This is a genomic window from Arthrobacter sp. 05N429, from assembly GCF_056397045.1.
This window is the reverse complement of record NZ_JBFTMQ010000007.1, coordinates 1-56,881: the sequence shown is the minus strand read 5'-3', so window position 1 is coordinate 56,881 and position 56,881 is coordinate 1. Positions and strand designations below refer to the sequence as shown.

Sequence of the window (56,881 nt, the reverse complement as noted above, 5' to 3'; positions counted from 1 at the left end):
ATTGTGCCGTACCCCTGGCCTGGCGCGGTGTTGCGGAATATGACTGAGGCCTTCGTCAGCACGGCGGCGCCGGATGCCACTCGTGCCGTCGACGCCGCCGCCTTGCTCTCCTGGAAGCGCCCGAACGCGGCCGCGGCGTAGGCTCCGGCGGCGGCGATGACCAGTGCCGTGATGACCAGCAAAATCCCCCAGCGCGCCCTGCTCCCGGCGGGGGTCAAGTTGCCGGCCTCTGCAGCATGCCGCCACGCAGGATGTACCAGGACGCCACGACGCCGGCGGCAAGGCAGGAGCCCACCACCACCATGGCAACGGCGGGACCCAGCGCGAACCACAGGACACCAAAGCCCACGGAGGCGGCCATCCGGCTGAGCGCCACCACCGTCTGGGCGGCGCCCAGCCCGGTGGCAAGTTTGTCCGGCGGCGTCAGTTGGCTCGCCAGCGCCGACAGCACGCCGTCCGTCGCGGCGTAGAAGGCCCCGAGCAGAACCAGGCAGGCAATGGTCGGCCCGACCCCCCCGACCGGCGCCGCGGCCAGCAGGTAGCAGGCAAGGAGCGCTACGTGCCCGAGAATAAAGACCCTCGCCTTGCCCCAGCGGTCCGCGAGGCGGCCCAGCGGAATGGCGAGAAGCAGGAACACCACGTTCGTCCCCACGTAGAGCAGGGGAAACCACTGCACGGCGAAGGAGTCCCGGTCCTGGAGCACCAGGTAGATGAAGCCGTCCCCCACCGTCAGCAGGCCCAGAATTCCGGCGGCAACCAAAAGCCGGCCAAGTCCCGGCTCACGCAGCAGGCGCCAGCGGAATCCCCACGCCGGCCGGGTTTTGCTGTCCGGCCCCACGCTGTCCGGCTCCCCCCTGCCCCGCCCCGCCCTGTCAGTCCGACGGGTTCTCAGGTTCGGCACCAGGAGGGTCAGCACTGCCACACCGATGACGGCGAAGGCCAGGGAAACAACAAACACGGTGCCGTAGCCGTTGGGGATCAGCATGAGGATAAGGAAGGCCAGCAGCGGCCCGCCCGCAGCCCCGATGTTGTCCAGCATCCGGTGCACTCCGAAGTGCCGCGCCAGATATTCAGGCTGGGCTGACACCGCGATCAACGCGTCGCGCGGGGCTGTGCGGATGCCCTTGCCAATGCGGTCTGCCGTCACGACGGCGGTCAGTGCCCAGAACCCGCCGGCGAACAAGAGGCCGATCCGGGCCAGCATGGAGAGGCCGTACCCTGCGACGGCCACGCCTTTGGGGCGCCCGATGCGGTCGGAAGCATAGCCCGCGGCCATCCGGACAATGGCGCTCGCGCCCTGGTTGATTCCGTCGAGAAATCCGAACGCAATGGTGGACAGGCCGAGGAACCCGGTGATGTACAGGGGCAGGATGGCGGACACGGATTCGGACGAGACGTCAGTGAGCATGCTCACCACGCCCAGCCAGATAATCACCGGCGAGAGACGGAAGGGCCTTTTCAGGGGTTCGACTGCGCCCGGCTCCAACGCCTGCAGGTCCTTGTTGCCGCCGTTGCGATCAGACATGGAGATATACATGGCGCTACCCCCCTGCCGCCGCGTGCAGGTTTCCCAGGAGCATGAACCGTGTGGCTCCCGTGCCCGTGGTTGAGGCCGTGAGGGTCACCGAATCGGCGCCCCGGCTGAACCGCATTGCCGTTTCTCCGGCCGAGGCGGGCACGGGTTCAGACCAGAACCCCAGGCCGCCCAGGACCTGCTGGAAGTGCCCTGCCACCGAGTCCTGGCTCAAGCCGGCGATCGCATCGGCGGACACCTGCAGGGTTCCCTCGGCTGGGGAGACCGACGTCGAGACGACTACTGTTCCGTCCGGAAACCGGAGCGCGTCCACGGGAAACCCGTCCACGATTTTGCCTTCGGCCGATGCCGCCGCCGGCAAGGGCGCGCTGATGAGGGGCGCGGGCGGCGCGGGCATGGGCAGGCCGGTAGGAGTCGCGCTCACGGGCGGAAGGACTTCACGGCCCACGGGTGCAGCGTCCGAACCATCAGTGGAACCGCCGGTCGTACTGGGTGCGCCGTCGCCGGCTCCCGCGGGAGCCGCTGCGTCAGTAGTGCCTGGATCCGGGCTGGAGCCGGCGGCCGGCGGACTGCTGCCTGCCGGTGCCGGAACGTGCGACGCCGAAGGCTCTCCGGGCGTCATCTGGTCCAGCACGACGGCGGTGCCTCCCAGGATCGCCGCCACGCCGACACCCGCGATGACAAGCCGCTTGGCTTTCACCGGCTGTTCCCGGCCCGGACGAGAGCATTAACTAAGACCATGGTTGTAATTCCCCTAGCACCCATCGCCACAGTCTTTCAGCGCGATGTTGGGAGCGTAAGAGTAGGACTACTTGTTTTCTGGGCGCCCGTTACCAGCGTCCGTTCCGTGGCCGGGGCTGGCAGACCGGGCAAGTGTAGGAAGAACGGTTCATGAACTGGTCACGCCGGAGGATACTGACAAGGCCTGCCTCGGCGCAGCGTCGGCATTCCTTGCCCTCCCGGCCGTAGGCGTTGAGGGAGCGGTCGAAGTATCCCGACGCCCCGTTGACGTTGACGTACAGCGAGTCGAAGCTGGTGCCTCCGGCCGCGAGGGCGTCGGTCATGACCTCGCGCGCGGCGTCGAGGACCCGCTCGGCTTCAGCCCGCCGGAGGGTGTCTGTGGGCCGGGCGAAGTGCAGCCGCGCCTTCCAGAGCGCCTCGTCCGCGTAGATGTTGCCGATTCCGGAAACGAGCCCCTGATCCAGGAGGGCGCGTTTAAGGCCTGTCTTGCGGGTCCGGAGACGGCGGTAGAACTCGTCGAAGGAGAAGCAGGGGTCCAGCGGGTCCCGCGCGATGTGCGAGGCTTCCTCGGCAATAAGCGGCAGCGGCGTTTCGGCGAGTCCACCGGGACCGCCGTCGGACGTGGGGATCAGCGAGGTGAGGAAGAGCCCGCCGAAGATCCGCTGGTCAACGAACCGGAGCTGCTCCGGCATGCCGTCAGCGGGGCTGAGGCGCAGGCGGACTTTCAGGTGCTTCTCGTCCGGCACACCCACGTCCTGCATCAGCAGTTGCCCGGACATGCCCAGGTGCGCCATAAGCGCCACCGAGGGCGTGGAGGATTCGGCTGCGCCGTTCCCGGAACCAGCCGCGGGAACGTCCGCGGGGGTGTCCGCCAGCGGCATCCAGAGGAACTTTCCGCGCCGGACCACGTCCAGGACACGGGTCCCCTCAAGGTTGCCGGCAAAGTCCTCAGGGCCGAGCGCGTGCCGGCGGACGGAGCGCGGATCCACCACCTCAACAGCGGTGATGGTCCGGCCCCGCACCCAGCTCACCAGGCCGCGGCGGACAACTTCGACCTCGGGCAGTTCAGGCACGGTGTGTGCCTAGGCGCCGGTCTGGGACTGCAGCTGCTGCGCGTCGGGCGCAGCCGCATCGGCCGGCACAGCCGCATCCGGAGCAGCAGTCGACGGCGCCGACAGCCTGCGCCAAGCGTCCGCGGCAGCTTCCTGCTCGGCTTCCTTCTTGGAGTTGCCCGAGCCGGTGCCGTAATCGTTGCCGCCGATGCGCAGGATCGCTTCGAAGGTCCGGGCGTGGTCCGGCCCGGAGCCCTCAACGGCGTAATTGATCGTCCCGAGCTGACGGCTCGCCGCCAGCTCCTGGATGCTCGTCTTCCAGTCGGTGCCGGCCCCAAGCGCGGCAGCATCCTTCAGCAGCGGCCCGATCAGGCGCATGACCAGCTGGCGTGCCGTCTCGATGTCGTTGGATACGTAGGTGGCACCGATCAGGGCCTCCATGGTGTCTGCGAGGATGGACGCCTTGTTCTTGCCTTCGGTGAGCTTTTCGCCCTGTCCGAGGTAGATGTACTCACCAAGACCGATGCTGCGGCCAATGCCCGCGAGGGCCCGCGTACTAACGACGGCGGAGCGGCGCTTGGCCAGCTCCCCCTCGGGCAGGGTGGGGTTGTCACGGTACAGCGCGTCAGTAACCGAGAACCCCAGAATGGAGTCGCCCAGGAACTCGAGCCGTTCGTTGGTGGGGATGCCGCCGTTTTCGTAGGCGTAGGAACGGTGTGTGAGCGCAAGACGAAGCGTCCCGGCGTCAATAGTGACACCGAGACGCTTCAGAAGCTCTTCAGTTGAAGACATCTTAGTCAGCCAGTTGGCGGATTAGACGTCTGCGACCTTGCGGCCCTTGTATTCAAGGAACAGCGCGGTGCCAGCCGAGTCGGTAACGACCTTTGCCTGGTGCGGCAGGCTGTACGTGACCTGGCCGTTCTCGACAGTCTTCACCAGGTGGGGGGCAGTTGCCTTCCACTGGGAGCGGCGGGCGCGGGTATTCGAGCGAGACATTTTCCGCTTCGGGACAGCCACGGCTAACTCATTTCTCTCTAGTCCAACACTTACAAATCAGTTTTGCCGGTCAGGCTTAGCCAAGTCAGCTAGGGCAGCCCAGCGAGGATCTACAACCTCGTGGTGATGCCCCGGCTCGTCTTCCAGGCGAACTCCACATTCGGAGCAAAGGCCCTGGCAGTCTTCCCGGCACACCGGCTGGAACGGCAGCATGGTTACAACTGCGTCCCGCAACACCGGCTCAAGATCGATTAGATCGTGCTCGACTCGACGTTGCTCTTCTTCGTCTTCTTCATCCGAGAACTCAGCGTCCTCGTAGAAGAAAAGTTCTTGCACATTGACCTCTTGGTCATACGCAAGGGGATCCAGGCATCGGCCGCACTCGCCGGTTACTTCGACGTGTGCGGTACCTGATACCAAAATTCCTTCGTGTACGGCCTCCAGTCGCAGATCCAGCTCGACATCCGAGCCTTCCTGCACGCCAATGAGCGCCACACCAAGATCACTCGGTGCGGGTACATGTTCCGTCAGCGTCCGCATGCTTCCCGGACTGCGTCCGAGGTCCTTGACGTCGAACGCCAAGGGCGAACTAGCATCTCGTTTAATGAGAACTCCTGTTGAACATATGACCGACGTACCATCTTAGCCTGATCTTCCGGACGGACTCAAACCGGGGCACGCCTGCGGTTCACACCGCAGTCCAGCCCCGAAACGGGCCGCGCAACCGGCAGCAGGCCGCCGAGTACCGATCAAGCTTACCCTCTGCGCGGCTAGTCCTGGACCGGCCCGCCGGAGTGCAGCCGTTTCAGCACGGACCGGGGCACAAACTCGGACACATTGCCGCCGAGTGTGAACACTTCCTTGATCAGGGTCGAGGACAAGTGCAGGTAGTGGCTTTCGGCGGGCAGGAAGACTGTCTCGACGCCGGTGAGCTGCCGGTTCATCGTCGCCATCGGCAGTTCATAGTCGAAGTCGGAGGAGGAACGGAGGCCCTTGACGATCGCGGATACGCCCCGCTGGCGGCAGTACTCGGCGAGGAGTCCCTCCCCCACCGGTTCCACCACAATGCCGCGCAGGGAGGCCAGGGTTTCCTTGGCCATGTCGATCCGCTCTTCGAGCGTGAAACGGTATTTTTTGGCGTAATTCGTGGAGACGCCCACGATGACCTCGTCAAAGAGGCCTGCGGCCCTGGCAATGACTTCCAGGTGGCCGTTGTGGATGGGGTCAAAGGAGCCAGGGCATACGGCGCGTCTCATGCTCCGAACCTACCGTATTGCTGCCGCGGGCCGGGATAACATGGCGGGATGTCAGCATCGAACATTCCCTTCACCGTGTCCGGGGGCGTGGTCCTCGTGACGGGAGCCGCCATGGGCATGGGCCGCCTGTACGCCCTGCGAGCGGCCCGCGAGGGCGCCGGCGTCGTGATTCTCTGGGACGTCGACGCAGACGGCCTGGCGAAGACCGCCGCCGAAGTCACCGCCCTCGGGGCGCGCGCCGTCGTCCGGCAGGTGGACCTCGCCGACCGCACGGCGATTGCCGACGCCGCGTCGGAGTGCAGGGCGGAAGGTCCGCTGACGCTGCTGGTCAACAACGCCGGAATCGTCCGCGGCGCGCTCTTCTGGGACCACAGCCCGGAGCGGGACATCGCCCTGACCATGGACGTCAACGCGCTGGCGCCAATGTACGTCACCCATGCGTTCCTCCCGGACATGATGGCCGAAGCCGGCCGCCCCCGCCGGATCCTGAACATCGCCTCCGCCGCCGGCACCGTGTCCAACCCGAGGATGAGCGTCTACGCGGCCTCCAAGTGGGCCGTGATCGGCTGGAGCGACTCGCTGCGGCTGGAACTCGAACAGCAGGGCTACGGCCACCTCAAGGTCACGACGTTTTGCCCCAGCTACATCTCCACCGGCATGTTCGACGGCGCCCGCGGCCCGCTGCTGACTCCCCTGATGACTCCGGAGGACGCCGTGGACCGGGCCTGGCGGGCCACCATCGCCGGACAGCCGCAGCTGATCGCCCCGGCGACCGCGCAGCTGGGGAAGGTCCTGCGCGGCCTGCTGCCCGTGCGGGCCTGGGACTTCGTGGGCGGTAAGGTCTTCGGGATCTACTCCACCATGGACAAGTTCACCGGGCGGGACCAGAAGGCGGGTACCCGATGAACTCCCCTCTGCAATTCCCTTGGCAGCGGACTGCGACCGGCGCCAACCTGCTCTCCCCCGACGGCACCCTCGGCGTGACGATCTTCGAGGAAATGACCACCCTCGCGCTCCAGACCGGCGCCATCAACCTGGGCCAGGGTTTCCCGGATGAGGACGGCCCGGTGGAGATCAAGGCTGCCGCGCAGGCCGCCATCGCCGCCGGGGCCAACCAGTACGCCCCCGGCAAGGGCATCCTGGAGCTGCGCGAGGCCATCTCTTTCCACCAGGAGCGCTTCTACGGCCTGAAACCGGATCCGCAGACGGAGATCATCGTCACCACCGGCGCCACCGAGGCCATTGCCGCCTCGCTGCTCGCGCTGGTGGGCCCCGGCGATGAGGTCATCACCTTCGAGCCGTTCTACGACTCCTACGGCGCGATCATCGGCCTCTCCGGCGCCCGCCATGTCACGGCCCCGCTGCTGGCCCCGGATTTCCTGCCGGACCTGGACGCCCTCGAAGCGGCGTTCAGCAGCCGCACCAGGGTGGTGCTGCTCAACAACCCGCACAACCCCACCGGCGCGGTGTTCCCCCGCGAGGTGCTGGAACGCGTCGTGGAGCTCGCCGCCCGGCATGACGCCGTGATCATCAGCGACGAGGTCTACGAACACCTCACGTTCGGTGTCCGCCACATCCCGGTTGCCACCCTGCCGGGCGCCGCGGAGCGCACGTTGACTATCTCCTCCGCCGGGAAGACCTTCTCTTTTACCGGCTGGAAGATCGGGTGGCTCTGCGGCCCGGAGCACCTGGTCGCGGCTGCCCGCACCGTCAAGCAGTTCCTGAGCTACAGCTCCGGCACCCCGTTCCAGAGCGCCATCGCGGCCGGGCTCGCCCTGCCGGATGAGTTTTACGCCGGCATCGCCGACACCCTCCAGCTCAAACGCGACATCCTCAGCGAGGGCCTGCGCGCCGCCGGGCTGGACGTCTTCACCCCGCAGGGGACGTACTTCGTGAACGTGGACACCGCGCCCCTGGGCATCACCGACGCACTGGACCTGGCCCGCCGGCTGCCCGCGCTCGTGGGCGTTGCTGCGATTCCGGTGTCCGTGTTTTGCCACCCGGAAGGCGCCGAACGCACCAGGAGCCTGCTGCGGTTCGCATTCTGCAAGAGGATTGACGTCCTGCAGGAAGCCGCCGAACGGCTCGCGACACTCCGCGACATCCTCTGATGGCGGACACGCCCGCAGCCTCCCGTTTCCTGCGCACCACCGGCCAGCACGCCACGATCGAGCCCGACGCCTTCACCGAGGGCGGTTTTGTGCTCAGCATTGGCGGGGCGGAACAGTCCCACGTCAATCTCTCGGATCCCTCGGACATCTTCTACGAGTACCTGCGCAGGATCGGCCACGTGGTGGATCTCGCGGCGCCGTGGGGCGAACCCATCACGGCCCTCCATCTCGGGGCCGGGGCGCTGACGCTGGCCCGCTATATCCAGGCCACCCGGCCGGGGTCCGTGCAGTACGCCGTGGAGCTGGAACGGGAGCTGCTGGACTTCGTGCTGCAGCAGCTCCCCCTGCCCGACGGCACCGAGCTGCGCACCCTTTTCGGCGACGCCCGGGACGCCTTGGCCGAGCTGCCCGCGGAGCTGCGCTTCGACGTCGTGATCCTGGATATTTTCTCCGGGCCCGAGGCGCCGGAACACATCGCCTGCACGGAGTTCTATCTCGAGGCCGCGGCGAAGTTGACCGCGCGGGGCGTGTTGATCGTCAATGTGGGCGATGAGCCGGGACTCACACTGGTCCGGAGCCAGGTGGCCGCGCTGCGCCGGGCGGTGGCCGACGTCGCCGCCTTCGCCGAGGCCGGCATGTTCAGCGGCCGGTATCCCGGCAACATCATCCTGACCGGGACGCAGGGGCCGTGGCCCGAGATGTGGACCGCGGCGCTCACCGCCCGCGGTCCGCACCCCGCGAAGGTGCTCTCCGGCGTCGCGCTGGATGCCCTCGCCGGATAGTCCGGGTGGCCCAACTGCTCCCCCGGGAGGACATGTCCAGTCTTTGCGCCCGGGAGTGGACATAAGCGGACTATGTCCATCCGCCGGCCCCGGCGCGGGGCATGTCCGGGCTCCGGCGGGGCGGGACTAGATACCCTCGGGGTCCCCTGCCTGATCCGGCCCGTCCATCGGGCTCTCGTCCACGCCGGGTTCGGCGAACCAGAGCTTCGTTTCCCCGTACTTGCGTTCCGCGAACCGCTCCAGTCCGTCCGGCCATGAGGGTTCGGGAGCCCGGGAGGAACGCTCCACGACGACGACGGCGCCCTCGGCCAGGTGCGGGAGCAGCTTGGCCAGCACCCCGGCCAAAGCGGGTTCGTCGAGCGGGTAGGGCGGATCAAGGAAGACGAGGTCCCACTGGACCCCGGGCTGGGTCCGGTCCAGGAAAGATTCGACCTTGGAACGGTGCACGGAAACCACCTTGCGCCGTGCGACGGTGTTGACGAGGTCCGCGTTCCGCTGGCACACCTCGCTGGCCTTGCCGTCGAATTCCACCAGGTCCACGGCCGTCGCGCCGCGGCTGGCGCTTTCCACGCCGAGCGACCCGGAGCCGGCGTAGAGATCCAGCACGCGGGCGTCCGCAATGACTTCGAAGGCGTCCAGCCGGGAGAAGAGCGCTTCCTTGACCCGGTCCGTCGTCGGGCGCGTCAACGATCCGGGAACGCTGACCAGGGTGGTTCCGCCCGCGGCGCCGGCAATGATGCGGCTCATGGCCGAGCCTCCGGTGGTGCCTGGATTCTGTTAGCCGCGTTCAAGGAACGCCTCCTTTTCCGGATTGAGGTATTCGTCGATTGCCGCGGCGAGTCCGGGGTGGGCGCCCAGGGACGGGTCGCCGCCGACGATCTGCCAGGCATCCTGCCGCGCCCGGGCGATCACGTCCTCGTGTTCAAGGACCCGGAGCAGCTTCAGGGTGGACCGGCCGCCGGACTGGGAGGCGCCCAGGATGTCGCCTTCACGGCGCAGCTTGAGGTCCTCCTGGGAGAGCTCGAAGCCGTCGGTGGTGGCAGCCACGGCTTCGAGCCGGCGGCGGCTCGGGTGGCCCGGCTCCAGCGTGGTCACGAGCAGGCAGGTGCCCGGCAGGCCGCCGCGGCCCACCCGGCCGCGGAGCTGGTGGAGCTGGGAGATGCCGAAGCGGTCCGCGTCCAGGATCACCATGAGCGTGGCGTTGTGGACGTCCACGCCCACTTCGATCACCGTGGTGGAGACCAGGAGCTTGGTCTGGTTGGCCGTGAAGGACGCCATGGTCTCGGCCTTCAGCACCGGGTCCTGCCGGCCGTGCAGCGGGGCCACCGTCACGCCGGCCAGAGCCGGTTCGTCCCGGAGCTGTTCGACGACGCCGGTCACCGACGCCAGTTCGCGCGCCCCGTTGTCGCCTTCGAGGTCCGCGGCGGACGGTTCGGCCTCCCCGGGGCTGAAGTCGCCGTCGTCGTCGGTGCCGATCTTGGGGCAGACCACATAGACCTGGTGGCCGGCGTCGATCTCCTCCCTGGAGCGGCTCCAGAGCCGGCCGAGCCAGGCGGGGTGCTCGGCAAGCCCCACGACGTGCGTGGTGATCGGCGCGCGGCCGGCGGGGAGCTCGTCCAGGATGGAGGTCTCGAGGTCCCCGAACACGGTCATGGCCACGGTCCGCGGGATCGGGGTGGCGGTCATGACCAGCAGGTGCGGGGGCTTGCTCGCCTTGGACCGGAGCACGTCCCGCTGTTCGACGCCGAAGCGGTGCTGTTCATCGACCACGATCAGGCCGAGGTCGTAGAAGGAGACGTTTTCGCTCAGCAGCGCGTGGGTGCCGATGACGATCCCGGCGGTGCCGGAGGCGGCGTCCAGCATGGCCTGCTTCCGGGCGGCGGTGGGCATGGAGCCGGTCAGCAGCGAGACCTGGACTGCGTCGGAACCGAGGCCCCCCAGCAGGCCGTCCCGGGACAACGGCCCGAGCGTGCGGCGGATGGACTCGTAGTGCTGTGCGGCGAGGACCTCGGTGGGGGCCAGCAGGGCGGCCTGTCCCCCGGCATCCACCACCTGCAGCATGGCGCGCAGGGCCACGATCGTCTTGCCGGAACCGACTTCGCCCTGAAGCAGCCGGTTCATCGGCGAGTCCTGGGCGAGCTCCGCAGCCAGCGTTTTGCCGACGGCGGCCTGGCCGGCGGTCAGTGTGAACGGCAGCTGCCGGTCGAAGGCGGCCAGCAGTCCTTCCGCAACGGGCCGGCGGGCGGTGGCCTCCTCCGCGGCGAGCTGGGCGCGGCGCCGGGCCAGGGCCGACTGGAGCACCAGGGCTTCCTGGTAGCGGAACCGGTCCCGGGCGCGCTGCCAGTCCTGGGGCGTCTGCGGGGCGTGGATGAGCCGGTACGCGTCCGCGACCGGCAGGAATTTCTCCCGCGCGGCGATCCCGGCCGGCAGCGGGTCCGGCAGCGCGTCCAGGTCCGCGGTGTCCAGCAGCGTGGTGACGACCTTCTGGATGGACCAGCTGGTCAGCTTGGCCGTGGCCGGGTACACAGGGATGGGCATGGCGGCGAGCGTCTCCGGGTCCATGCCGGGGATGTCCGGGTCCTCGTCCAGCAGCTGGAACTCGGGGTTGGTCAGCCCCAGGGAGCCGGCGTAGCGGGTGATCTTTCCGGAGAAGAGGGCGCGGCGGCCCGGCTGCAGCTCTGCCTTGGCCCGGAAGCCGTTGAAGAAGCTCACCTTCAGCGTGCCGCCGCCCATGCCGGTGCCCGGGGAGGCGGCGTCGTCGGAAATCACGACGTCGGTCAGCGAACCGCGGCGGGCGCGCATGGACCGGGTGCTGCTGGAGACGACGCGGGCAATGAGCGTCACTTCCTCATCGAGCGGGACCTCGCTGATGGGCGTGAGTTCGCCGCGGTTCAGGTAGCGGCGGGGGAAATAATTCAGCAGCCCGCCGACCGTGGTGATGCCGAGGTGCTTTTCAATGACCGCCGCGGAACGCTTGCCAATCCGGCGCTCCAGGCCCAGGTGAAGTTCAGCGTCCATGTCCGTCCGGGTTCTCCGGCACGGCAAGCTCGCTGATGCTGATGTCCGAGGGCACACCGAGGGAACGGATCAGGGTGACGGCCGGCTCGGCGTCGGGCACATGGACGTGGACCCGCCAGCGGTAGGCGCCGGAATCGTCGGGGGCCCCGCCGACCTGGCTCATTATGACGGAGTCGCCCATTTCGTCGAGCCGCTGGCGCATCATGGCGGCGTCGAGCGGGGAAAGAGTGATGGTGCACATGACTTCCACGCCCTCGTCCCGCGGCATGCCGGCGTGGATGTGCGGGTCCTGGACGTTGTAGCCGTGCAGTCCGTCCAGCAGCTGGTCCTGAAGTTCCTCGCCGAGGACGGCGGAGCGGAGGCAGTCGAGGATCAGCAGCATTCCGACGCCGCCGGCATCCACCACGTGGGCGTTGTGCAGGGCCTCCAGCTGGTCTTCGGTGCGCACCACAGCCGCGGCGGCGGCTTCCACCGCGGCGTCCAGCGCCAGGCCAAGGGTGTGGTTGCTGTCGTCGCCGTCGTGCGCCGAGTCGACGGCGGCCGCGGCGCGGGCGGCGGCTTCCATCACGGAGAGCATGGTTCCGGGTACCGGGTCGCTCAACGCGGACCAGGCCCGGAGCTGGGCCCGGTTGAGCGCGGCGGCCAGCAGCGGAGCGCTCAGCCGGTGGTGGCCTGCGAGGGGCTCGGCGGCGGCGCAGAGGAACACGGCGAACAGCGTCCCGGAGTTGCCGCGGGCCTGTTCCATGGCGGTCTGGCCCGCCTGGGCGAGGACGGCGCCGACGTCGTTCTGGGCCGGATCCGGCGGGCCGACCGCATGCACCGGCGAATCCGGGCTGATCTGCGGCAACGCGGCGGTATCCAGGCTCTGGAGTGCCCGGGCGGCGGCGCGCACCGTCAGGTAAAGGTTGGTGCCGGTGTCGCCGTCGGCGACGGGAAAGATGTTGATGGCGTTCAGGCGGTCGCTGTGGTTTCCAAGGGTTGTTTCTGCCTTGCTCAACCACCGCTTCATCGCTTGCGCGTTGGCGGCAATTTTAGTCTGCAAAGTGATCCCATCCCACAGTGTCAGCGGGCCTGCCCGCTATTTTGACGCCCGTGCTGTCCGTTGGTGCAGGGGCTTCTACCGAGCCTATCGCAGTGAAACCGTGAGGCAGCTGAACGTCCGGGGGGAATGTGGCCAGCAGCCCGTGGTCCTCCCCGCCGCCCAGGACCCAGGCCATCGGATCCGCGCCGAGCAGTTCTGCGGCGGGCAGGAGCGGAGCCGCCAGTTCCTTCAATACCGCTGCGTTCAGGTTCAGGACCACGTGGCTCGCGGACGCCATCCGGGTGCCGTCGCGGACCAGCCCGTCGGAAATGTCCATCATGCCCGTGGCCCCGGAGTCCCGGGCCAGCGGGCCGGCCGCGAGCGGGGGCTGGGGCCGGCACTGGGTGTCCAGCAGCTCGCGCTGTTCCTGGCCCAGCGCCTCGAGGGGTGTTGCCGATTCAAGCAGCGCGAGACCCGCCGCGGCGCGCCCCACGGTGCCGGCCAGCGCGAGGGTGTCCCCCGGGCGGGCGCCGGAGCGCAGCACGGCGGCCCCGCCGTCCAGGGTGCCGAGGATTGCCACGCTGACGGCCAGTTCGCGGCCCCGGCCAAGGTCTCCGCCGGCCACGGCGCAGTCCGGGGCGCCCAGCTCCCGGATCGCCGCCGAGAGCCCGTCGGCGAAGTCCTCCACCCAGGCGACGCGGGTTTCCGGGGGCATCGTGAGGCTGACAACGAGCGAGGTGGCCCGGGCACCCATGGCGTTGATGTCGCTGAGGTTCTGCGCGGCGGCCTTCCAGCCGACGTCGTAGCCGGTGGTCCGGTAGCCGTTGTTCCACTCCAGCCGGAAGTCCTGGTCCGCCACCTGGGTGTCGATGCTGAGGACGGCCCGGCCGTCCGGTGCGGCCACGATGGCGGCGTCGTCGCCTGGCCCCAGGATCAGCGACGGGTTGTGTTCCTGGCCGTAATGCAGGCGCGGAAAGATGCGCTCCAGGAGCTGGGACTCGGAGAGCTCCGCGACGGTCAGGGGCGGGGCAGTCTGTGGTGAAGCGTTCTGTGGCGAGGCGGTCAGGGGCGGTTCATTCAGGCGTTCTGGCACAGCCCTACGCTACCGCGGCGGTGTGACGTCGGCGTCCTTTGGGTGTGTGTGGACATCCAGGCCAAGGTAGTCCCGGAGCCGCGTCGCAGCCGCCGGAGGGTGGAAACCCTGGGCCGCCAGCTTGCCCAGTTCCAGGGTGCTGTTCTGCGGCCTCGGGGAGGCGCTCTTGCCCTGGAAGTACTCCGCCGTGCTGACGCCGGTCACAGCCGTACGTGCCCTCCCGGTGAGTTCGAACACATCCGCCGCGATGGCCTGCCAGGACTGCGGATCTCCGTCGTTGCTGAGGTTGTAGGTGCCAAAGGGTGCCCCGCTTGAGAGCAAGTGCCGGATTCCGCCGGCGATGTCGTCGGTGAAGCTGAGCCGGCCCGTCTGGTCGTTGACAACGGACGGGGCGATGCCGCGTTCGGCCAGCGAAGCCATGGTCCGGACGAAATTGCTGCCGTCCCCGATGACCCAACTGGTCCGCACAATGTAGTGCCGGGGAACCACGCTGACCACGGAGTCCCCCGCGGCTTTGGTCTGGCCGTACACGCCCAGCGGTGACAGGGACTCGTCCTCGTCGTGGACTTCACTGGTGCCGTCAAAGACGTAGTCGGAGGAGACGTGCACCAGGACCAGGTCATGTTCGACGGCGGTCCGGGCCAGGCGGGCGACGGCGGTGACGTTGACCGCCCAGGCGGCCCTGCGGCCATCGGGGGTCTCGGCGGCGTCGACGGCCGTATAGGCCGCAGCGTTGACGATCGTGGAGTAGTTCTTCCAGTTCCGTGAAGTGAAGGCGGCTTCGCTGCCCAGATCAAATTCGGCCCGGCCGGCGAACTCGACGGCGGAGTCGCCGTCGTACAGTTTCCGCAGCGCCTTGCCGAGCTGGCCGTCAGCGCCAACTACCAGAAGCTTCTTCGGAGGCATCGGGGTGACGTCCGCCAGGCGCGGGTGCACCTTGTCCTTGTCCGAGAGCTCGGCCCGGTCCAGCGGGATCGGCCAGGCGATGGCCGCGGTCTCGTCGGCGAGGTTCAGGAACGTGTACTGGCCCTGGGCGTCGGCGGACCAGTGGTCGTTGACGAGGTAGGTGTAGGCGGTGTTGTCCTCCAGGGTCTGGAAGGCGTTGCCCACCCCCCGGGGGATGAAGATGGCCTGGCTGGGATCCATCTCGGCGGTGAACACGGCGCCGAACGACGGGCCCTCGCGCAGGTCAACCCAGGCACCGAATATCCGGCCCGTGGCAACGGAGATGAATTTGTCCCACGGCTCGGCATGGATGCCCCGGGTGGTGCCGGCTTTTTCGTTGAACGAGATGTTGTTCTGCACCGGCCGGAAGTCGGGCAGGCCCAGGGCCACCATCTTTTCCCGCTGCCAGTTCTCCTTGAACCAGCCCCGGTTGTCACCGTGGACCGGAAGGTCATAGAGAACGACGCCGGGAATCGGGGTTTCGTGGGCTGTGAGCTTCTTCGAGAACTCGGCCGGCATCGTCTACTGGCCCTGTTCCGTGTACTTGGCTTCCGTGGCCGCTTTTTGGGGCCGCCACCAGTCCTCGTTGTCCCGGTACCAGCGAATCGTGTCCTCCAGGCCGGCGTCGAAGTTGGAGAAGCGGGGCTCCCAGCCGAGCTCGTCACGAAGCTTGGAGGAGTCGATCGCGTAGCGGAGGTCGTGGCCTGCCCGGTCCACGACGTGGTCGTAGGCGTCCGGCGTCTGGCCCATGTGCTTGAGGATCAATTCGACGACGTCCTTGTTGTTCTTCTCGCCGTCGGCGCCGATCAGGTACGTCTCGCCGATCCGGCCCTTGGCGATGATGGCCAGGACGGCGGAGGAGTGGTCGTTCGCGTGGATCCAGTCGCGGACGTTCTCGCCCTTGCCGTACAGCTTGGGGCGGATCCCGTCGATTACGTTGGTGATCTGGCGCGGAATGAACTTCTCCACGTGCTGGTACGGCCCGTAGTTGTTCGAGCAGTTGCTGATGGTTGCCTGCAGCCCGAAGGACCGCACCCAGGCCCGGACCAGCAGGTCGGAGCCGGCCTTCGTCGACGAGTACGGGCTGGAGGGGTTGTACGGCGTGCTCTCCGTGAACCGCGCCGGATCGTCCAGCTCCAAGTCCCCGTAGACCTCGTCCGTGGAGATGTGGTGGAAACGCTTGCCGTGCTTCCGCGCCGCCTCGATCAGCGTGTACGTGCCGATGATGTTGGTGTCGAGGAATGGGCGCGGATCCTGCAGGGAGTTGTCGTTGTGCGACTCCGCGGCGTAGTGCACCACAACGTCGCAGCCGGCCACCAGCCCGTCGACCAGGCCTGCGTCACAAATGTCTCCCTTGACGAACTCGAAGCGCTCCCCCGGAAGGCCGGCGAGCGAATCCAGGTTGCCGGCGTAGGTGAGCTTGTCCAGGACCGTCACATGGTCCCGCCCCTGCGTCATGACATGGTGGACGAAACTGGCGCCGATGAAGCCTGCGCCCCCTGTGACGAGTAGTCGCTGCATGAGTCAGACCCTACCTGTTGCGATTGTTCCAAGAAACATAAAAGATGTGCCCATGCGCGGAATCATTCTGGCCGGGGGAACCGGATCACGGCTGCATCCGATTACCTTTGGCATCAGCAAGCAGCTGGTCCCGGTGTATGACAAGCCAATGATCTACTATCCGCTGTCCACCCTCATCCTGGCCGGAATCAGGGACATCCTGGTGATCACGGCTCCACACGACTCTGAACCGTTCCGCCGGTTGCTCGGTGACGGTTCGCAGTTCGGGGTCTGCATCACGTACAAGGTTCAGCCGTCTCCGGACGGGCTCGCCCAGGCCTTCATCCTTGGCCAGGAACACATCGGCGACGATTCCGTGGCCCTCGTCCTCGGCGACAACATCTTCTATGGCCCCGGAATGGGTGCCCAGCTCGGCAAGTACGTTGACGTGGACGGGGGGTCAGTATTTGGCTACTGGGTCAGCGATCCTGGCGCCTACGGCGTCGTCGAGTTCGACAGTGCCGGCCGCGTGCTGACCCTGGACGAGAAACCCGCGCAGCCAAAGAGCAACTACGCGGTGCCCGGACTCTACTTCTACGACAATGACGTCGTGGAGATCGCCCGGGAACTAAAGCCGTCGCCCCGTGGCGAACTCGAAATCACGGACGTCAACAAGGCGTATCTCGGCCTGGACAAGCTGCACGTCGAGATCCTCCCCCGGGGAACAGCGTGGCTGGACACCGGCACCTTCGACGACCTCAATGACGCATCAAATTTTGTCCGGACCGTCCAAAAGCGGCAGGGGCTGATCATCGGTGCGCCGGAGGAAATCGCGTGGCGGCAGGGCTTCCTCAGTGACGACGAGCTGCGGGCCAGGGCCGAGCCGCTCGTGAAAAGCGGCTACGGAACCTATCTGCTGGGGCTCCTTTAGGGGATTGGTGCCGTTTCCGGGCGCTTCCTGGGCCGTATGGCGCTGCGCCCCCACCGGGATAGGCTTAAAGAATGCAGCGCTTCCGTTTCCCGGCTTCCGCACGTCCGTTCCGTATTTTGGCCACGGCGGCGGCCGCCGGGATCGTGCTGAGCGCCTGCGCTCCGGTCGTCGACGTCGTACCCGCCAAGGACGCCGCAAACGCCGCCTGCGCCCCGATGATGGTGGCGCTGCCGGATGCGATCGGCGAGGCCAAGCTGCGCAAGACCAACAGCCAGGCCACCGCTGCCTGGGGTGACCCGTCCCTCGTGGTCCTGCGCTGCGGCGTGAATGTTCCGGGCCCGACGACGGACCGGTGCATGAGCGTGAACGGCGTCGACTGGGTCATCAAGGAGGGCGACCCGGTGTGGACGCTGACCACCTTCGGGCGCGAACCGGCCACCGAGATCCTGCTGGACCCGGACAAGATCAGTGCCGCCACCGTGACGGCAGACCTCGCCGCCGCCGCCGCGAAAGTGCCGGCAACACGCAACTGCGTGGGCCAGGCGGACCTGCAGAACCTTCCGACGAGCCGATAACCCGCCGCAGCCCGGCGGTCGCCCGCAGGGCTGGCCGCCGGCTAGCGCAGGCCGGTCTTGCGGTGCAGCGCCAAGTGGATCAGCTCGTCGATCAGCTCCGCGTAGCCCAGGCCGGAGGCATTCCACATCTGCGGGTACATGCTTTTCGGTGTGAACCCGGGCATCGTGTTGATCTCGTTGATGATGAGTTCACCCTCGGGCGTGTAGAAGAAGTCGACCCGGCTCAGTCCCTCGGCCCCGACGGCGTCGAACGCCACGGCGGCCAGCTCGCGGACCCGGGCGATGGCCTCGTCCGGGAGGTCGGCCGGGCAGCTGAGGGCCGCGGCGTCGTCCACGTACTTGGCGTCGAAGTCGTAGAACTCGTGCCCGCCGCCGGCCACGGAAATCTCTCCCGGCATCGACGTCCGGGGCGCGTCGGTCCCCCGGCCTTCCAGCACGGCGCACTCGATTTCGCGGCCCACGATGCCGGCCTCGATGACAAGCTTTGGATCGTGCTCTCGGGCGGCTTCGATCGCGGCGTCGAGCCCCTCGAGGGAGTCCACCTTGGAGATGCCCATGGAGGAGCCTGCCCGCGCGGGTTTGACGAAGACCGGGAAGCCGAGCTGGTCCACGCGCTTGCGGACGGTCTCAGGGTCGTTGCGCCACTGCCGGTCCGTGACGGCGATGTACGGGCCAACCCGGAGCCCGGCGGATTCAAACACCACTTTCATGAAGTGCTTGTCCATGCCGACGGCGGACGCCAGCACACCGGCGCCCACGTAGCGGGTGTCGGACAGTTCCAGGAAGCCCTGGACAGTACCGTCCTCGCCGAACGGGCCGTGCAGCAGCGGAAACACGACGTCGACGGCGCCGAGTTCCTGTGGGACCTCATTCGGTGAGGCCACGATCAGCTGGTGTTCGCCGCCGATTTCGGTCAGCGCCACCGTCCGCGCGGAGGAAACGACCTCGGGCAGGGACGACGCCGAGAGCGACCAGTCGCGGGTGTCGCCGGAAGCCAGCACCCACTGGCCGGTCTTGGCGATCCCGATCGGGATGACCTCATACTTCGTCTGGTCGATGGCGCCGAGGACCCCGGCCGCCGTCACGCAGCTGACGGCGTGTTCGCTGGAACGGCCGCCAAACAGCACCGCCACGCGGGGCCGGGCGGTTTGGCCTTCGGTGTTCACGTTTTCTTCAGACACGCTCAGTAATCGCCTTCAGGTTTCAGGTCCCGGGACAGCAGCAGCGGCCCCAGTTCGTCGACGGACAGCTTTCCGGCCAGTACGGCAACCACGGCCGCGGTGATGGGCATTTCGACGCCAAGCTTGCCGGCCAGCTCATGGACCGCCTGGGCGGACTTGATCCCCTCGGCCGTCTGCGTCATTTCCGCCGTTACTTGGTCCAGGGTCAGGCCCTTGCCGAGCAGCCGTCCGGCGGTGTGGTTCCGGGACAGCGGCGAGGAACAGGTCGCGACAAGGTCGCCAAGGCCGGCCAGCCCGGCCATCGTCTGCACTTCGCCGCCCAGGGCGAGCGAGAGCCGGGAGGTCTCCGCGAGGCCCCGCGTGATGACTGAGGCCTTGGTGTTGTCACCCATCCGCTTGCCTTCGCAGATGCCGACGGCAAGCGCGATGATGTTCTTGACGATACCGCCGATCTCGACGCCGACGACGTCGCCCGTGGTGTACGGGCGGAAGTACGGGGCGGTGCAGCTGCGGGCGATCCAGCCGGCCGCGGCCGGGTCGGAGCAGGCCACCACGGACGCGGTGGGCTCCTCCCGGGCGATTTCCATGGCCAGGTTGGGTCCGGAGACCACGGCGATCCGGCTGGCGGGAATACCGAGTTCCTCGGAGATGACCTCGCTCATCCGGGCGTCGGAGTGCAGCTCGAGTCCCTTCATTAGCGAAACCACCAGGGCGCCGGGTTCCACGAGGTGCTTCCATTCGCGCAGCTGCGGTCTCAGGGTCTGCGCCGGAACGGCCAGGACCACCAGCTGGGCGCCCGCGAGGACTTCGGCGACGTCGGTGGACGCGGTGATGCTGGGCGGAAGGGCAATGTCCTTGAGGTACTGCTCGTTCCGGTGCTTCAGGTTGATCTGGTCGACCACTTCGCCCCGCCGGCCCCAGAGCCGGATATCGCGCTCGACGCCGGAGGCCGTGGCCGCGTCAGCGAGGATCTTCGCGAACGTGGTCCCCCACGATCCCGCCCCGAGGACGGCAACCGTGGTGGCGGAGCCCGTCCCGCCGAGGTCCGCCGTCATTGGGCGCCGTCCGTGCCGGTGGCTGTGCCGGCGTCGGCTGATCCGGCGTCGGGAGTGTTCCCCACGCCGCCGCCGGTTGAACCCCCGGCCTTGCCGTCCTGGTCGATGAAGCGGCCGTGCGCGGACTGGTTGTGGGCCGAGGGGTCCCAGCGGACCAGCGGAGGCTGACCGCCGCGGAGGGTGGCCAGGAGCTCGGTGATGGCCTCCATAATCACGTTGGTGGCCTCGGTGAGGGTGGCCTTGTCCAGTGGGCGTCCGGCGAAGGCGCTGAGGTCCACGGGATCGCCCACCACCAGGCGGGAGGTCTTCCGGGGAAAGACGTACATCCGTTTGGCATAGCGGGGCAGCACTTCGTGGGCACCCCAGTGGGCCATCGGCACCACCGGGATTCCGCTCTCGAGCGCCATCCGCGCGGCACCGGTGTGGCCCTTCATCGGCCACAGCTCGGGGTCCCGTGTCAGCGTGCCCTCGGGGTAGATGATGATGGCTCCGCCTTCGTCCACCACTTCCTTGGCGATCTGCAGCGAGCGGTTGGCGCCCGACGTCGAGCGTTCCACGGGGATCTGTTTGGTGGCGCGCAGCACGAACCCCAGCACGGGGACCTTGAAGAGTCCGGCCTTCGCCAGGAAATGCGGCATCCGCTGCTGGTTGTAGAGCATGTGCCCCACCACCAGGGGGTCGATTTCGGTGCAGTGGTTGGGTGCTGCGATGAAGCCGCCGGCGGGAAGCTTCTCCAAGCCGAGCCATTTCTTCCGCATCAGGAGGTTCATGACCGGCCGGACAATCCCGGCAACAACGACAAAAGTGATGTGGCTCTTGGCCGTTTCCTTCACGTGGTCCCCGCTACTCGGCTGCGGTGATGTCGAAATCGGCGCCCAGGCCCGCGAGCTTCTCGGTGAAGCGCTCGTAGCCGCGGTTGATGATGTCGATTCCGGTGACCCTTGAGGTGCCGTTGGCGGCCAGCGCGGCGATCAGGTGGCTGAACCCGCCGCGCAGGTCCGGTACGTCAATATCCGTGCCGGTCAGCTGGGCCGGACCGGAAATCACGGCTGAATGCAGGAAGTTGCGCTGGCCGAAACGGCACGGCACGCTGCCCAGGCATTCGCGGTGGACCTGGATGTTGGCGCCCATCCGGATGAGGGCGTCGGTGAAGCCGAAGCGGTTCTCGTACACGGTTTCGTGGACGATCGACACGCCCTCAGCCTGCGTCAGCGCAACGATGAGGGGCTGCTGCCAGTCGGTCATGAAGCCGGGGTGCACGTCCGTCTCGAGGACCAGCGGGTTGAGCTTGCCGCCCTTGTGATAGAAGCGGATGCCGTCGTCGCCGATGTCCATCCCGCCGCCGACTTTCCGGTAGGTGTTAAGGAAGGTCATCATGTCGCGCTGCGTGGCGCCCTCGACGAAGATGTCGCCGCGCGTGACCAGTGCGGCGGAGGCCCAGGACGCGGACTCGTTGCGGTCCGAGAGGGCGCGGTGGTTGTAGCCGCCGAGGTCCGGGACGCCCTCGATCCGGATGGTGCGGTCCGTCTGGACGCTGATGATCGCGCCCATCTTCTGCAGGACTGCAATGAGGTCGACGATTTCCGGTTCGGTGGCCGCGCCGGAAAGTTCGGTGATGCCCTCGGCCCGCGTGGCGCTGAGCAGGACCTGCTCGGTGGCGCCGACGGACGGGTACGGCAGGGAGATCTTGGCGCCCTTGAGGCCGCCGGGCGCGGAGATGTGGATGCCTCCGGGGCGCTTCTCGACGACAGCGCCGAACTGCCGCAGCACGTTCAGGTGGTAGTCGATGGGGCGGTCGCCGATCTTGCAGCCTCCCAGGTCGGGGATGAAGGCCTCGCCGATCGCGTGGATCAAGGGACCGCACAGCAGGATCGGGATGCGGGAATCGCCGGCGTGCGCGTCGATGGCCGTGTGGGACGCCGTCTTCGCGTTGGTCGGATCGAGGGTCAGGTCCCCCGTGACGGGGTCCTTCTCGACGGTGACACCGTGGAGCTGGAGCAGGCTGGTGACAACCTCGACGTCCTTGATTTCAGGGACGTTGCGCAGCACGGACGGCTCGTTGCCCAGCAGGGCAGCCACCATGGCCTTGGGGACCAGATTCTTGGCCCCGCGCACGGTGACGCGGCCAGTCAGCGGGACGCCTCCGCGGATTGTCAGAACACTACTCATATACCGGTTTCCTCACGACTACTCGCCCCCAAATCCTTACAAAGGCACCTGCTAAGCATAGGAGCTAGCGTTACCGATCTGAAATACGGCACGGTCCGGGCCCTCGACTTCGCCGCCGTTCCCGCCGTCAAAAGCAAAACAACGCGGGGTCACTTCCGGCCCGTCCCAGGGCCCGGGATGGGCGATTAATGACCCCGCGCTGCTGCAGGAGACGGCTTTCAGGACAGCTTGGCCGGCAGCGTCTTCGGCTTGAAGCTGGGCCGGGTGGCCTCGAACGCGGTGATGTCTTCCTCATGCTGGAGGGTCAGGCCGATGTCATCCAGGCCTTCGAGGAGGCGCCAGCGGGTGTAGTCGTCGATGTCGAAGGGCGCTACGATGTTGCCGCACTGGACGGTCTTGGAGACGAGGTCAACGGTGACCGCGGTGCCCGGGGCATTCTCCAGCTCCTTCCAGATGAGCTCGATGTCGTCCTGTGCCAGTTCAGCGGCGAGCAGGCCCTGTTTGCCGGAGTTGCCGCGGAAGATGTCCGCGAAGCGTGAGGACAGCACGGTCTTGAAGCCGTAGTCCTTGAGCGCCCAGACGGCGTGCTCCCGGGAGGAGCCGGTGCCGAAGTCGGGGCCGGCAACCAGCACGGAGCCGGCGTCGAAGGGTTCCTGGTTCAGGATGAACGCCGGGTCCTTCCGCCAGGCCGCGAACAGGGCGTCCTCAAAACCGGTGCGGGTGATGCGCTTGAGGTAGACGGCCGGGATGATCTGGTCCGTGTCGACGTTGCTCTGGCGCAGCGGGACGCCGATGCCGGTGTGGGTGGTGAACTTTTCCATGGCGGATCCTTCTGGACTGTATGGATCTGGGCTGTGTGGATCAGGAACTGCTGGACGCTACGCCGCGCCGGCGCTGACCGTGGCGGACTCGGGAGCGGGGTCCAGGTCCGAGGGCGAGCTCAGGGTGCCGCGGACCGCCGTGGCGGCTGCCACCACCGGGGAGACCAGGTGCGTGCGCCCGCCCTTGCCCTGGCGGCCCTCGAAGTTGCGGTTCGAGGTGGAGGCGCAGCGCTCCCCCGGTTCCAGCTGGTCCGGGTTCATGCCCAGGCACATGGAACAGCCGGCGAAGCGCCACTCGGCGCCGAAGTCCTTGAAGACCTTGTCCAGGCCCTCGGCCTCGGCCTCGAGGCGGACGCGGGCGGAACCGGGCACCACGAGCATCCGGATGTTGGGGTCCTTGGTACGCCCGCGGATGATGTCCGCCGCGGCCCGGAGGTCCTCCATCCGGGAGTTGGTGCAGGAGCCCAGGAAGACGGTGTCCACCCGGATGTCCTTCATCGGCGTGCCGGCCTCCAGCCCCATGTACTGCAGCGCGCGTTCCGCCGCTGCCTTGGCGTTCTCGTCGCCGAAGTCCTCGGGCGAGGGCACCTTGGCGGACAGGGACACGCCCTGGCCGGGGTTGGTCCCCCACGTGACGAACGGTTCAAGGGTGTCGGCGTCGAGGTCCACCTCGACGCCGAACGTGGCGTCGTCCTCGGAGCGCAGGGTGTTCCAGTATTCGACGGCGGCGTCCCAGTCGGCGCCCTGCGGCGCGTGCGGGCGGCCGAACATGTAGTCGTACGTGGTCTGGTCCGGGGCGACGAGTCCGGCGCGGGCGCCGGCTTCGATGGACATGTTGCAGATGGTCATCCGGGCTTCCATGGACAGCGCCCGGATCGCCGAGCCGCGGTACTCAAGCACGTAGCCCTGGCCTCCGCCGGTGCCGATCTTGGCGATGACGGCCAGGATGACGTCCTTGGCGGAAACGCCCGGCTTCAGGGTGCCCTCGACGTTGATGGCCATGGTCTTGAAAGGCTTCAGGGACAGCGTCTGGGTGGCCATGACATGCTCCACCTCGGACGTGCCGATGCCCATCGCGAGGGCGCCGAACGCTCCGTGGGTGGAGGTGTGCGAGTCGCCGCAGACCACGGTCATGCCCGGCTGGGTGAGGCCAAGCTGCGGGCCGACGACGTGGACGATCCCCTGTTCAGCGTCGCCGAGGGAGTGCAGCCGGACACCAAACTCCTGGCAGTTGTTGCGCAAGGTCTGGATCTGCGTGCGGCTGGTGAGATCGGCAATTGGCTTGTCGATGTCCAGCGTGGGAGTGTTGTGGTCCTCGGTGGCGATGGTGAGGTCGGGCCGGCGCAGCGGGCGCCCGGCCAGCCGGAGGCCCTCAAAGGCCTGCGGCGACGTCACCTCGTGCACCAGGTGGAGGTCGATGAAGAGAAGGTCGGGCTGGGCGTTGGCTCCTTCGCCGTCGCCCTTTCGCACCACGTGCGCGTCCCAGACCTTCTCGGCCAGTGTCTTTGCCACGGCCTGCTCCCTTCACTGCGGTGTACGTGCTTGCCAGCTTGCTGTCTCCACTGAATCAGCACTCCCGCGTCATGCGCCAGCGCACTGACTTGCATCTCAGATAATGAGACGGCAATATCATTACATGGACAATTCTAGTGGAGTCGGTGTCATCGATAAAGCGGCCCATGTGCTTGACGCACTTGAGGCAGGCCCTACCACCCTGGCGCAGCTTGTTGCGGCCACGGGGCTGGCGAGGCCCACCGTGCACCGGCTGGCACTGGCGCTGGTCCACCACCGGCTGGTCAGCCGCGACATCCAGGGCCGCTTTGTGCTCGGCAGCCGCCTTGTGGAGCTCGCCTCAGCCGCCGGCGAGGACCGCCTGATCGCCTCCGCCGGGCCGGTCCTGATGCAGCTCCGCGATGCGACGGGCGAGAGCGCCCAGATATTCCGCCGGCAGGGCGACTGGCGCGTCTGCGTGGCCTCCGCCGAGCGGCCCATCGGCCTTCGCGACACCATCCCCGTCGGCACCCAGTTGTCCATGAAGGCCGGCTCGGCCGCCCAGGTGCTGCTCGCGTGGGAGGACCACGACCGCCTTCTGGAAGGCCTGCAGGCCGCCCGCTTCACCCCCACCGTCCTGGCCGGAGTACGACGCCGGGGCTGGGGCCAGAGCCTCGGCGAACGCGAGCCTGGGGTTGCCTCTGTCTCTGCCCCCGTGCGCGGCCCGTCCGGCCGCGTCATCGCTGCGGTGTCGATCTCCGGGCCGATCGAGCGCCTCACCCGACAGCCCGGCCGGCTGCACGCCGAAGTGGTCTGCAACGCGGCCCGCGTGCTGACGGAGGCCTTGCGCAAGACCAACGACTGAAGGCATAGGCTGTCCGCATGAACAGCTATGCGGTCTTCCTGCGCGGCGTCAACGTCGGCGGCATCACCATCAAGATGGCCGAGCTGAAGGAAGCACTGAAGTCCCGCCCGTTTTCGGACGTGAAGACCCTATTGGCCAGCGGCAATGTCGTGCTCTCAAGCGAGCTGCCACAGGCCGCCGTCAAGAAGGAGTTCGAGGCGTGCCTCCGGGAGGCCTTCGGCTACGACGCCTGGGTGGTGGTCCTGGCGGCGGACCGTGTGGGTGAACTCGTGGCTGCGTGCCCCTACCCCGCGGACGACACCTCCACGCACACCTACCTCACGCTGGGCTCGGACGCCGAAGTTCTTACGGAGCTCTACGAGGCCGGCCGCGCGATGGACGGGGCAGAAATGACCCTGCTGGGACCGGAAGCCCTGGCGTGGCTGGCGCCCGCCGGCGGCACGCTGGACAGCCCGTTCAGCAAGCTGTCCTCGAAGCCGAAGTACAAGGCATCCACCACCACGCGCAATCTGCGCACCATGATCAAGGTCCGGGACGCCGCGGCACTGTTGTAGCCGCGGCAGCATTGATGCAGCAGCGCCGTCGCCGCCGCCGGGCTGCAGCGCCGGTCAGCGCGCCGCCCGCAGAGCCTTGTTGAACGACCCCAGCCGGCTGACCTCAAGCTCCACGGGTTCCACCACAAGATCCGCCGCCACGGCCGCGACGGACGCCTTGAGCCGTTTCCGGGCCGCCCGGCCCCGCGCCCTGGCAGCCGCGCCCGCGATGAACTTCGCCAAGACGGCCAGGACGATCCCCAACAGCGCCCCGCCCGCGATCATCACGGTCGGCACCGGCCAGCCCTGCACCAGCGGTACTTCCGGCACATGAAGCTGCAAATAGCCCAAGGCCGCCAGGACGCCGAGCCAGGCGAACCCGCCCAAGGCCGTCAGCAGGGCAACCCACTGGACGACATTGAACACCGTCCACCACCAGGACGTGCCGCCGGCTTTCAGCTCCGTGGAGGCGATGGCCTGGTCCAGCGCGTCAGGAAGCTGCTCCCTGCCCTCGCGGGCGGCACTTCGGATGACGGCCCGCCAGGGGCCGGGGGCGCCGTCGGACGCCGCATCGGCGAATTCCCGGACCGCGGCATCCGTGCGGGCCCGCTCCGGGGCGCCGGCCGGCGGCAGGGATGTGCGGTTCAGTTCAGGGTTGGCGCCCTCCCGGCGCAGGTTCAGCCGGCGCAATGGATCGGGCCGGAAGCGGACCAGCCAGCGCGTCACCGGCCAGCCGGTGCGGCGGGTCGCCTCGAGCCGGTAGGACCGGACGACGGCCTCGACCACGAGCGGGACGTTCGCGGCCACGGCCAGTTCCTCTGCCAGCCGGGCCTTCGACGCGGCCGTGACCCCGGCTGCCTCGCCGTCGCCCGACACTTCAGCGAGCCGGGCCGAGGCCTGCGTGACGTCCGCGCCGAGGCGCTGGGACTGGGCCTGCCGCTGCCTGGCCACCTGGCGGATGGCGGCCCGGACTTTGTCGACCCCGCTGCCCACGACGGCGGAGGCGCCGATGACCTGCACCTTGCCCAGGCCGTCCCGCGCGAGGATGGCCGTGAGCGACTCCAGCACCGGCGGAACGTCCCGCTCCGGGAGCCGGTCGATCTGGTTCAGCACCACCAGGGTGACGGCGCCGTGGGCGGCCAGCGGGGTGAGGAAATCGTTGTGCACGGCGGCGTCGGCGTATTTCTGCGGGTCAAGCACCCAGACGAGGACGTCGACGAGTCCCACCATCCGTTCCACGATCGCCCGGTTGGCGGCGCGGGTGGAGTCGAAGTCGGGAAGGTCCAGGAGGATGAGGCCCGTGCCGTCGTCGGCGAAACCGGGGACCGGGGCGGCGTGGTGCCGGTTCCGGACTTCCAGCCAGTCCAGCAGCTCGCCGCTGCCCTCGGCACCCCAGATTCCGGCGAGCGGTTCGGAGGTCGTGGGCCGCCGGACGGCCGCCGTCGCGATCTCCTCGCCGCTGACCGCGTTGAAAAGGGAGGACTTTCCGCTGCCGGTGGCCCCGAAGAATCCGACAACGGTGTGGTCCGCCGAGAGGGAACGTCGGGAACTCGCCCGGTCCAGCACCTGGAGGACCCCGTCCAGGACATCTTCCGGGAGCGCCCCGGCGGCCAGTTCGCGTGCCTCGTTCAGGGCAAAAAGCCGGCGGTCCAGCCGGGAAGCCTCTGCGGCGGCGCCGTGGCGGCTCATGCGGAGGCCGCCAGGCGTCGGAGCGCCGCGGCGTGGCTGGCGAGCACCGCCGGGGCGACCCCGCCGGGGATCTCTAGCCGGGCCAGGAAGCGCTGCTGTTCAGCCTCGAGCAGCTGCTGGCAGCGGGCGTGGAGGTCCTCGCGGGCCGTCCGGGCGAGCCGGCGGACGGCGTCCTCACCGAACACCGCTTCCAGCAGCCGCTGTCCGACGACGGCGGTGCCTCCGGCGACGCCGATTTCCAGCCCGGTGAGTCCGGCGGTCATCGAGAACACCACGATCATGAGGGCGGCGCCGAGGCCATTGATGCCGAAGGACAGCCAGCGCGCCTGCGTGCGCTTGCCCTGGCCCTCGGTCCGGATCAGTTCCATGAGGCTCCCCTGCCAGGCCCGGATCTCGGCAGCGGCCTTCTCGGCGAAGCCTTCGGAGGTTCCGGAGAGGTCGTCGGAGCCCAGCAGCTGGCGGCCGGCCGGATCGGAGCGCCAGCGCCGGTCCGTGTCCTCGGCCGCGTTGGCGGCCTCATCGATGATGACGGCCTGCAGCCCGGTTTCGATCGCTGTCTCCACCCGCACCGCCGGTGCCGGTTCGCCCCGGAAGAAGGCACCGACCCGGTCCCGGAACCGGCCGATGTTCTGCTCCATCGCCCGGAAGAACTCGCCAGTACCCACGAAGTCCTGCCAGCGGGCCAGGACCTCGCCGCGGAGGAGCGCACCGTCACGGGTGGCCTCAAGGATCCTTGCCACGGCGTCCCGGTAGGCGTCCCGGGCGTCCCGCGCAAGGACCTCGGCCGCATGGTCCTGGGCGTTGGCGGCCTGCGCCACGGCGTCGACGCGGCCGCCCAGAGCCTTGACGGTCCCGTTGAGCGTCCGCCGGGCGATGTCGGAGCGGCCGGCAGCGTCCACGGCGAGTCCCTGGAGCCAGAGCCGGAGCGGCTCGACAGCGCCGGACGGGAGCATGCCCATCCCGTCCAGGGCCGTCTCGGGGACGATGAAGAGCCGTGCGGCGCCCAGACCTTCCCGGTTGAGCATGGACTGGAGGTCTGCGCTGACCTCCGCTTCGGCGCCCGGGGGCACCCGGTCCAGCACGACAGCCACCATGATGTCCCGGGAGGCCGCGTCCAGCAGCAGATGCCAGGGGACGGCGTCGGCATAGCGGTTGGCGGTGGTGACGAAGACCCACAAATCGGCGGCCGCCAGCAGTTGGCCGGCGAGCTTGCGGTTATCAGCAGAGATCGAGTCGACGTCGGGAGCGTCCAGCACAGCGATCCCCTGCGGAACGGCCGTATCGGCGACCAGCACCAGCGAGGAGATCGCGGCGGAGTCCGGGGTGGGGCCGGCCTGGCTGGCGGGCAACGGCTGCTGGCCCACCGTCCCGCGGATCCGGTTCAGGCTCGGCAGGACCCGCTGCCCCTCGAACCATTGCCCGTCGGCGGGGTGGTGCAGCAGGATGGGCTGCCGCGTGGTGGGCCGGATGGCACCGGCGCGGGTGACGGCGTGCCCCACGAGTCCATTGACGAGCGTGGATTTCCCGGCGCCGGTGGAGCCGCCCACCACGGCGAGAAGGGGCGCATCCAGGCTCCTGTAGCGCGGCAGGATGTAGTCGTCGAGCTGGGCCAGGGCATCGCCGATGTCCCGCCGGGCGGCATCCGCACCGGGGAGGGCAAGCGGCAGGGCCACCGCAGCAAGATCGCGGTGGACGGTTTCCAGAAGTTCAACGGCCTGGCCGGGAGTTTCGTCGGAGCTCACCGCATCATCATGCCAGTTCAGGGCCGCGCCGATTCCGGATCGCGGGCTGCGGGACAAACGAAAAACGGCCCCGGGCTGATGCCCGGGACCGTTCTGTCTGTGACCCCAGCGGGATTCGAACCCGCGTTACCGCCGTGAGAGGGCAGCGTACTAGGCCGCTATACGATGGGGCCGCGTACTCTCCAGAACAGCATTTCTGCCATTCGCGCTAAGCGATTATTTCATACACTCAGCAAGTGTTTCAAATCGGCGGACCGACTCAAAACCCCTGATCAACCGCGGAATTCCGCGGATTTTTCAGAGCTGGGATACCAGGACTCGAACCTAGAATGACGGTACCAGAAACCGTAGTGTTGCCAATTACACCATATCCCAATGGAACTTTCGGGCCGGGTTCGTGGGTCTAAACCCGCGCTCCCGGCGCCTCAGCACGAGTAATTACTTTACCCGAGAGTTTTCCTGCGCACAAATCGGCCGGCGAACCGCCCGTGAAACGGCCCCTTGGAACGCCGGTCGCATTCCCCGCACGCGGAAACCCTTGCTAATCCGGGGTCAACAAGTTTACGCTCGGTAAGTTACCAACGAGTAACCACCCCTCCCCCACTCCGCTGCGGGCAGCTGCATGGGCATTTTCGAATGTTAGCTGCGTCACAGCCGGGGGCCGGCAGCAGAGCCGCTGCCGGCAACACCGTCGAGAGGAACCATCTGTGACACAGAGCCGTGCCGCCGCCATCAGCCCGACCCGCCCCCGCGCCCAACAGATCGCCATTGCCGTCCTCGCCCTTTTGCTCGTTGCCCTTCTGGGGTTCTACACGCTCGTTACCGGCCGGATAGCGGATGGTTCCGCCCGGCTCAAGGACGGCGCCGGGCAGGCCTCCGCCGGAGCCACGCAGCTGAAGGACGGTGCGGGCAAACTCGCAACCGGCGCCGGCCAGGCGGACACCGGCGCCGGCAAGCTCTCAGCCGGTGCCGAAAAAATACATGCGGGGATCAGCGAAAAGCTTGCTCCCGGGGCTGAGAAGCTCCAGGCCGGAGCGGACCAGCTGGCGACGGGAGCCGTCAAGATCGAAACCGACGTCAACAACAAACTCGCCCCCGGCGTCTACAAAGTCGACGACGGCGCGCAGAAGCTTGCCGCCGGAGCCGTGCAGCTCTCGGCCGCCCTGACCCCCACGGCCGCCGGCAACGCCGAGAACAACCTGGCCGACGGCGCCACGCAGCTTGATGCGGGTGCGGCCCGGCTGGCAGCGGGTACCGGTGAACTCGCCGCCGGCACGGTCCAGCTCAAGGGCTACCGGGGCGCCGGCAATGACCCGGCAGCGGGCACCGGAACGGCAGCCCTCGCGCAGGCCCTCGAACTGCTGCAGGCCGCAGCCTCGGACCCCGTGCAGGGCCTGGTGCCGTTGTCCGTGGTCAAGGACAAAATCGCCAAAATCACCGCCGGAGCGCAGAAGCTTGACGCGGGAGCCTCGCGGCTGCAGGCCGGGGCTGGGCGCCTGCAGGCAGGAGCAGGCCAGCTGCACGCGGGGACGGGAAAGCTGACCGCTGGTTTCGGGACGCTGGCCGGCAAGCTCAACAGCCGGGACCCGCAGAGCCCCGGCGTGGTTCTGGGCACCCAGCTCCTGGCCGACGGAACAGCAAAGATCCGAACGGGCATGGACGGTGTTCCAGGCGACCCCGCACGGCCTGGACTGATTAGGGCGGCCGCGCGGATGACCGAAGGCAGTTCGCGGCTCGCGGACGGGACCGTGGCGCTGAACGCCGGCATCAAGGGGGATCCCGCGGATCCGGCCAACCCCGGGCTGCTCAACGGATCCCAGGCCCTCGCCTCGGGAGCCACCGAGCTCTCGGCGGGCAACACAAAACTGGCGTCCGGTTCCTCGCAGCTTTCCACCGGAGCGGACAAGCTCGCCGACGGGAACGCCCGGATTGCCGAGGGCACGGGCACCCTGTACTCGGGGGCCGCGGCCGTCTCGCCGTCGACGATGGTCGGCCAGTCCGACGCGGCCATGGCCCTCGGGATCGTCGGTGTCCTGGGTCTGGGTTCAGTCGGCGCGTTCCTGGGGCTGCGGAACCGCCGGGCACGTGGCGGGACCGCCCCGGCGGAAGGTTAGGCCAGCAGCTCCAGCAGGGAACCGACCTCGCGGCCCGCAAAGCCCGGGGCCGGTTCCCCGCCGCGGTTCAGCCAGACGCCCAGCAGGCCCGCTGCCGTCGAGCCGTCGGCATCGAGGAGGCGGTTGTCCCCCACGTACAGCGTTTCGCCGACGCCGATGCCGAGGCGGCGGACGCCCTCCAGGTAGATGGCCGGATCCGGCTTCGCCGCACCCACCGTGTCCGTCCCCACCAGCACACTGATGCGCTCCAGCCCCGCTGCGTCCAGCTTGACCCGCTGGTAGTCGTGGACGTTGTTGCTCACGGCGCCGTAAGGGATGCCGGCTGCATCCAGCGCGTCCAGCATCGGCGTAACGTCGTCGAAAGCGCGGATGTAGCCGTGCTGCCGGCTGGCGTAGGAGCTGACCCAGTGGTGGGCCTGCTCGCCCTCCTCCAGCTCCACGCCGAAGTGGCCCAGGGCAGCCCTGCCGCGGAGGAGCCGCTGCTCGTTGAAGCTCAGCTCGCCCGCCAGGTACCGGTCGTAAAAGTGGGTGGTCTCGCGGGTGAAGATCCGCCCGAACTTCTCCCACCCGGCCTGGTCCAGGCCGGGCAGGAGGTGTTCGCTGACGTCGCGCAGGGCCGCCGTCATGGCAAATTCCAGGTCCACCAGGGTGTCGTCGATGTCGAACAGCACACCGCGGATGCCGCCCAGGCCGGCGGCCAGCGCACTGGACCGGGCACTGGTGGTGGCCTCGGGTGTGCTCATCATCAGCCGCGGAAAGCGCGCAGCCGGGCCAGGGACGAATCCTTGCCCAGGATCACCATGGATTCGAACAGCGGCGGGGAGATCCGGCGGCCGGAGACGGCCGTGCGGACCGGGCCGAAGGCCAGCCGCGGCTTGACGCCGAGTCCCTCCACCAGGGCCTCCTTAAGGGCGGCCTGGATGCTCTCGGCGTTCCAGTCGGCGATGGGCTCGAGCGCGGCCAGTGCGGCGTCGAGCACTTCGGTGAGGTTCTCCGGAAGCCCCTTGCGGGCGTCGTCCGCGACGTCGATCGCGTCGTCGTTCTTGAACAGGAAGGCGAGCATCTCGGGAGCCTCGCCCAGCAGCGAGATGCGCTCCTGGATCAGCGGGGCCGCCTCGGCGAGGATCTCCTCCTGGCGGGCAGTGAGCGTGTCGCCGACGAACCCGGCGGCGCGCAGGTACGGGACCAACCGGCCGCGGAAGTCCTCGGCGTCGAGCATCCGGATGTGGGTGCCGTTGATGGCCTCGGCCTTCTTGATGTCGAAGCGGGCCGGGTTGGCCAGCACGTCGTTGACGTCGAAGTTTTCGATCAGCTGGTCCACCGTGAAGATGTCCTCATCGGCGGAGAGGCTCCAGCCGAGCAGGGAGAGGTAGTTCAGCAGCCCTTCCGGGATGAAGCCGCGGTCCCGGAGCAGGAACAGGTTGGACTGCGGATCGCGCTTGGAGAGCTTCTTGTTGCCCTCGCCCATGACGTACGGCAGGTGGCCGAAGACCGGCAGGTAGCTGGCGACACCGATATCCATGAGCGCGCGGATCAGCACCACCTGGCGGGGCGTGGAAGAGAGCAGGTCCTCGCCGCGGAGCACGTGGGTGATGCCCATCAGCGCGTCGTCGACGGGGTTGACCAGGGTGTAGAGCGGGGAGCCGTCGGCGCGGACGATCACGTAGTCCGGGATGCTGCCGGCCTTGAAGGTGATCTCGCCGCGGACCATGTCGGTGAAGGTGACATCGGTGTCGGGCATGCGGACGCGCAGCACCGGCTGGCGGCCCTCGGCCTTGAACGCCGCGAGCTGCTCCTCGGAAAGTTCGCGGTCAAAGTTGTCGTAGCCCAGCTTGGGGTCGCGGCCGGCGGCGCGGTGGCGGGCCTCGACCTCGTCCGGTGAGGAGTAGCACTCGTAGGCGTAGCCGGCGTCGATCAGCTTGGCGACGACGTCCTTGTAGAGGTCCAGGCGCTGCGACTGGCGGTACGGCTCGTGCGGCCCGCCGACCTCCACCCCTTCCTCCCAGGTGATGCCGAGCCACTTCAGGGCCTCGAGCAGCTGCTGGTAACTCTCCTCCGAGTCGCGCGCCGCGTCCGTGTCCTCGATGCGGAACACGAAGGTGCCCTTGGTGTGGCGGGCGTGGGCCCAGTTGAACAGGGCGGTGCGGATCAGGCCGACGTGCGGGGTGCCGGTGGGCGACGGGCAGAACCGGACACGGACCGGGGTGTCAGCGGTGACTTCGCTGGTCACGCTGGGGGCGGAGCTGGAGACGGCGTCGGGCGCAGAAGGAGTAGTCATAGTGGTACCAACATTACCAACCCCCATCGGTGCCGGGTGCCCGCGGTTTCCGCTGCGAAAACGGACAGCCGCCCCGTGGATCCACGGGGCGGCTGTCCGAAACCGGCGCGAAAATCGCTAGCGGCGGACCACCGGGTTGGAGAGGCGGCCGATGCCCTCGATTTCGACCTCGAAGCGGTCGCCGGCCGTAACAAGTCCGACGCCGGCGGGGGTGCCGGTCATGATGACGTCGCCGGGCAGCAGGGTGAAGGCCTGCGAGACGATGGAGACGAGTTCGCGGACGCCGCGGATCATCTGGCTGGTGCTGCCGTCCTGGCGCAGTTCGCCGTTCAGGCGGCCCTGGATCTGCAGGTCCTCGGTGTTCAGCTCGGTCTCGATCCACGGCCCCAGCGGCGCGGAGGTGTCGAAGCCCTTGGCCCGGGCCCACTGCAGGTCCGTCTTCTGGACGTCGCGGGCGGTGAGGTCGTTGCCGCAGGTGTAGCCGAAGATGACGTCGTCGACGCGCTCCTCCGGGACGTCCTTGCAGATCCGGCCGATCACGACGCAGAGCTCGGCTTCGAAGGACACTTCCTCGGAGAACTCCGGCAGGATGATCGGATCGTTGGGTCCGACCACGGACGTGTTGGGCTTCAGGAAGAGCAGCGGCTGCGCCGGGACCTCGTTGCCGAGTTCCCGGGCGTGCTCCACGAAGTTGCGGCCGACGCCGATGACCTTGCTGCGCGGGATGATCGGGGCGAGCAGCCGCACGTCCTCCAGCTTGTGCCGGACGGCGGTTCGTTCGACGCCGTGGAAGAAGGGGTCGCCGTTGATGACAGTGACTTCCTCACTGCCGGGCTCACCTTCAACAATGCCGTAGAGGGGATCAGAATCGACTACAAACCGGGCGATACGCATGGCTCCAAGCGTACCGTCTCCGGCGGACTAGGCGGTGCCGCGGTCCCGGCCGCTGTCCAGGCGCAGGTAGTGCAGCTGGGCGGCCACGGAGAGTTCCGCCGCGGGGCGTACTGCGGGGTCGACGGCGGCGTAAACGGCGTCCGCCACTTCTGCCACCTCGGCGGCCGCGCCAAGGGTTGCGAGGGCGGAACGAATTTGCGAGAGACGGTCCTCCCGGTGGTCACGGTACGCGCGGACAATTGTGTCCAGCGCGGGCAGCGTGGGCCCGTGGGCCGGCAGCACGGTCGCGGCGCCCAGTCTTTCCAGCCGGTCCAGGGAGGCCAGGTAGTCCCCCAGGGTGCCGTCGGGGTAGTCCAGGACCGTGGTTCCGAAGCCCAGGATCGTGTCACCGGTGAGGACCGAGCCGTGGGCGCCGTCGTCCGGCAGGTGGAAGCAGACCGAGTCCGACGTGTGCCCAGGCGTTGCCACAACCCTGATTTCCGCCCCGGCGGCGTGGATGACCTCGCCGTCGGCCAGGGGACTTCCCCCGTGGCAGTGGGCCGGATCCATGGCGCGCACGGGTGCTCCGGTCAATTCGGAGAACCTGGCGGCGGCGGCCGTGTGGTCCGCGTGCCGGTGTGTAATCAGGATGAGCTCGACGGCGCCGGCCTGGGCCAGTTCCTGCAGGTGCGGCTCATCAAGCGGGCCGGGATCCACCACGACGGTACCGGCCGCTCCGGGGGCCGCAATGACGTAGGAGTTGGTCCCGTGCAGGCTCATCGGCCCCGGGTTCGGGGCGAGCCTGAAGCGGGTCAGCTCTGTGCTGCGCACCATGGCGCGGGGGTCGTCCGGGATCACAGTTCCATCTTCCCACCGAACCGGCAGTCACACGAGCCGCACGTCACACGAGCAGCAGCACCGCGATAACGGCCGGCAGCAGGGCCTCGGCGATCGCGCTCCCCCAGAGCCGACGTTCGGACAGGACCAGGATGATGCCGAGGAGCACGTGGCCCAGGCAGGTGAAGAGCAGCAGAGCCCGGCCGGCCGCCGGCTCGGCGCCGGTCATGCGCCATATTCTGCCCCCGCCTCCCCCGGAGCGGCTAGGGGCTTCCGGCCGGTCGGGTCCGGCTATTGGCCAAACTACAAACGACGACGGCGGCCCCGCACCTAAAGGTGCCGAGCCGCCGTCGAACGCTGCTGTGCCTTGGTCGGTGCCGCTTAGGCGAGGCGGGTCAGCCAGCCGTGGGTGTCCTCGACGGCCCCGGTCTGGATACCGAGGAGCTGCTCGCGGATGGCCATGGTGGTCTCCCCCGCCTTCGCGTCCTCGGAGCCGATGAACTCGGTGTCGTCCTTGAGCACGCCGATCGGGGTGATCACAGCGGCGGTGCCGCAGGCGAAGACCTCGGCGATCTCGCCGGACGCCACGCCGTCGCGCCATTCATCCAGGGTGATCTTGCGTTCGGTGACCTCGCGGCCCATGTCCTTGGCAACCTGGATGACGGACATCCGGGTGATGCCCTCGAGGATGGTTCCGCTCAGCGCGGGCGTCACCAGGGAGCCGTCCTTCATCACGAAGAACACGTTCATGCCGCCGAGCTCTTCCACGGCGTTGTCATTGAACTGGTCCAGGAACAGCACCTGCTTGCAGCCGTGGGCCTCGGCTTCCTGCTGCGCGATCAGTGACGCGGCGTAGTTGCCGCCGCACTTCGCGGCGCCGGTTCCGCCGCGGCCGGCGCGGGCGTATTGGCGGGAGATCCAGATAGAGACGGGCTTGAGCTCGCCGCCGAAGTAGTTCCCTGCCGGGGACGCGATGACGCGGAAGGACACTTCGCGGGCGGCGCGGACACCGAGGAAGGCTTCAGTGGCGATCATGAACGGCCGCAGGTAGAGGGCTTCGCCGTCGCCGGAGGGAACCCATTCCTTGTCCGCGGAGACGAGCTCGCGGATGGCGCCCAGGAAGTACTCTTCCGGGAGTTCAGGAAGTGCCAGGCGGCGGGCGGACTTGTTAAGGCGGGCCGCATTGGCCTCGGGCCGGAACGTCCAGACGGAGCCGTCGGCGTGGCGGTAGGCCTTGAGGCCTTCGAAGATTTCCTGGCCATAGTGGAGCACCGCGGCGGAGGGGTCCAGGGAAATGGGACCGTAGGCCTCAACGCGGGCATCGTGCCAGCCGCCCTTGCCCTCGGCATCGACACTGTAGTCGACGATCGCGGTGTGGTCGGTGAAATAGTTGCCGAATCCCGGGTTCGCCAGGATGGCAGCACGTTCTTCAGCGGCCTTCGGGGTTGCCGAAGGCTGCTGGGTGAATTCGACGCCATGGGCAGTCTGAGTCATGGTTCCTCCACGGTCGGCTGCCTGGTGTGTGAACGTGGTTCATCGTCGGACCACGGCAGCATTTTGGTGATTCGAAACAAGCTTACGCCCGTTGGCGGGGCCTACAGGGCGGCGGCGATCGCGTCACCGATTGCGCTGGTGCTGCGCGCTTCGCTACCGCGGCCCGCAACGTCCGCGACGACGGCCGCTTCGATCTTGCGGGCGGCGGCGCCGTAGCCAAGGTGGTCCAGAAGGAGCGCGGCGGAGAGGATGGCCGCCGTCGGATCCGCCTTCTGCTGGCCGGCGATGTCCGGCGCCGACCCGTGGACGGGTTCGAACATGGACGGGGCAGTGCGTTCCATGTTGATGTTGCCCGATGCGGCGAGGCCGATGCCCCCGGTGACCGCGGCGGCCAGGTCGGTGATGATGTCACCGAAGAGGTTGTCGGTGACGATCACGTCGAAGCGTGCCGGGTCGGTGACCATAAAGATCGTGGCGGCGTCGATGTGCAGGTAGTCATGGGTGACCTCGGGGAACTCCTCGGCAACGGCCTCCACAGTGCGCTTCCAGAGGTGCCCGGCGAAGACCAGGACGTTGTGCTTGTGCACGAGCGTGAGCTTCTTGCGCGGGCGGTCGTTGGCCCGGCGGAAGGCGTCCCGGACCACACGCTCCACGCCGTGGGCGGTGTTGAGCGAGACCTCGGTGGCGACCTCGTGCGGGGTGCCGGCGCGCAGGGTGCCGCCGTTGCCCACATAGGGGCCCTCGGTGCCTTCGCGGACCACGATGAAATCGACGTCGCCGGGATGGGCGAGCGGGCTGGCCACTCCCGGGTACAAACGTGAGGGCCGCAGGTTGACGAAGTGGTCCAGGCTGAAGCGCAGCTTGAGCAGGAGTTCACGTTCGATGATGCCGGACGGGATCCGCGTGTCGCCGGGGGCCGCACCGACCGCGCCGAAGAGGATGGCGTCGCGGGTCCGGAGATCGGCGAGGGTTTCCTCCGGCAGGGTCTCCCCCGTTTCGAGCCAGTGCTGGGCGCCGAGCTTGTAGTGGGTCTGCTGCAGCACGATGCCCTCCGCCGCGGCAGCCTTCTCCAAGACCTTCACGGCCTCGGCCGTGACCTCGGGGCCGATGCCATCGCCGGGAATAACGGCCAGATCAATCGTGGATGCGCTCATGTTTTCAGCCTAGCCAAGACATCCACATGCTGGTCAAGTCGTCTCACTATTCGAACGCGTGGCGCGTGGTTAACGACGTCGAGGTGAGACTTCGCGCCGGTGTCATCGAAGGACAGGGGCGCGAAGTCTCACCTCGGCGGGCGTCGGGACGGTTACGCCTCGGCGGGCTCCTCATACTTCGGGAAGACCGGGGCCGGGGCGGGCAGCGCAGTTCCGGCGACGATCGGGGTGCCCAGGGCGGCGAACTCGCGCGGCTCCCCCTCCGGCTGGCCGAGCGTGTCCAGGATGGCCGCCGTCGCCGCCGGCATGACCGGCTGGGCGAGGATGGCGACGATTCGCAGCACCTCGAGGGTCACGTACAGGACGGTGTTCATGCGTTCGACGTCGGTCTTCCGCAGCACCCAGGGCGCCTGCTCGGCGAAGTACGCGTTGGTGTCACCCAGGACGTTCCAGATGGCCTCGAGGGCGCGGCTGAACTCCTGCTTTTCGAACGCGGCGCGGGAAATGTCCAGCAGGCCGTTGGCCTGGCCCAGCAGCGCGGCGTCCTCGGCGGTGAATCCACCCGGAACGGGGACAGCGCCGTCGCAGTTCTTGGCGACCATGGACAGCGAACGCTGGGCCAGGTTGCCGAAGTTGTTGGCGAGGTCCGCGTTCATCCGGCCCACGATCGCGTCGTGGCTGTAGGAGCCGTCAGCGCCGAAGGGCACTTCGCGGAGCAGGAAGAAGCGCACCTGGTCCAGTCCGTACTGGGCAACCCAGTCCGCCGGTGCCACCACGTTGCCGAGCGACTTGGACATCTTGACGCCCTGGTTGTGCAGGAAGCCGTGGATCATGACGCGCCTGGGCAGTTCCAGCCCGGCGGACAGCAGGAACGCGGGCCAGTAGACGGCGTGGAAGCGCGAGATGTCCTTGCCGATCACGTGGACGTCCGCGGGCCAGTACTTCCGGAACAGCTCGGAATCGGTGTTCGGGAACCCGACGCCGGTCAGGTAGTTGGTCAGCGCGTCCACCCAGACGTACATGACATGGTCCGGGTTGCCTGGGACGGGAACGCCCCAGTCGAAGGAGGTCCGGCTGATCGACAGGTCCTCGAGGCCGCCCTTGACGAAGCTGACCACCTCGTTGAACCGGTTGTGCGGCGCGCCGAAGGACGGGTGGTCCGCGTAGAGGGCCAGCAGCCGGTCCTGGTAGGAGGAGAGCTTGAAGAAGTAGCTCTCCTCCTCGGTCCAGGTCACCTCGGTGCCGGTTTCGGACGCGTAGCGGAGGCCGTCGGCCTGCACCTCGGTCTCGTCCTCGACGAAATAGCGCTCGTCGCGGACCGAGTACCAGCCGGCGTACTTGGAGAGGTAGATGTCCCCGTTGGCTTCCATCCGCTGCCAGAGCGCCTTGGCCGCCTCATAGTGGTCGGGGTCCGTGGTGCGGATGAAGCGGCTCAGCGAGATGCCGAGGTCATCGCTCATCTGGCGGAACGCGGCCGAGTTGCGGTCCGCGAGATCCTTGACCGGGATGCCTTCCTTTTCCGCCGTCTGCTGCATCTTCAGGCCGTGCTCATCCGTGCCGGTCATGAAGAAGACGTCGTAGCCGTCCAGGCGCTTGAAGCGCGCCATCGCATCGGTGGCGATCACCTCGTAGGCGTGGCCGATGTGCGGCACGCCGTTGGGGTAGCTGATGGCCGTGGTGATGTAGAACGGGGTTTTTTCGGAAGTGGTCACAGCTTTAACCTAGATCAGTTCGGTGAGGGTATCGCTCTGACGGACAAGTTCGTGGTCATGTGAAGCCACCAGAACGGCGATCCCGTCCGACGTCGTGTCCTTGAGGATGCTGATGATGCGGTTGGCCGCGGACCGGTCCAGGCTCGCGGTCGGCTCATCGACCACCAGCACGCGGGTGCCCAGGATCAGGGCGCGGGCGATCGCCACGCGCTGGCGTTCACCGCCGGAGAGCTGGGCCGGGCGGTGGCGCATGCGCCGGCCCAGGCCCACGAGGTCCAGGAGGTCCTTGGCCATGTCGCGGCGCTTGTCCACCTCGCCGTCGGGCACGGCGGGCAGGAGCACGTTTTCGAGCGCGCTCATCCCGTCGATCAGGGCGCCGCCCTGGTCCACGTAGCCGATGAGGGCGCGGCGGCGGTCGGCGATTTCGTCGTCGCCCATGGTTTCGAGGGAGTCACCCTCCCAGAACACGCGGCCCGACGTCGGCAGGGTCAGGCCCGCGCCGACGGTGAGGATGCTGGTCTTGCCCGAGCCCGAGCGGCCGGCGACGCAGTGCATCTCGCCGGCGTGCAGCGTCATGTTGAAGTCGTCCACCACGTTGACGGCTTCGGCACCGCCCTTGCCGCCGCCGTAGTGGATCGTGATGTTGCTGAGCTCCAACGGCGTGGCGTGGTCGGCGGCCTTCACGATCGTATTGGCGCGCGTCTGGTGGGCGCCGCGGCGGGTGCTTGCCGTCATTCGCTCGTGAGCCTCACGGTCAAGGTTCAGGTCGTTGTTCATCGGACCACTTTCGTTGCAATCGGAATCCAGCAAAGTACGGCCACGAGCCCGGCGATAGCGGCCCAGAGCGCGGCATAGGGGGCGAGGAGAAGGCCGACGCCCAGGGCGCCGAGGATACCCAGCGGCAGCGCAACCGTCCCCACCATGGCATTTTCGAAGAGGCGGACCTGGCCCAGCATGTCCGGGTTCCAGCCCATGGCCTGCAGCGTGCCGAGGTACTGCCGCTTGGCCTGCAGCTCGAAGCGGCCGGTGACCATGGTCAGCAGCAGGCCGACGGCGACGCCGGACAGTCCAAGGATGATGCTTGGCAGAGCAATGGACGTGGCAGCCAGCCCGCTGAGCGCGCTCGCACCGGCGGCGCGGGGAATGTCGATCAGCAGGGCCACCATGCCGCCGACCGCTGCCGCGAAGACGCCGACGGCGACGGCCAGGGAGATGGTGTTGAACTTGTTGGTGCTCAACTGGCGGTTGGCGAACGTCAGCGGCGAGTCCACGGCGATGAGGCGTTCATCGTGCTGCGGCTCCTGGTCCACCACCTCGCGGTGGCGCAGCTGCTGCGCGGCGAAGAATGCCGCGCCGGCGTAAAGCACCAGCACGGAGGCCGAGACGATCGCCGTGGCCGGGTTCCAGCTGACCAGGCTCAGGACGATTCCGGCGATGGCCAGCAGGGCAGCCCCCACACCGAATTCGGCGAGCACCCAGGACCGGATCCGGCGCTGGGTCCAGCCCATGGCGCGCAGGGTTCCGGCCTCGGTGCGGCGTTTCCGGACATAGCTCACGGTTGAGGCGCCGGTCAGCAGGGCGGCACCGCAAAGGGTCAGGAAGAGCAGGGTCAAGTTGGTCGCGGTAAGGGAACCGGAGACGGCGTCCGCGGCGTCCTGGCGGACCCACGACTGCTGCACGGTGCCGAGCGGGGACTCCTTGCCGGCGTCGTCCTTGGAGTAGCCGGGGACAAAGATGCTGGCGTCCTCACGGGCCGAGCCGGCCACAACGGTTGCCTGCAGGCCCATGTCGCGGATCTCGTTGGCGAGCTTCTCCACCTCGGGCTGGGCTTCCTTCCAGCTGCCGGGCACCTTGGCGCGGATGCGGACGGCGTCGATCACGGCGGCGTTGTCCTCGTAGCCGCGGGCGGCGGCGAGGCCGTAGTAGTCGGTGATGGCGCCGGCGGACTGGCTGGCCAGGCCCGTGGCGCTGAGCGAGGGCTTGAGCTCGGTGTTCTCGACGTCCTTGCCGGAGGCGTCCTTGGTGAGCGTGAACGGTGTGGGGTCATAGCCGCCCAGGGGCAGGCGGTTGACGTCGCCGGCCGCCTCCTTGACCTGCTCGGCGTCGAACGTGCCGTAGACCATGGCCAGCGGCGTGGCGAGCTTCTTGCCTGTTTCAAGGTCTGAGCGGTAGGAGCGCTCGTCGACGGGCTTGCGCTGGGTCTGGTCCACAGGGGCGCCGTTGGCGGATTTCTCCGGGAGGCGGTTCACGGTGACCCAGTCGCCGGGGGTGGCGCTCTTGTCCACGGCGCCGTTGCCGGCTGTCGCGCCGTCCGTGTACTTCGGGGCGGACGCGAAGTCCGTGCTCCAGGTGGCGGGGTTGTAGAGGCCCTGGCTGAAGCTTCCGGTGTCGCCGAGCAGCTGTGTGAGATCTTTGGACCCGGGCCAGGCCAGGGCGAACGGAGACTTGGAAACGAACGGCAGGTAGTCCTTGTCCAGCGAGCGGGTCACGGTCCCGACGTCCTTGGTGACGTTGCCGGAGGCGTCGATTTCCTCGATCTTAACGGAGTACTTGAGGTCAAGGGAGGTGCCGGAACGGACAATCAGCGGAATCGCCTGTGAGTCTTCGGTCAGCAGGCCGTTGCGCTTGGCCTGCTGGTACTGGCTCATCAGAGGCGCCCAGTACTTGAGCTTGACGCCGAGGAAATCGGGGCCTTCCTTCAGTTCGTCCATGCCGATGCCGGTGGTGAAGAGGCTTTCGAAGTGGCGGCCGATCGCGCCGGCGTTGCGGGCGTCGGCGGGCGGTGCCTTCTCCAGCGGGGCGAGGAAGTCACCGGCGCTGCCCAGCAGGGCGCGCTCGGAGACGGGGTCGACGGCGACGACGGATTCCGTCACCTGCGGGGCGAGCGGAAGCGAGACGGCGAGGTTGAAGAGGTTGTGCTCGGAGCCGCCGGCCGGGGCCGGGAACTTGATGCCGGTCTCCCCCGCCGGGCCCTCGATGCGGACGTTCTTGCCGCCGGCCACCTGCTCCTCAATGAGCTGCGCCTTGCCGAGGGATCCTTCGGCCGTGGTCTTAAACAGGGTGTGATCGGACTGGCCGTCGGAGCTGACAGCGCTTGCGGTGAGCCGGTACGATTTGGGCTTGTCGGACAGGACCGACTCCGCGGCCGGCCATTTGCTCGGATCGGTGGCACTGGGGTCCCCGGCGGTGCCGGCGAGTCCGGCGTTGAAGCCGAGGTAGTCGGTGGCCTCCAGGCGCGGCGACTCGAGGTTCTGGGTGACGCGCGAGACGAGGCTGATCGGGGCCGCCACGGACGTGCCGGAGAGCTTGCGGAGGGAGTCCAGCTGCTCGAAGCTGATGCCGCCCTGGCCGGCCGCGATTTCCGGCTGCATGAGCCCGCCGTCGTCAGCGGCCTTGGCCTGGACGAGTACGTCGTAGAGCCCCCGCGAATTCTGGTCAACGGTCCGGTTCAGGGCAGCCTGCGACTGGCCCTGGACGAGGACCGAAAGGCACATGGCCACGATCAAAATGGACGCGGTCAGCAGAAGCACTCTGCTTCTGATGAACCTCTGGACGGCGTTCATTGGGCTCCTGAAAGCTGGATTGCGTGCGCACACCACAGTTCATTCCACGCGGAATTGAAGGCGTCCCCTGCCGGGTGTGCAAAAGTAAAGGCCGGGCTGCCGGCCGGATCCGAAATTCGGACGTAGCCATTGTACGCAGACCAGCCATGCGTTCGCGGACACCGGCGGCGGTCAGTCCCGCCGCCGGTGTCCGCGGTGAAGACATCAGTCCTCGAGATCGACCTCGCGCACCATGTCGGCGCCGATTCCGGCCTTGATGGCGTCCAGGACCTGCTGCGGAACGGAGCTGTCGATGGTCAGCAGGGCGAGCACCTGGCCGCCCTCGTCCTGCCGCGCCACCTGCATGCCGGCGATGTTGATGTTGTTCATGCCGAGGATGTGCCCGATGGTGCCGATCACGCCGGGGCGGTCGGAGTAGGCGACCACCACAAGGTGTTCGCTGATCGGGATCTCCACCTCGAAGCCGTTGATCCCCACGAGCTTCTGGACCTGCTTGGGTCCGGTCAGGGTTCCGGCCACGGAGATCTGCGTGCCGTCGCTCAGGGCGCCGCGCAGGGTCAGGACGTTGCGGTACGACTCGGTGTCCGGCGTCGTGATGAGGCGGACGTTGATGCCGCGCTGCTCGGCGATCACGGGGGCGTTGACGTAGGAGACCTGCTCGGTCACGACGTCGGCGAAGATGCCCTTGAGCGCCGCGAGTTCCAGGACCTTGACATCGAGCGAGGAGATCTCCCCTGCCACCTCGACGTCGAACTGCGTGAGGGAGGCGTGGGTCAGCGCGGTGAAGATGCGGCCCAGCTTTTCAATCAGCGGGATGCCGGGGCGGACGTCCGGGGCGATGACGCCGCCGGCGACGTTGACGGCGTCGGGGACCAGTTCGCCCGCCAGGGCCAGGCGGACGGACTTGGCGACGGAAACGCCGGCCTTCTCCTGGGCCTCGTCAGTGGAGGCGCCCAGGTGCGGGGTCACCACCACGTTGTCGAGTTTGAAGAACGGCAGGTCGGTGCTGGGTTCCTTATGGAACACGTCGATGCCGGCGCCGGCGATGTCACCGGCTTGCAGCGCGGTATAGAGGGCTTCCTCGTCCACCAGGCCGCCTCGGGCGACGTTGACGACGTATGCCGTGCTCTTCATCTTCTTGAAGGCGTCGGCGCCGAGCATGCCGACGGTTTCCGGGGTCTTGGGCATGTGGATGGTGATGAAGTCCGACTGCGCAAGGAGCTCGTCGAGGGTCACCAGCTGGACGCCGAGCTGGGCGGCCCGGGCCGAGGTGATATAGGGGTCGTACGCGAGGATCTTGGTGTCGAAGCCCTTCAGGCGAGCCGCGACCAGGGCGCCGATCCGGCCCAGGCCGATGATGCCGATCTTCTTCTCGAAGAGTTCGATGCCGGTGTACTTGGAGCGCTTCCACTCGCCGTCCTTGAGCGCGGCACTGGCCTGCGGGATGTGGCGGGCGAGGCTCAGGATGTGGCCGACCGTCAGTTCCGCGGCGGAGACGATGTTCGAGGTGGGTGCGTTCACCACCATGACGCCGGCCTGGGTGGCGGCCTTGATGTCGACATTGTCGAGGCCGACGCCTGCGCGGGCGATCACCTTGAGGTTCTTCGCGGCGGCGATGGCTTCGGCGTCCACCTGGGTGGCGGAGCGGACCAGGATCGCGTCGACGTCGGCGATCGCAGAGAGCAGCTGGGAACGGTCCGCGCCGTCGGTCTGGCGGATTTCAAAGTCCGGGCCAAGGGCGTCGATCGTGGCGGGCGAAAGTTCCTCAGCGAGGAGTACTACAGGTTTGGTGCTTGTCACCGGTGACCTCTTTAGCTCTCTTGTATAACAGGCGTGGATTTTGGTGCGGGTGGTGCAGAAAAGCAGGGAAGCCGGACCCCAGTTGGTGTCCGGCTCCCCTGCCGGTCAGTGCCTAGCGGGCCACTGAGCCTTCGGTGTAGTCGTCTTCGTTCTTGATCCAGGAGAACAGCTTGCGCAGTTCCCGGCCGGTGGCCTCGATCGGGTGGTCCTCACCCTTCTTGCGGAGCGCCTTGAACTCGGGGGCGCCGGCGTCCTGGTCGTCGATGAAGCGCTTGGCGAAGGTGCCGTCCTGGATGTCCGCCAGGACAGCCTTCATGTTTTCCTTCACGTCCGGGGTGATGACGCGCGGGCCGGAGACGTAGTCGCCGTACTCGGCGGTGTCGGAGACGCTCCAGCGCTGCTTGGCGATGCCGCCTTCGACCATGAGGTCGACGATGAGCTTGAGCTCGTGCAGCACCTCGAAGTAGGCAACCTCGGGCTTGTAGCCGGCCTCGGTGAGGGTCTCGAAGCCGTACTGGATCAGCTGGGAGGCGCCGCCGCAGAGGACAGCCTGCTCGCCGAAGAGGTCCGTTTCGGTCTCTTCGGTGAAGGTGGTCTCGATGACGCCGGCGCGGGTGCCGCCGATGGCCTTGGCGTAGGACAGTGCCAGTTCCCTGGCCTTGCCGGACGGGTTCTGCTCGACGGCGATCAGGTCCGGCACGCCGCGGCCGGCTTCGAACTCGCGGCGGACGATGTGGCCCGGGCCCTTGGGCGCAACGAGGGCGACGTCGACGTCGGCCGGCGGCTGGATGTAGCCGTAGCGGATGTTGAAGCCGTGGCCGAAGAACAGGGCGTCGCCGGCCTGCAGGTTCGGGGCGATGTCCTCGGCGTAGACGTGGCGCTGGACCTGGTCCGGGGTGAGGACCATGATCAGGTCGGCTTCGGCGACCGCGGCGGCGACGTCGAGGACGCGCAGGCCCTCGGCCTCGGCCTTGGCGCGGGACTTCGAGTCGGCCTTCAGGCCGACGCGGACGTCAACACCGGAATCGCGCAGGCTGAGGGCGTGGGCGTGGCCCTGGGAGCCGTAACCGATGACGGCGACGGTGCGGCCCTGGATGATCGACAGGTCGGCGTCGTCGTCGTAGAACATTTCAGTCACTGGGGTGTCTCCTTTTGAGTGGATTCTTGGGTGGTGCTTGTCGGTGAAATTTTTGTAAATGCTGCTGTGGTGCTGCGGCAGGGCCTGTTCGCGCCGGGGTCTCCCCCTAGGCTGGGTTCTACGCGGAGCGTAGGGCCCTGTCGCTCATGGAGCGGGATCCCCGCCCAACGGCCAAAGTGCCGGACTGCACGATTTCGCGGATGCCGAAAGGCTCAAGCACTGAGAGCAGCGCCGTGAGCTTTTCCGGGTGGCCCGTTGCCTCAATGACCACCGACTCTGTGGAGACGTCGACCACTGATGCGCGGAACAGGTCTGCAGCCTGGGTAACCTGCAGCCGTGTTGCGGCATCCGCACGTACCTTGACCAGGATGTGGTCACGCTGTACGGAAGATTCGGAGGTGAGCTCGACGATTTTGATCACGTTGACCAGCTTGTTCAGCTGCTTGGTGATCTGTTCGATGAGCTCGCCGTCGGCGTCGACGACGACGGTCATCCGGGACATGCCCGGAACTTCCGTCGGGCCGACGGCCAGGGAGTTGATGTTGAAGGCCCGGCGGGCGAAGAGGCTGGCGACGCGGGTCAGCACACCGGGCTTGTCTTCGACCAGAACGGACAGTGTGTGGCGGGTCATGTTCAGTCCTCCTCTTCCCATTCCGGGGTCATGTTGCGGGCAACCTGGATCTGGTCGTTGCTGACTCCGGCGGGGACCATCGGCCACACCATGGAGTTGGGGCTCACGACGAAATCAATGACCACCGGGCGGTCGTTGATCTCCAGGGCCTTCTGGATGGTGGCGTCGATGTCCTCGTCGCGTTCGCAGCGGAACGAGGCACAGCCATAGGCGTCCGCCAGCTTGACGAAGTCCGGGATCCGGACCGTGTCGTGGCCGGTGTTGAGGTCGGTGTTGGAGTAACGGCCCTCGTAGAAGAGGGTCTGCCACTGTCGCACCATACCCAGCGAGGAGTTGTTGATGATGGCGACCTTGATCGGGATCTTGTTGATCGCGCAGGTGGCCAGTTCCTGGTTGGTCATCTGGAAGCAGCCGTCGCCGTCGATCGCCCACACCACGCGGTCAGGGTTGCCCACCTTGGCCCCCATGGCGGCCGGTACGGCGTAGCCCATGGTGCCGGCCCCGCCGGAGTTCAGCCAGGCGTGCGGGCGTTCGTACTTGATGAACTGCGAGGCCCACATCTGGTGCTGTCCCACGCCGGCCACGTAGACGCCTTCGGGGCCGGTGAGGGCGCCGATGCGTTCGATCACACGCTGCGGGGCGCTGAGCCCGTCGTCGGGTTCGGTCCAGCCCAGCGGGTAGGTCTCCTTGAGGTTATTCAGGAAGGCCCACCAGTTGGTGTAGTCCGGGGTGCCGGAGACGGCGAACAGGGCGCGCAGGGCGTCGCTGAGTTCCGGGATGATCTCCTTGACCGAGCCCACGATCGGCACGTCGGCGGTGCGGTTCTTGGAGATCTCGGCCGGGTCGATGTCCGCGTGGATGACCTTGGCGTTCGGGGCGAAGGACTTCAGCACGCCCGTTACCCGGTCATCGAAGCGGGCCCCGAGGGTGATGAGCAGGTCGGACTGCTGCAGGGCGGTCACGGCCGAGACCGTGCCGTGCATGCCGGGCATTCCGACGTGCTGCGGGTGCGAGTCCGGGAAGACGCCGCGGGCCATCAGGGTGGTGACCACGGGGGCGCCGGAGAGCTCCGCGAGCTCCAGCAGTTCCGCCGAGGCGTGCGCCTTGACGACGCCGCCGCCTACGTAGAGCACGGGCTTGCTGGCTGCCGCGATGAGCCGTGCGGCTTCGCGGACCTGCTTGTTGTGGCCACGGACCACCGGGTGATACCCGGGCAGGTCCACCTTCGGCGGCCAGGAGAAGGTCATCTGGCCCTGCTGGGCGTCCTTGGCGACGTCCACCAGGACGGGGCCCGGGCGGCCGGTCGAGGCAAGGTGGAATGCCTCGGCCATCACGTGCGGGATGTCATTGGGGTCGGTCACCAGGAAGGAATGCTTCGTGATCGGCATGGTGATGCCGACGATGTCCGCTTCCTGGAAGGCATCGGTGCCGATGACCCCGCTGGAGACCTGGCCGGTGATGGCCACAATCGGCACGGAATCCATGTGGGCGTCCATGATGGCGGTAACGAGGTTGGTGGCACCCGGACCCGAGGTGGCGATGCAGACGCCGACCCGTCCGGTAACCATGGCGTAGCCTTGCGCGGCGTGGCCGGCTCCCTGTTCGTGACGGACCAGAACGTGGTTCATTCGGGAAGCCATCAAGGGGTCATAGGTGGGCAGGATCGCGCCACCGGGCAAACCAAAAATATCCTCCACGCCGAGTTCTTCGAGCGAGCGGACAATTGCTTGTGAACCGGTCATCACCGTCGGGGGTACGACGTTGTTCGGTCCAAGGACAGGAGAGACGGCAGCAGTGTCAACGCCGGCGTCGGCCGGGCGTTCGACGCGTTCAGAAGCCTTGGGGGCTCCAGCGGACTTTGTGGCCATCAGCGAGGGGCTGATCGGCGATCCTTTGCTCATCGGACTCTTCCTTAGTGGATCTACAGTGGGATCTTCGGTGATCGTGGAACTGCTGGAACTGCGTGATGCTGGTGTTACCGGTGGTGCGGAAATAAAAAAACCCCTCAGCCTTACGGCTCTTCGAGGGGTTTGCGCGTGACGGTTCGTTACCAGTTGCGGCTATTGAGCCACGCGCTTGGTAAGTACGACGACTGCGACGCCGGCGGTAACGATCTCGATCATGCGTTCAGTTTTCCCTCTTAGTGAGACACGTGTCAACGAGCGCCGCTCGTGTCTCACTATCTGGACTCCGTCGTCCACCTGCTGGGACCCGGGAGGCGGCGCGAACCGCCTCCCGGGTCCGCGATCACCCGCAGTACGCGCCGGTGGAGGCGCTGTGGACGAGCTTGGCGTACTTGGCGAGCACACCCTTGGTGAACTTGGCCGGGAGCGGCTCCCAGTCGACCTTGCGGGCTTCGAGCTCGGCCTCGTCTACCAGGAGGTCGAAGCTGCGGGCGGCGATGTCCACGCGGATCCGGTCGCCGTCCTGGACGAAGGCGATGGGGCCGCCGTCGACGGCTTCCGGGGCGACGTGGCCGATGCAGAGACCGGTAGTGCCGCCGGAGAAGCGGCCGTCGGTCAGCAGCAGCACGTCCTTGCCGAGGCCCGCGCCCTTGATGGCGCCGGTGATGGCGAGCATTTCGCGCATGCCCGGGCCGCCCTTGGGGCCTTCGTAACGGATGACGACGACGTCGCCGGCCTTGATCTGGCCCTTGTCGAGTGCATCCAGGGCACCCTGTTCGCGTTCGAAGACGCGGGCGGTGCCCTCGAAGACATCGGCGTCGAAGCCTGCGCTCTTCACGACGGCGCCCTCGGGAGCCATCGTGCCGTGCAGGATCGTGATGCCGCCGGTCTTGTGGATCGGGTTGTCCATGGCGCGGAGGATCTTGCCGTCCAGGTCCGGCGGGTTGATCGCCGCAAGGTTCTCCGCGACGGTCTTGCCGGTGACGGTGAGGCAGTCGCCGTGCAGCAGGCCGGCGTCGAGCAGCGCCCGCATGATGACCGGCACGCCGCCGATCTTGTCGACGTCCGTCATGACGTAGCGGCCGAACGGCTTGAGGTCACCCAGGTGCGGGATCTTGTCGCCGATGCGGTTGAAGTCGTCCAGCGTCAGCTCGACCTCCGCCTCGCGGGCAATGGCGAGCAGGTGCAGCACGGCGTTGGTGGAGCCGCCGAAGGCCATGGTCACGGCGATGGCATTTTCGAACGCCTTCTTGGTCATGATGTCGCGGGCGGTGATGCCCTTGCGCAGGAGGTTGACCACGGCCTCGCCGGACTTGCGGGCAAACTCGTCGCGGCGGCGGTCCGCGGAGGGCGGCGCGGCCGAGCCCGGCAGGGACATGCCGAGCGCCTCGCCGATGCAGGCCATTGTGTTGGCCGTGTACATGCCGCCGCAGGCGCCTTCACCCGGGCAGATTGCCTTTTCGATCCGGGTGAGGTCCTCCATGCTCATCTTTCCGGCGGCGCAGGCGCCCACGGCTTCGAAGGCGTCGATGAGGGTGACTTCCTTTTCGGAGCCGTCCTCCAGCTTGACCCAGCCGGGCATGATGGAGCCGGCGTAGAGGAAGACGCTCGCGAGGTCCAGGCGGGCGGCCGCCATGAGCATGCCCGGCAGCGACTTGTCGCAGCCGGCCAGCAGCACGGAGCCGTCGATGCGCTCGGCCTGCATGACGGTTTCGACAGAGTCCGCGATGACTTCGCGGGACACCAGGGAGAAGTGCATGCCCTCGTGGCCCATGGAGATGCCGTCCGAGACGGAAATCGTGCCGAACTGCATCGGGAACCCGCCGCCGGCGTGCACGCCTTCCTTGGCGCCCTGGGCCAGCCGGTTCAGGGAGAGGTTGCAGGGAGTGATTTCATTCCACGAGCTCGCGACGCCGATCTGGGGCTTGGCGAAGTCATCGTCACCCATGCCGACCGCCCGGAACATTCCGCGCGCGGGCGCGGCGTGGATTCCGTCGGTGACGACCCGGCTGCGGGGCTTGATGTCCGGCGTGGCGGCTGTCGCTGTTTTGGTGTCCTCACTCATGGGTGAAAGTCTAGGGCTCCGCCACAGGGGGCAACGACCCCAATGCGAGCATTAAGCGGAAAACCGGGAATGTTTCGATCAAATAGTGGACTATCGTCTCACCTGATGGACTCAGGTCCTTCGGATGCTCAGTTCAGGTGAGCGGCGTCACGCAGCTCGGGCGCCTCGGCGACGGACTGCGCTTCGGCCTTGAGCAGGGTGAGCACCTGCTGGATGGTGGTCCTGGCTGCGACGTCCGGACGCGCCAGGGCAACAATGCTGCGGCTGGCCTTGACCCCGGCCAGCGGGCGCAGCACGAAGCCCCTCCCCTGGTTTTTTAGGGCCGTATAGCGCGGCAGCAGGCTAAGCCCATGCCCGGCGCTGACGAGGGCTTCAAGGACCCGCAGATCAGGGAACAGCTGGGCGCGGACTGCTTGGGAATCGGCCTGCACTTCGATCTGGCGGAGCACCGTGTCGAACGGGAACCCCTCCGGCACGCCCATCCACGGGAATCCGATCACGTCGGCAGCGCGGAGCGTCTCCTTGCCGGCCAGCGCGTGGCCCTCGGGGATTGCGACATCGAGGGGCTCGTCCAGGAGCGGCACCACTGTCAGTCCCAGCCGGGCAAAGACGTCTGGCCCGTCGACGCTGTGTGCCAGCACAATGTCATAGTCGGCCGTCAATCCCGCGAAGCCGGCCACGTTGGGATCCTCGAAGTGCGCCTGGAAGCGGAGACCGTCGATGGCTTTGACGCGGTGCAGGAGACCGGGAAGGAACATCTCGGCGGCGCTCGGGAAGAACGCGGCCTTGACGTGCGTCTGCCAGCCGCGCCGGTAGGTGTCAATGGTGGCCTCCGCCCGGGCCATGGCAGTAGAAACCTCGGCGGCCGCCCCTGCCATGGCGAGCCCGGCCTCGGTGAGGCGCACTCCCCGGCCCGACTTTTCTATCAGGACTACTCCCAGCTCATCCTGCAGGGTCTTGAGCTGCTGCGAGACAGCGGAGGGTGTGACCCTCATTGCCTCGGCCGTGGCCCCGACCGTGCCGCGGTCAGCCAGTTCCCGGAGAATCCGCAGTCTCTTGAAATCCATGAACAGAGGCTACAGGGCGGGCGGCCAGGAGGGTGGACAGCCCCCTCAGGCGGACGTACCGTCAAACAACGGCAACCTTGCCTTGTGGATAGAAGGGCACTGCTATGGATTGGATCATCTGGCTCGTCGTTATCGTGGCGATTGTCGCCGTCGTCTGGTGGCTCCTCAACCGCAACAGCTCCCGCGGCTCCGCAGGCTCAGCCGGTTCAAAGACCGGGGCGGGGGCCGCCGGCACCGACGATTCCACACCTCCCCACCTGCACGACGCCGACCACGGCCCCAGCCACCGCGGAGCCCTGTCCGGCGGCGGTTCCTCCCCGTCAGCGGCGGCGGCCGGACTCGCCTGGATGCCTGCGTCCGCGGGCTTTAACCACGCGGAACCAGGAGCCGAACCCGAACCCGCCCCCGACCCCGTTGCCGAGGCCGAGGACCGGGCAGCCGTCGAGGCGCACATGAAGGCCCGGGCGGCGGCGGCGGCTGCCGCAGCCGAGATATCGGGCGCAGGGGCGGGCGCTGGATCCGCTCACGCTGCTGAAGCAGCGCCGGCCGAAGCCGCCTCGGCCGAAAGCCCCGAGTGGGAAACCCAGTGGTCCGAGACGCCGCCGGCCGAACCGCATGCGGCCGTTCACCCGGAACCCGTTCACGGCGCCGGTGCACCCGCCGCCGGCGCCGCTGTTGCGGGTGCCGCGGCCGGTACGGCGGCAGTGGCAGCGGCCGGCGTTCCCGTGCACCACCCTGAGTACACTGAGCCCCACGCCCCGACCCTCCCCGGCGCCGAATCCGCTGCGGCCGAGGCGGAGGCTGCGGCAGCAGCTGATGACAGGGTCGCCGCGGGAGCCGGGGCAGGCAAGACCGGCGGGCCGGCAACGCCGCCGTCGCCGGCAATGACAGAATCCCCCCTCGCCGAGGCCGAGACCCGGCAGACCGCCATGTCCTCGGCCGCGTCCGAAACGGCTGCCAGCCACGAGGCTGCACCCGCCGAGCCCGCCGAACCGGCCGAGCCCGCCGAACCCACCGGTCACCTCGCGGCCGAGCAGCCATATGGCGAGGGCTCGGCGGCACCAGCCGCCGACGGCAGCGGACCTGAAGGCTTCACCGTCAAGGGCAACGCCTCGTCAATGATCTACCACGACGAGACCAGCCCCGCCTTCGAGGAAACCCGCGCCGAGGTCTGGTTCCTGTCCGCTGCCCACGCCGAGGCCGCGGGCTTCCGGCCGCCGCGCCGGACGCGGCAGTAGGAACGCGTGGGGGCTGCCAAGGAGCGCAGTACGGGTCGGGACCACGACTGGGTGAGACCAGCGGCAGGGCGTCGTGGAACAGCCGCTTTCCGCGCCCTGCCTCCGGTCCACCGGTCCGCCGGCCCAAGAGGCTGGGTTGGACTGGCGGCCGCCGTCGCGATCCTGCTGGGCGGTTGTACGTCCGGCGGCAACTCCGCTCCTGGTGACACCGCTCCTGCCGGTACCGCTCCCCCGGCGGGCAGCGAATCCGCGACCCCCGGCGCGCCGGGATCCAGCGCCTCCGGGGGCGCGCCGGGCGTGGGCCAGCCGACGGTTGTCGAACAGATCGGGGCCGAACTGCAGGTGCCGTGGTCCACTGTCTTCCTGCCGGACGGCACGGCCGTCATTTCCGAGCGGGAGAGCGCCCAGCTCCGGACCATCGCGCCCGGCGCAGGCGGGGGCCGGGCCGGCACGCTCGGGAAGGTGCCCGACGTCGTTCCGGACGGCGAAGGGGGGCTGTTGGGGCTGGCGGTGTCCCCGGACTTCGCCGCGGACCGGTACCTCTACGCCTACTTCACCGCCGCCGGCGACAACCGGATTGCGCGGCTGCGCCTCGAGGAGAGGGAGGGGAAGCTGCAACTGGGTGCCCCGGAGGTCATCTTCAGCGGGATCCCCAAGGCCCGAACGCACAACGGAGGGCGGATCCGGTTCGGCCCGGACACTTACCTGTACGTCGGCACCGGCGACTCGCAGCGCCGCGGCCAGCCCCAGGACCAGAATGCTCTCGGCGGCAAGATCCTGCGCATCACGCCTGAGGGTCGGCCCGCCCCGGGCAATCCCTTCGGCGACAACCCGGTGTACAGCCTGGGCCACCGCAACGTCCAGGGACTCGCCTGGGACAGCGCCGGCCGGCTGTGGGCGAGCGAATTCGGGCCCGACGTCGACGACGAGCTCAACCTGATCGTGCCCGGCGGCAACTACGGCTGGCCGGACGTCACGGGCGCACCGCACCGCGCCGGCTTCCTGGACGCGAAGGTGGTGTGGCCGTCGACGGCAGAATCCTCGCCCAGCGGCCTCGAAATCGTCGGCGACACGGCCTACCTTGGAGCGCTTCGCGGCCAAAGGTTGTGGCAGGTTCCCTTGAACGGCGAATTCGCCGGCGAACCTGTGGGCTATTTCACACGGCTGTACGGGAGGATCAGGGACGTTTCCCTGGCTCCGGACGGCCGCCTATGGGTGCTCAACAACAACAAAAACCCCGATTCTGTGCTGGTTTTGGCGCTCCCCGGGTAGTGGCGTCGAGTACGGCTCCGCCCGATTTCACACGCCGCCCAAACTCGTGTAGAGTTTCATGTCGTTGCGGAGAACAACGCGGGAACAAAAAGACCGCGAAGAACGAAAACAACAGATGCACCTCTAGCTCAACTGGCAGAGCAATTGACTCTTAATCAATGGGTTCCGGGTTCGAGTCCCGGGGGGTGCACCAACAACGAAACCCCGTCTTCACTGGCTGAGAGCCATGAGGGCGGGGTTTTGTTTTGCCCGCAATTCCACGAGCCGAAACATCTGGGCGCGATTCCATAGGCATCCTCGCCGCAGGACCCATATCATCTGACGTATGGGTAGACGAATTTTCGCTATGGGGGTGGCGGCAATCCTACTGGCAGGCTGCACGGCGCCTCCTCCGCCGCAGCCGCCAGTAACCACGGCGGCGCCGTCCGCCACAGCCGCTTCAGCCGCGCCGACGCCTACTACGCTAACGTCACCGACAGGCTCGGCCGCGACAGACTTTAACTGGGGCGCGCCGACCGCTGGTGACGAGTTCGACTATGTCGGCGCACCGGACGCCGCGAAGTGGTCCGTGTACGACAGCGTCGGGCACGCGGGAAATGGCATTCGGAGTCCCCAGCAGGTCACGGTAGACGGTTCCAAAATGGTCATTACCGGAACACCGGACGGTACGACCGCTGGAATAAGCGCGAAGTTTGGAAGGCAGCAGTACGGCCGGTGGGAGGTCCGCGCCGCGGCCTCGGGTGACAATGAGTACCATATGGTGGCGCTCCTGTGGCCTGACAGCAGGAATTGGCCGTGTGACGGTGAAATTGACTACGCGGAGACGTCTGGTGACTGGAGCACCATCAAGTTTTTCCACCACTATTCGTGTGCGAATTCGGCGACGTCGGCGTCCACGGCGGTGGACGTTACCCAGTTCCACAACTATGCACTTGACTGGTCTCCGAATGGGGTCGTCGGCTACATCGATGGTGTGAAGTGGTTTGAGGACAATGACCCAGCGCACCAGCCCCCTGGCCCGATGCACCAGACGCTACAACTGGACTGGTTCCCGGACGGCACCGAAAACGGGGCCGGCGAAATGCGGGTGGATTGGGTTCGCGTCTATGAGGCAGCTCCCCCTCTCCCGGCGCCATCCGGTGAGTCGTTTGAGTTCGCCGCCGCCGGGGATGTGAACCCTTCGGGTAACACGTCGGCCACGTCAAACAGTGGAAAGAACGCGGCTAGCATCATCGCCGGTCTCAACGACGGTTCGCTGGATAACTTCCTTGCGCTGGGCGATTTCCAGTATGACAAGGGCACTTGTTCCGCGCTCGAGGCCTACAACCAGTTGTGGGGTCCGGCTAAGGCCAAGACGTACTGGACCGCTGGCCCGAATCATGATGTTGAACCCGGCCGGAGTGACGTTGACCGGTACATGGATGGGCAGTGCGTGTCAACGGAGAAGAGCGCGACTAACTCAGATCTGGGACGGTTCCAGGACGCTCTTGAATGGTATTCGTTCGATAAGGGCAACTGGCATGTTCTTGTAGCGCCGACGGCCACATGGCGTTATAACTCTAAGCGTGCCGAGGCGATGACCTCGGAGATGGATGCCGACCTGAAAGCGGCGAAGGCCGCTGGAAAGCACCTGGCGGTTATGCTGCATGATCCGTATTTCACCAGCAACACGGCGAGCCATACCCGCTTCTCTAAGGTGAAGCCGTGGATTGATGTGTTCTGGACGAACCGCGTTCGCATATTGCTGTCCGGCTCACAGCACAATTACGAGCGGACCTGCGCGATTAACAACGAGGACCAGTGCGTTGCGGACGGGATGCAGCAATTTCAGGTGTCTACTGGTGGAATCGACCTCCGGGAGTTCACCAGCAACCCCTCCTACGTGGAGCGGAGGTTCAACGACACCTGGGGTCACCTGCGCATGAGCCTCAAGGCTGACGGCTCCTATACATGGGAGTTCCGTCCCGTTTCCGGCGGAATGCAGACTGACAGCGGGTCTCGCGGCCCAAGCTAATTACTCGGTTACGATCACCGCCCGTTCCGGCACTGACATTGATACCTTCACCATGCCCGGCGGCGACCACAGGCAGCTTGTCGTGCTGGGCAATCACAGGGTGTGAGGGAGCCACATTACGCGCCAGAGGCCGTGCCTCCACATCACCGGCTATCACGCCGGGCCGGAGGTGGCCTGGGCTTCCCAACAAAACCTGGCCGGCTTCCCGCCCTGCCAGATACCGGGGGCCGCCAGGCTGCCCCGGCCGGGGCCGAGTACGCCAGGAACACCCCGATCTGGCAGCTCTCCCCCCGGCCCGCGGTGCCTGAATGCCGGCGCACGACTCCGGCTCAGGCGCCGCCCTCCACGGGACAGCCGGGCGCGTCGATGTTCAGGGTCCCACCGGGACCGCCCACCTGGTTGTTGGCACAGGCGGACAGGTCATCCCGCACAGCGTCCCGGGTCCAAATCGGTCATCGAGGGCAGCGCTTTTATGCCACCTCGTTGTGCAGGAATGCGGGGAGTATGTTGCCGGGGTGGCGGGGGTCTTCGTCTGACACGCCGAGGTGGAGGTCGCTGAGGAGCCGCCACTGCGCCGGGAGGCTCATGCGAGCAGTCCGAGCACGCGGGGAACGAAGAGGAGCACG

49 protein-coding genes and 3 tRNA genes (1 of these 52 cut by a window edge) are annotated in these 56,881 nt (G+C 67.6%); 12 read left to right on the top strand and 40 right to left on the bottom strand.

Features of this window, described 5'->3' with window-relative positions; all coding sequences use genetic code 11:
• From AC1DF4_RS13240 to coaD, 8 genes are all read right to left on the bottom strand, one after another.
• On the bottom strand, positions 1-218 hold the 5' portion of the coding sequence (locus tag AC1DF4_RS13240) for a TolB family protein (RefSeq protein ID WP_476913322.1). Its footprint begins 811 nt before the window's first position; 218 of the gene's 1,029 nt are visible here — the first part of the coding sequence; the start codon lies at positions 216-218; its stop codon lies beyond the left edge, outside the window.
• The gene (locus tag AC1DF4_RS13235) at positions 215-1,537 is read right to left on the bottom strand and encodes an MFS transporter (protein WP_476913321.1); all 1,323 of its coding nucleotides are present in this window, start codon (positions 1,535-1,537) and stop codon (positions 215-217) included. The genes AC1DF4_RS13240 and AC1DF4_RS13235 overlap by 4 nt, the downstream gene beginning before the upstream one ends.
• A gap of 4 nt (positions 1,538-1,541) precedes the next feature.
• Positions 1,542-2,234, bottom strand: a complete 693-nt coding sequence (locus tag AC1DF4_RS13230) for a hypothetical protein (protein WP_476913320.1) — start codon at positions 2,232-2,234, stop codon at positions 1,542-1,544.
• A gap of 130 nt (positions 2,235-2,364) precedes the next feature.
• Complete coding sequence (gene mutM, locus AC1DF4_RS13225; RefSeq protein ID WP_476913319.1) at positions 2,365-3,348, bottom strand: bifunctional DNA-formamidopyrimidine glycosylase/DNA-(apurinic or apyrimidinic site) lyase; 984 nt, start codon at positions 3,346-3,348, stop codon at positions 2,365-2,367.
• 9 nt (positions 3,349-3,357) lie between these two features.
• On the bottom strand, positions 3,358-4,119 hold the full coding sequence (rnc, locus tag AC1DF4_RS13220; protein ID WP_476913318.1) for a ribonuclease III: 762 nt from the start codon (positions 4,117-4,119) through the stop codon (positions 3,358-3,360).
• A gap of 21 nt (positions 4,120-4,140) precedes the next feature.
• Positions 4,141-4,344, bottom strand: coding sequence for a 50S ribosomal protein L32 (rpmF, locus tag AC1DF4_RS13215; RefSeq protein WP_009356569.1), 204 nt, complete (start codon positions 4,342-4,344; stop codon positions 4,141-4,143).
• 36 nt (positions 4,345-4,380) lie between these two features.
• Positions 4,381-4,905, bottom strand: coding sequence for a YceD family protein (locus AC1DF4_RS13210; protein ID WP_346926357.1), 525 nt, complete (start codon positions 4,903-4,905; stop codon positions 4,381-4,383).
• Positions 4,906-5,093: 188 nt separating this feature from the next.
• Complete coding sequence (coaD, locus tag AC1DF4_RS13205) at positions 5,094-5,579, bottom strand: pantetheine-phosphate adenylyltransferase (RefSeq protein ID WP_476913317.1); 486 nt, start codon at positions 5,577-5,579, stop codon at positions 5,094-5,096.
• A 48-nt stretch (positions 5,580-5,627) separates the two neighbouring features.
• On the opposite strand from coaD, the gene AC1DF4_RS13200 reads away from it, so the two are divergent.
• Genes AC1DF4_RS13200 through AC1DF4_RS13190 form a run of 3 tightly spaced genes read left to right on the top strand, consistent with a single transcriptional unit; the run spans position 5,628 to position 8,472 of the window.
• Complete coding sequence (locus AC1DF4_RS13200) at positions 5,628-6,485, top strand: SDR family NAD(P)-dependent oxidoreductase (RefSeq protein WP_476913316.1); 858 nt, start codon at positions 5,628-5,630, stop codon at positions 6,483-6,485.
• Positions 6,482-7,690, top strand: a complete 1,209-nt coding sequence (locus AC1DF4_RS13195) for an aminotransferase class I/II-fold pyridoxal phosphate-dependent enzyme (protein WP_476913315.1) — start codon at positions 6,482-6,484, stop codon at positions 7,688-7,690. The genes AC1DF4_RS13200 and AC1DF4_RS13195 overlap by 4 nt, the downstream gene beginning before the upstream one ends.
• Entirely contained in the window at positions 7,690-8,472 is a 783-nt protein-coding gene (locus AC1DF4_RS13190) for a spermidine synthase (protein WP_476913314.1), read from the top strand. Before AC1DF4_RS13195 ends, AC1DF4_RS13190 begins: the two co-directional genes overlap by 1 nt.
• A gap of 126 nt (positions 8,473-8,598) precedes the next feature.
• On the opposite strand, the gene rsmD is transcribed toward AC1DF4_RS13190, so the two are convergent.
• The 6 genes from rsmD to rfbB are packed head-to-tail and all read right to left on the bottom strand — an operon-like array spanning position 8,599 to position 16,070.
• Entirely contained in the window at positions 8,599-9,219 is a 621-nt protein-coding gene (gene rsmD, locus AC1DF4_RS13185) for a 16S rRNA (guanine(966)-N(2))-methyltransferase RsmD (RefSeq protein ID WP_476913313.1), read from the bottom strand.
• A 30-nt stretch (positions 9,220-9,249) separates the two neighbouring features.
• Positions 9,250-11,490, bottom strand: a complete 2,241-nt coding sequence (locus AC1DF4_RS13180) for an ATP-dependent DNA helicase RecG (RefSeq protein WP_476913312.1) — start codon at positions 11,488-11,490, stop codon at positions 9,250-9,252.
• On the bottom strand, positions 11,480-12,499 hold the full coding sequence (locus AC1DF4_RS13175) for a DAK2 domain-containing protein (protein WP_476913450.1): 1,020 nt from the start codon (positions 12,497-12,499) through the stop codon (positions 11,480-11,482). Before AC1DF4_RS13175 ends, AC1DF4_RS13180 begins: the two co-directional genes overlap by 11 nt.
• Before the next feature lie 22 nt (positions 12,500-12,521).
• Complete coding sequence (locus AC1DF4_RS13170; protein WP_476913449.1) at positions 12,522-13,577, bottom strand: thiamine-phosphate kinase; 1,056 nt, start codon at positions 13,575-13,577, stop codon at positions 12,522-12,524.
• Positions 13,578-13,613: 36 nt separating this feature from the next.
• Positions 13,614-15,068, bottom strand: coding sequence for a sugar nucleotide-binding protein (locus AC1DF4_RS13165; RefSeq protein ID WP_476913311.1), 1,455 nt, complete (start codon positions 15,066-15,068; stop codon positions 13,614-13,616).
• A 3-nt stretch (positions 15,069-15,071) separates the two neighbouring features.
• Complete coding sequence (gene rfbB, locus AC1DF4_RS13160; RefSeq protein WP_476913310.1) at positions 15,072-16,070, bottom strand: dTDP-glucose 4,6-dehydratase; 999 nt, start codon at positions 16,068-16,070, stop codon at positions 15,072-15,074.
• Positions 16,071-16,122: 52 nt separating this feature from the next.
• Here rfbB and rfbA point away from each other — a divergent pair, with 52 nt between their 5' ends.
• Both rfbA and AC1DF4_RS13150 read left to right on the top strand, forming a co-directional pair.
• Positions 16,123-16,980, top strand: coding sequence for a glucose-1-phosphate thymidylyltransferase RfbA (gene rfbA / locus AC1DF4_RS13155; protein ID WP_476913309.1), 858 nt, complete (start codon positions 16,123-16,125; stop codon positions 16,978-16,980).
• A gap of 71 nt (positions 16,981-17,051) precedes the next feature.
• The gene (locus AC1DF4_RS13150; RefSeq protein WP_476913308.1) at positions 17,052-17,555 is read left to right on the top strand and encodes a DUF3515 family protein; all 504 of its coding nucleotides are present in this window, start codon (positions 17,052-17,054) and stop codon (positions 17,553-17,555) included.
• A gap of 41 nt (positions 17,556-17,596) precedes the next feature.
• Here AC1DF4_RS13150 and AC1DF4_RS13145 read toward each other — a convergent pair whose 3' ends face one another.
• From AC1DF4_RS13145 to leuC, 6 genes are all read right to left on the bottom strand, one after another.
• Complete coding sequence (locus AC1DF4_RS13145; protein ID WP_476913307.1) at positions 17,597-18,736, bottom strand: D-alanine--D-alanine ligase family protein; 1,140 nt, start codon at positions 18,734-18,736, stop codon at positions 17,597-17,599.
• Between the two features lie 2 nt (positions 18,737-18,738).
• Positions 18,739-19,791 carry an NAD(P)H-dependent glycerol-3-phosphate dehydrogenase gene (locus tag AC1DF4_RS13140; RefSeq protein WP_476913306.1) on the bottom strand — a complete coding sequence of 351 codons (1,053 nt, stop codon included), beginning with the start codon at positions 19,789-19,791 and terminating at the stop codon, positions 18,739-18,741.
• Entirely contained in the window at positions 19,788-20,624 is an 837-nt protein-coding gene (locus AC1DF4_RS13135) for a lysophospholipid acyltransferase family protein (protein ID WP_476913305.1), read from the bottom strand. Before AC1DF4_RS13135 ends, AC1DF4_RS13140 begins: the two co-directional genes overlap by 4 nt.
• Before the next feature lie 10 nt (positions 20,625-20,634).
• Complete coding sequence (gene murA, locus AC1DF4_RS13130; RefSeq protein WP_441406533.1) at positions 20,635-21,960, bottom strand: UDP-N-acetylglucosamine 1-carboxyvinyltransferase; 1,326 nt, start codon at positions 21,958-21,960, stop codon at positions 20,635-20,637.
• A 218-nt stretch (positions 21,961-22,178) separates the two neighbouring features.
• A complete protein-coding gene (gene leuD, locus AC1DF4_RS13125; protein WP_476913304.1) occupies positions 22,179-22,781 on the bottom strand; it encodes a 3-isopropylmalate dehydratase small subunit in 603 nt (200 codons plus the stop codon).
• Positions 22,782-22,838: 57 nt separating this feature from the next.
• On the bottom strand, positions 22,839-24,293 hold the full coding sequence (gene leuC / locus AC1DF4_RS13120) for a 3-isopropylmalate dehydratase large subunit (protein WP_476913303.1): 1,455 nt from the start codon (positions 24,291-24,293) through the stop codon (positions 22,839-22,841).
• Positions 24,294-24,417: 124 nt separating this feature from the next.
• Between leuC and AC1DF4_RS13115 the strand changes: the two genes are divergently transcribed.
• Both AC1DF4_RS13115 and AC1DF4_RS13110 read left to right on the top strand, forming a co-directional pair.
• Entirely contained in the window at positions 24,418-25,137 is a 720-nt protein-coding gene (locus AC1DF4_RS13115) for an IclR family transcriptional regulator (RefSeq protein WP_056426387.1), read from the top strand.
• A gap of 17 nt (positions 25,138-25,154) precedes the next feature.
• Positions 25,155-25,691 (top strand): DUF1697 domain-containing protein, encoded by a 537-nt coding sequence (locus tag AC1DF4_RS13110; protein WP_476913302.1) that lies wholly within the window; start codon positions 25,155-25,157, stop codon positions 25,689-25,691.
• A 54-nt stretch (positions 25,692-25,745) separates the two neighbouring features.
• On the opposite strand, the gene AC1DF4_RS13105 is transcribed toward AC1DF4_RS13110, so the two are convergent.
• The 4 genes from AC1DF4_RS13105 to AC1DF4_RS13090 form a co-directional block, all read right to left on the bottom strand.
• A complete protein-coding gene (locus AC1DF4_RS13105; RefSeq protein WP_476913301.1) occupies positions 25,746-27,359 on the bottom strand; it encodes a GTPase in 1,614 nt (537 codons plus the stop codon).
• The gene (locus AC1DF4_RS13100) at positions 27,356-29,101 is read right to left on the bottom strand and encodes a dynamin family protein (protein ID WP_476913300.1); all 1,746 of its coding nucleotides are present in this window, start codon (positions 29,099-29,101) and stop codon (positions 27,356-27,358) included. The genes AC1DF4_RS13105 and AC1DF4_RS13100 overlap by 4 nt, the downstream gene beginning before the upstream one ends.
• Before the next feature lie 100 nt (positions 29,102-29,201).
• Positions 29,202-29,274: transfer RNA gene (locus AC1DF4_RS13095), tRNA-Glu, on the bottom strand.
• A gap of 130 nt (positions 29,275-29,404) precedes the next feature.
• Positions 29,405-29,476 (bottom strand) — tRNA-Gln (locus tag AC1DF4_RS13090).
• Positions 29,477-29,808: 332 nt separating this feature from the next.
• Here AC1DF4_RS13090 and AC1DF4_RS13085 point away from each other — a divergent pair.
• Entirely contained in the window at positions 29,809-31,215 is a 1,407-nt protein-coding gene (locus tag AC1DF4_RS13085) for a hypothetical protein (RefSeq protein ID WP_476913299.1), read from the top strand.
• On the opposite strand, the gene AC1DF4_RS13080 is transcribed toward AC1DF4_RS13085, so the two are convergent.
• The 16 genes from AC1DF4_RS13080 to AC1DF4_RS13005 form a co-directional block, all read right to left on the bottom strand.
• A complete protein-coding gene (locus tag AC1DF4_RS13080; protein ID WP_476913448.1) occupies positions 31,212-31,958 on the bottom strand; it encodes an HAD family hydrolase in 747 nt (248 codons plus the stop codon). The two genes, AC1DF4_RS13085 and AC1DF4_RS13080, sit on opposite strands and share 4 nt — an antisense overlap.
• Positions 31,959-31,960: 2 nt before the next feature.
• Positions 31,961-33,493, bottom strand: a complete 1,533-nt coding sequence (gene gltX, locus AC1DF4_RS13075; RefSeq protein WP_476913298.1) for a glutamate--tRNA ligase — start codon at positions 33,491-33,493, stop codon at positions 31,961-31,963.
• A 117-nt stretch (positions 33,494-33,610) separates the two neighbouring features.
• A complete protein-coding gene (locus tag AC1DF4_RS13070; RefSeq protein ID WP_476864973.1) occupies positions 33,611-34,387 on the bottom strand; it encodes a fumarylacetoacetate hydrolase family protein in 777 nt (258 codons plus the stop codon).
• A 27-nt stretch (positions 34,388-34,414) separates the two neighbouring features.
• On the bottom strand, positions 34,415-35,200 hold the full coding sequence (locus tag AC1DF4_RS13065; protein WP_476913447.1) for an MBL fold metallo-hydrolase: 786 nt from the start codon (positions 35,198-35,200) through the stop codon (positions 34,415-34,417).
• A 67-nt stretch (positions 35,201-35,267) separates the two neighbouring features.
• Complete coding sequence (locus AC1DF4_RS13060; RefSeq protein ID WP_476913297.1) at positions 35,268-35,432, bottom strand: hypothetical protein; 165 nt, start codon at positions 35,430-35,432, stop codon at positions 35,268-35,270.
• A 152-nt stretch (positions 35,433-35,584) separates the two neighbouring features.
• Complete coding sequence (locus AC1DF4_RS13055) at positions 35,585-36,697, bottom strand: branched-chain amino acid aminotransferase (protein WP_476913296.1); 1,113 nt, start codon at positions 36,695-36,697, stop codon at positions 35,585-35,587.
• Positions 36,698-36,798: 101 nt separating this feature from the next.
• Complete coding sequence (locus tag AC1DF4_RS13050; protein ID WP_476913295.1) at positions 36,799-37,851, bottom strand: 3-isopropylmalate dehydrogenase; 1,053 nt, start codon at positions 37,849-37,851, stop codon at positions 36,799-36,801.
• A gap of 152 nt (positions 37,852-38,003) precedes the next feature.
• Positions 38,004-39,563, bottom strand: a complete 1,560-nt coding sequence (metG, locus tag AC1DF4_RS13045) for a methionine--tRNA ligase (protein ID WP_476913294.1) — start codon at positions 39,561-39,563, stop codon at positions 38,004-38,006.
• A gap of 9 nt (positions 39,564-39,572) precedes the next feature.
• Positions 39,573-40,340 carry an ABC transporter ATP-binding protein gene (locus tag AC1DF4_RS13040; protein WP_441406547.1) on the bottom strand — a complete coding sequence of 256 codons (768 nt, stop codon included), beginning with the start codon at positions 40,338-40,340 and terminating at the stop codon, positions 39,573-39,575.
• Positions 40,337-43,126: an ABC transporter permease gene (locus tag AC1DF4_RS13035; protein WP_476913293.1), complete on the bottom strand. Its 2,790-nt coding sequence runs from the start codon at positions 43,124-43,126 to the stop codon at positions 40,337-40,339. The genes AC1DF4_RS13040 and AC1DF4_RS13035 overlap by 4 nt, the downstream gene beginning before the upstream one ends.
• A gap of 204 nt (positions 43,127-43,330) precedes the next feature.
• Complete coding sequence (gene serA, locus AC1DF4_RS13030) at positions 43,331-44,926, bottom strand: phosphoglycerate dehydrogenase (RefSeq protein ID WP_476913292.1); 1,596 nt, start codon at positions 44,924-44,926, stop codon at positions 43,331-43,333.
• Between the two features lie 112 nt (positions 44,927-45,038).
• Positions 45,039-46,064: a ketol-acid reductoisomerase gene (gene ilvC / locus AC1DF4_RS13025; protein ID WP_441406550.1), complete on the bottom strand. Its 1,026-nt coding sequence runs from the start codon at positions 46,062-46,064 to the stop codon at positions 45,039-45,041.
• 118 nt (positions 46,065-46,182) lie between these two features.
• Positions 46,183-46,695 (bottom strand): acetolactate synthase small subunit, encoded by a 513-nt coding sequence (gene ilvN / locus AC1DF4_RS13020; RefSeq protein WP_069952167.1) that lies wholly within the window; start codon positions 46,693-46,695, stop codon positions 46,183-46,185.
• Between the two features lie 2 nt (positions 46,696-46,697).
• On the bottom strand, positions 46,698-48,596 hold the full coding sequence (locus tag AC1DF4_RS13015) for an acetolactate synthase large subunit (protein WP_476913291.1): 1,899 nt from the start codon (positions 48,594-48,596) through the stop codon (positions 46,698-46,700).
• A gap of 346 nt (positions 48,597-48,942) precedes the next feature.
• A complete protein-coding gene (gene ilvD / locus AC1DF4_RS13010) occupies positions 48,943-50,664 on the bottom strand; it encodes a dihydroxy-acid dehydratase (protein ID WP_476913290.1) in 1,722 nt (573 codons plus the stop codon).
• A 128-nt stretch (positions 50,665-50,792) separates the two neighbouring features.
• Entirely contained in the window at positions 50,793-51,731 is a 939-nt protein-coding gene (locus tag AC1DF4_RS13005; protein ID WP_476913289.1) for a LysR family transcriptional regulator, read from the bottom strand.
• A 104-nt stretch (positions 51,732-51,835) separates the two neighbouring features.
• On the opposite strand from AC1DF4_RS13005, the gene AC1DF4_RS13000 reads away from it, so the two are divergent.
• From AC1DF4_RS13000 to AC1DF4_RS12985, 4 genes are all read left to right on the top strand, one after another.
• A complete protein-coding gene (locus AC1DF4_RS13000; protein ID WP_476913288.1) occupies positions 51,836-52,969 on the top strand; it encodes a sunset domain-containing protein in 1,134 nt (377 codons plus the stop codon).
• 51 nt (positions 52,970-53,020) lie between these two features.
• Entirely contained in the window at positions 53,021-54,241 is a 1,221-nt protein-coding gene (locus AC1DF4_RS12995) for a PQQ-dependent sugar dehydrogenase (protein ID WP_476913287.1), read from the top strand.
• Between the two features lie 117 nt (positions 54,242-54,358).
• A tRNA-Lys gene (locus tag AC1DF4_RS12990) sits at positions 54,359-54,434 on the top strand.
• Positions 54,435-54,566: 132 nt separating this feature from the next.
• Entirely contained in the window at positions 54,567-56,255 is a 1,689-nt protein-coding gene (locus AC1DF4_RS12985; RefSeq protein ID WP_476913286.1) for a family 16 glycosylhydrolase, read from the top strand.
• Positions 56,256-56,881: the final 626 nt, after the last annotated feature.

What these genes read in the sequence shown, in the direction of transcription:
- ilvD (WP_476913290.1), bottom strand. Translation starts at nt 50,664, where the DNA reads ATGAGTGAGGACACCAAAACAGCGACAGCCGCCACGCCGGACATCAAG.
- AC1DF4_RS13115 (WP_056426387.1), top strand. Translation starts at nt 24,418, where the DNA reads ATGGACAATTCTAGTGGAGTCGGTGTCATCGATAAAGCGGCCCATGTG.
- AC1DF4_RS13195 (WP_476913315.1), top strand. Translation starts at nt 6,482, where the DNA reads ATGAACTCCCCTCTGCAATTCCCTTGGCAGCGGACTGCGACCGGCGCC.
- leuD (WP_476913304.1), bottom strand. Translation starts at nt 22,781, where the DNA reads ATGGAAAAGTTCACCACCCACACCGGCATCGGCGTCCCGCTGCGCCAG.
- AC1DF4_RS13005 (WP_476913289.1), bottom strand. Translation starts at nt 51,731, where the DNA reads ATGGATTTCAAGAGACTGCGGATTCTCCGGGAACTGGCTGACCGCGGC.
- rsmD (WP_476913313.1), bottom strand. Translation starts at nt 9,219, where the DNA reads ATGAGCCGCATCATTGCCGGCGCCGCGGGCGGAACCACCCTGGTCAGC.
- rnc (WP_476913318.1), bottom strand. Translation starts at nt 4,119, where the DNA reads ATGTCTTCAACTGAAGAGCTTCTGAAGCGTCTCGGTGTCACTATTGAC.
- AC1DF4_RS13050 (WP_476913295.1), bottom strand. Translation starts at nt 37,851, where the DNA reads ATGAGCGCATCCACGATTGATCTGGCCGTTATTCCCGGCGATGGCATC.
- AC1DF4_RS13080 (WP_476913448.1), bottom strand. Translation starts at nt 31,958, where the DNA reads ATGAGCACACCCGAGGCCACCACCAGTGCCCGGTCCAGTGCGCTGGCC.
- AC1DF4_RS13165 (WP_476913311.1), bottom strand. Translation starts at nt 15,068, where the DNA reads ATGCCGGCCGAGTTCTCGAAGAAGCTCACAGCCCACGAAACCCCGATT.
- AC1DF4_RS13040 (WP_441406547.1), bottom strand. Translation starts at nt 40,340, where the DNA reads ATGAACAACGACCTGAACCTTGACCGTGAGGCTCACGAGCGAATGACG.
- AC1DF4_RS13070 (WP_476864973.1), bottom strand. Translation starts at nt 34,387, where the DNA reads ATGCGTATCGCCCGGTTTGTAGTCGATTCTGATCCCCTCTACGGCATT.
- AC1DF4_RS13105 (WP_476913301.1), bottom strand. Translation starts at nt 27,359, where the DNA reads ATGAGCCGCCACGGCGCCGCCGCAGAGGCTTCCCGGCTGGACCGCCGG.
- AC1DF4_RS13110 (WP_476913302.1), top strand. Translation starts at nt 25,155, where the DNA reads ATGAACAGCTATGCGGTCTTCCTGCGCGGCGTCAACGTCGGCGGCATC.
- AC1DF4_RS13055 (WP_476913296.1), bottom strand. Translation starts at nt 36,697, where the DNA reads ATGACTCAGACTGCCCATGGCGTCGAATTCACCCAGCAGCCTTCGGCA.
- rfbB (WP_476913310.1), bottom strand. Translation starts at nt 16,070, where the DNA reads ATGCAGCGACTACTCGTCACAGGGGGCGCAGGCTTCATCGGCGCCAGT.
- AC1DF4_RS12985 (WP_476913286.1), top strand. Translation starts at nt 54,567, where the DNA reads ATGGGTAGACGAATTTTCGCTATGGGGGTGGCGGCAATCCTACTGGCA.
- AC1DF4_RS13150 (WP_476913308.1), top strand. Translation starts at nt 17,052, where the DNA reads ATGCAGCGCTTCCGTTTCCCGGCTTCCGCACGTCCGTTCCGTATTTTG.
- AC1DF4_RS13140 (WP_476913306.1), bottom strand. Translation starts at nt 19,791, where the DNA reads ATGACGGCGGACCTCGGCGGGACGGGCTCCGCCACCACGGTTGCCGTC.
- coaD (WP_476913317.1), bottom strand. Translation starts at nt 5,579, where the DNA reads ATGAGACGCGCCGTATGCCCTGGCTCCTTTGACCCCATCCACAACGGC.
- gltX (WP_476913298.1), bottom strand. Translation starts at nt 33,493, where the DNA reads ATGACTACTCCTTCTGCGCCCGACGCCGTCTCCAGCTCCGCCCCCAGC.
- murA (WP_441406533.1), bottom strand. Translation starts at nt 21,960, where the DNA reads ATGAGTAGTGTTCTGACAATCCGCGGAGGCGTCCCGCTGACTGGCCGC.
- AC1DF4_RS13065 (WP_476913447.1), bottom strand. Translation starts at nt 35,200, where the DNA reads ATGGTGCGCAGCACAGAGCTGACCCGCTTCAGGCTCGCCCCGAACCCG.
- AC1DF4_RS13175 (WP_476913450.1), bottom strand. Translation starts at nt 12,499, where the DNA reads ATGAAGCGGTGGTTGAGCAAGGCAGAAACAACCCTTGGAAACCACAGC.
- AC1DF4_RS13235 (WP_476913321.1), bottom strand. Translation starts at nt 1,537, where the DNA reads ATGTATATCTCCATGTCTGATCGCAACGGCGGCAACAAGGACCTGCAG.
- AC1DF4_RS13015 (WP_476913291.1), bottom strand. Translation starts at nt 48,596, where the DNA reads ATGAGCAAAGGATCGCCGATCAGCCCCTCGCTGATGGCCACAAAGTCC.
- AC1DF4_RS13060 (WP_476913297.1), bottom strand. Translation starts at nt 35,432, where the DNA reads ATGACCGGCGCCGAGCCGGCGGCCGGCCGGGCTCTGCTGCTCTTCACC.
- AC1DF4_RS13190 (WP_476913314.1), top strand. Translation starts at nt 7,690, where the DNA reads ATGGCGGACACGCCCGCAGCCTCCCGTTTCCTGCGCACCACCGGCCAG.
- rfbA (WP_476913309.1), top strand. Translation starts at nt 16,123, where the DNA reads ATGCGCGGAATCATTCTGGCCGGGGGAACCGGATCACGGCTGCATCCG.
- AC1DF4_RS13200 (WP_476913316.1), top strand. Translation starts at nt 5,628, where the DNA reads ATGTCAGCATCGAACATTCCCTTCACCGTGTCCGGGGGCGTGGTCCTC.
- AC1DF4_RS13180 (WP_476913312.1), bottom strand. Translation starts at nt 11,490, where the DNA reads ATGGACGCTGAACTTCACCTGGGCCTGGAGCGCCGGATTGGCAAGCGT.
- AC1DF4_RS13000 (WP_476913288.1), top strand. Translation starts at nt 51,836, where the DNA reads ATGGATTGGATCATCTGGCTCGTCGTTATCGTGGCGATTGTCGCCGTC.
- AC1DF4_RS13035 (WP_476913293.1), bottom strand. Translation starts at nt 43,126, where the DNA reads ATGAACGCCGTCCAGAGGTTCATCAGAAGCAGAGTGCTTCTGCTGACC.
- ilvN (WP_069952167.1), bottom strand. Translation starts at nt 46,695, where the DNA reads ATGACCCGCCACACACTGTCCGTTCTGGTCGAAGACAAGCCCGGTGTG.